Below are 57,671 nucleotides of genomic sequence, written 5' to 3' on the forward strand. Positions count from 1 at the left end.
CTCATCGCCCGAGACGAGGGTCACGGCGGCTTGACCGGGGAGCGGGTTCAGCAGGAAGCAGTGATCGTAGCCACAGGCCCCGATCTGCTGCGGGTGACTCAACCACTCCTCACCAACGAGGCGGCGCTGGCGCAGGTCGAATGGACCCGTCACCTCGGCCTTGCCCAGCGGCAGCGAGTGCTCGTCGATCGGCAGGTAGTGATCGGCCGCGATGCTGATGCTGTGCTCGCGCACATCACCGCCATCCAGATTGAAGTAGGCGTGGCTGGTGAGATTCACCGGAGTCTGTGCATCCGTGGTGGCGGTGAGTTCGATCACCAAGTCCTGCTGCTCGAGCCGGTACTCCAGGTTGACATCCAGATTGCCGGGGAAGCCCTGCTCGCCGTCGGCCAGCCGGGTGTGTAGGCGAATGCGATCCCCGGCCAGTTCGGATACCTGCCACTCCCTGTTATGCAACGACTGGCTGCCGCCGTGCAGGCAGGTGGTGCCTTCGTTGGCATCGAGAGACCAGTGCTGGCCGTCCCGTGTCAGGCGGGCGCCACCGATGCGGTTGGCAAAACGGCCGACGATGGCACCGAGATAGGCACTTTGCCTGGCATAGTCGGCGGGTTCGCAGGCGAGCAACACGTTGCGGTAATGGCCATCGACCGGCAGCTCGAGGGCGGTCAGGGTGGCACCGAAGTCGAGCACGCCGAGGCGCAACCCGGCGTCATTCTGCAGATGAAATTCCTTCATGCGATCACCCCGGCTCCGGCGCTGGCGCGGCAGACATAGCTGTCCGCCTTGAGGCCGAACCTGGCAGGGTACTGGGCCTCGACCGCGGCGATCACCTCATTCACCTGCTCCGGGCGCAGCAGGGCGACCACGCAGCCGCCGAAGCCGCCGCCGGTCATGCGTACGCCACCCTGGGTGCCGATCTGCGCCTTGATGATCTCCACCAGGCCGTCGATGGCGGGCACTGTGATCTCGAAGTCGTCGCGCATGGCGACATGGGATTGACCCATCAGCTCGCCGAGGCGAACCAGATCGCCGCAGGCCAGCGCATCGGCGGCGGCCAGGGTGCGGGCGTTTTCCCCCACCACGTGGCGGGCACGGCGATAGCAGGCCTCATCCAGCCCGGCCTTGCCGGCCTCCAGTGCGGCCAGATCCAGATCCCGCAGCGCCTTGACGCCATAGTGGCGGGCGGCGGTCTCACACTGCTGGCGGCGGGTGTTGTATTCGCTGTCCACCAGGCCGCGGCGCACGTTGGAGTTGACGATCAGCACCGCCAGATCGGCGGGCATGGGGATGAGGCGGGTCTCCAGCGAGCGGCAGTCCAGCAGCAGGGCGTGATCCGTCTTGCCGCTGGCGGAGATCATCTGATCCATGATGCCGCAGTTGCAGCCGACGAACTGGTTCTCCGCCTGCTGGCCATTGAGGGCGATCTCGGCCTGGCTGATGTGAAGCCCCAGCGCCTCCTTGAAGGCCTGGCCTATGGCCACCTCCAGCGAGGCGGAGGAGGAGAGCCCCGTGCCCTGCGGCACGTTGCCGGAGACCACCAGATTGAGGCCGCGCAGCACATGGCCGCGGGCCTGCAGGTGCTTCACCACGCCGCGGATGTAGTCGCTCCAGCGCTGGTCGGCATGGTGCTCGATGGGCTGCGCGAGATCGAACAGATCGCGCTGGTTGTCGTAGTCGGCGGCGATCACCTGCACCAGGTTGTCGTCGCGCAGGCCGATGGCGACACAGGTCTCGTAGTCGATGGCGCAGGGCAGCACGAAGCCGTCATTGTAATCTGTGTGTTCGCCGATGAGGTTGACGCGACCGGGGGCGCGCACCAGCAGCTCGGGCGGCTGCTCAAACTGCTCGGCATAGACGGCGCTGACGCGTTGGCTGGGGGTCATACTGCTTCCTCTTTGGCTTGGTTGTAGTGAATGGGGCTGAGCGCGCGCAGCCGCTCGGCGGCTTGCTCAGGGGTCAGATCGCGCTGGGTCTCGGCCAGCATCTCGAAGCCCACCATGAACTTGCGCACAGTGGCGGAGCGCAGAAGAGGCGGGTAGAAGTGGGCGTGCAACTGCCAGGCTTCTGGGCAATCCGAGTTGGGCGGCGCAAAGTGCCAGCCCATGGAGTAGGGGAAGCTGCACTCGAACAGGTTGTCGTAGCGGCTGGTGAGCTCCTTGAGCGCCACCGCCAGATCCTGTTGCTGCTCGGGACTGAGGCTCAGCAGGGAGGGCACATGGGCCTTGGGTAGCAGCAGGGTCTCGAACGGCCAGGCCGCCCAGAAGGGGACCACCGCCAGCCAGTGCTCGGTTTCCACCACGATGCGGGAGCGATCGTTCAGTTCCCGCTCCACGTAGTCGACCAGCAGCGGGCGGCCATGCTCGGCCAGCCAGTCGCGCTGGTGCTGCTCTTCGCGGGCGATCTCGTTGGGCAGGAAGTCGCTGCCCCACAGCTGGCCATGGGGGTGCGGGTTGGAGCAGCCCATGACGGCGCCTTTGTTTTCAAATACTTGCACCCACTCCCATTGAGCGGAGAGCTCGCTCACCTGATCCCGCCAGGTCTGGATCACCGCCTCGATGGCGGGCAGCGTCAGCTCGGGCAGGGTCTTGCCGTGATCCGGCGAGAAGCAGATGACCCGGCTGGTGCCACGGGCGGCTTCCAGTCGCAGCAGGGGATCCTGGGCGTCGCTGGCGGCCGGGGTGTCCTGCATCAGGGCGGCGAAGTCGTTGGTGAAGACGAAGGTCTCCTGATAGTCGGGGTTCTGGTCGCCGGTGACCCGGCGATTGCCCGCGCAGAGGAAACAGTCGGGGTCGTGGGCCTGGCTCGGGGCCTGGCTTATCTTCTCAACCTGACCCTGCCAGGGGCGCTTGGCCCTGTGGGGGGAGACCAGCACATACTGGCCGGTCAGCGGGTTGAAACGACGGTGGGGGTGATCAACCGGGTTGAACATCATCACTCCTCAATGCCTGGTGAAATGAAAAGGGTAGCCGCCGCAGGGGCGTGGAGGGGGAAGGAGTGTGCCATCACGACTCATACCCCCGTGGATTGGTGGATTGCCAGCGCCAGCTGTCGGCGCACATGGCGGCGAGATCCCGGCTGGCGTGCCAGCCCAGCTCGCGTTCGGCCTTGGCCGGATCGGCCCAGCACTCGGCGATGTCGCCAGGGCGTCTCGGCTCGATGCGATAGGGCAGGGGGTGACCGCAGGCCGCCTCGAACGCCGCGACCATCTGCAACACGCTCTGGCCCAGGCCGGTACCCAGGTTGTAGGGGTGGACGCCACCCTTATGGGTGCAGTGCTGCAGCGCCTTGACGTGCCCCTCGGCGAGATCCACCACATGGATGTAATCGCGCACACCGGTGCCGTCCAGGGTGTTGTAATCGTTTCCAAAGACGGAGAGGCAGTCGCGACGGCCGATGGCGACCTGGGTCAGGAAGGGCATCAGATTGTTGGGAATGCCCTGGGGATCCTCCCCCATGGTGCCGGATTCGTGGGCGCCGACCGGGTTGAAGTAGCGCAGCAGCGTCATGCTCCAGTGGGGCTCGGCGGCCTGCAGATCCTCGAGGATCTGCTCGATGATCAGCTTGGATCGACCGTAGGGGTTGGTGGCGCTGCGCGGGAAATCTTCCCGGATGGGGGTGCTTGCCGGGTCACCATAGACGGTGGCCGAGGAGCTGAACACCAGGTTGTGGACGCCGGCGCGCTTCATGGCCTGCAGCAGGACCAGGGTGCCGCTCAGGTTGTTCTGGTAGTAGTCGAGGGGGATGCGGGTCGACTCGCCGACCGCCTTGAGGGCGGCGAAGTGGATCACCGCCTCGATCTCCTGCTCGGCGAAGATGCGATCCAGCAGGGCCTCGTCACGAATATCGCCCCGATAGAACAGGGGTTCACGCCCGCTGATGGCGGCGATCCGCGCCAGCACGCCGGGCTTGCTGTTGCACAGATTGTCTACCACCACGGGTTCCATGCCTGCGGCCTGCAAGGCAAGGCAGGTATGGCTGCCAATGTAACCACAGCCGCCGGTGACCAGTACTTTCATCCTCTTCTCCACTATCCGTTCCCCACATAGGAAAGCCTGAGCCGGAGTCTAGCCGAGGCACTCCCCCTCAAACTGTGAGCGGGCTAACATATTTGTGTAAACGATTACACAAAATTGTTGAGGGAAAAATGAACGACCTCGGCTTTTCCCCTGTCATCAGTGGGATTGCTCGGTATAATGGCCCCGTCCAAAACCGTGAAATAAGTGAAAACAGCATGAGTACCATCAAGGATGTCGCCCGTTTGGCCAACGTATCGGTGGCAACGGTTTCACGGGTGATGAACAACTCACCCAAGGCCAGCGCCGCCTCCCGCGAGGTGGTGCGCAAAGCCATGGCCGAGCTGGGCTACACCCCCAATGCCAACGCCCGGGCGCTGGTCAACCAGACCTGTGACACCATGGGCGTGGTGGTCGGCGATGTGGCGGATCCCTTCTTCGGAGCCCTGGTCAAGGGGGTGGCTGCGGTGGCGGTGGAACAGGGGTTACACCTGCTGATGGGCAACGGTTTTCACAGGGCACAGCAGGAGCGGGAGTCCATCGAGCTGTTGATCGGCAAACGCTGCGAGGCGCTGGTGGTACACAGCAAGGCGCTGAGCGATGAGGAGTTGATCGACTATGCCCTGCGGGTACCCGGCATGGTGTTGATCAATCGGGATATTCCGGCCCTGAGGGGGCGCTGCATCGCCCTCAACAACCGGCAGGGGGCCGCCACCGCGACCCGTCATCTGCTGGAGCTGGGTCATCGTCACATCGCCTTCGTCAGCTCGGATCATGCCATCGAGGATGCCCAGCAGCGCCTGCAGGGCTATCAGGATGCCCTGCTCGAGGCGGGTCTGAGTGCGGATCCCGAACTGGTCGAGAGCGGCATGCCCAATGAGGAGGGGGGAGAGCGCGCCATGCTCAACCTGCTGGCCAAGGGGCTCAGCATCACGGCCGTGGTGGCTTACAACGACGCCATGGCGGCGGGGGCCATCTCGGTGCTGGCCGACAATGGTCTCAAGGTGCCGGAAGAGGTCTCCGTGGTCGGCTTCGATGACATCATCTATGCCAGATACCTGAGGCCCAAGCTCTCCACCATGCGCTACCCCATCGAGCTGATGGCGGCGCAGGCGGCCAAGCTGGCGTTGCAACTCGCCGCGGGCGAGAGCGAGGTGGTACAGAGCCGCGTCTACACCCCGACCCTGATCAATCGCCACTCGGTGGCTCCGGTCAGACCCTGATCCTGCTTCTATGACGATTGAGCGTGAGATGACGGCCCGTCTGCACGCCAATGCTGCTCAATCGTCACTCCATGATTCCCGTCAGACCCTGATCCTGCCTCGATAGCAATTGAGCGGGAGATGGCGGCCCGTTTACATGCTCCTGCTGTTCACTCCTCATTCTGTGATCCCGCCAGGCTCTGATCGTGCCTCAATAGCCACTCCATGACCCAAATATGGGGCTGAACGAACCCCGTCATTCCGTTTTATCGTCGCCGTGAGTCCACTCACGGCGACGCTCGCCGTTTTTTACTCATCTTTAATCATTTTTACCCTGTTTTACTTAACATCTCCTGTGTAATCGTTTACACCTGTGTGAGCGAGATCGCCGTTTCGGGTGTGAAACTCTCCTACACTGCTGACGTGTTCAACGCTCATACAGGAAGAGAGAGGATGATCAGGGAGATCTTGGCCCGTCAGGACTGGCAGACCCAGGCCATTACCGCCGTCAACCGGCTGCCAGCCCATACCCCGCTGTCCAGCTGGCGCAGCGAGGCCGATGCGCGGAGCGGGCTCGCCTCGCCGTCGCGGCTATTGCTCGATGGCGACTGGCAGTTCTCCTTCTTCGCGGCGCCCGAACAGGTGCCCGATGCCTGGCTGCATCAGGATCTGCCGGAGGCGGCGACCGTCGCTGTGCCGGGCAACTGGCAGTTGCAGGGCTTCGATCGCCCCATCTACACCAACATCAAGTATCCCTTCCCCTGCGATCCGCCCAGGGTGCCGGCGGCCAATCCGACCGGCTGCTACTCCCGTGAGTTTGACCTGCCCGCCGACTGGCTGGCCGAGGGCCAGACCCGGATCATCTTCGACGGGGTCGACAGCGCCTTCTATTTGTTCTGCAACGGTCGCTGGGTCGGTTACTCCCAGGACAGCCGGCTGCCCGCCGAATTCGATCTCAGCCCCTTCCTGCAGGCCGGTTCCAACCGGCTGGCGGCGCTGGTGCTGCGCTGGTCGGATGGCTCCTACCTGGAGGATCAGGACATGTGGCGCCTCAGCGGCATCTTCCGCTCCGTCAGCCTGCTCCACAAACCAGAACGCCATCTGCTGGACGTGCGGCTGACGCCGCTGCTGGATGCCTGCTACCGGGATGCCCGCCTCAAGGTGGCGCTGCAGGTCAACGATGGCAGCGGGCTGGCGGTGGAGGCGAGCCTCTATCATGGCGACGAGTTGATCACCCGCCGACGTCAGCCGCTCGGCACCGGGGCCATCGACGAGAAGGGGGCCTTCGGGGATCGCGCCGAGCTGTGGCTGGAGGTGCCGGCGCCCCATAAATGGAGCGCCGAGACCCCTCACCTCTATCGCCTGACCCTGACGTTACTGGACGAGCAGGGCTTGCCCATCGAGAGCGAGGCCCATGACGTGGGCTTTCGGGCGGTGGAGATCCGCGGTGGTCTGCTGCGGGTCAACGGCCAGCCCCTGCTGATCCGCGGCGCCAATCGCCACGAGCACGATCCCGCCCTGGGCCATGTGGTGACCCCGGCCGCCATGGAGCAGGATCTGCGGCTGATGAAGCAGCACAACTTCAACGCGGTGCGCTGTTCCCACTACCCCAATCACCCCGAGTTTTATCGACTGTGTGACCGGCTTGGCCTCTATGTGGTGGACGAGGCGAATCTGGAGACCCACGGCATGACCCCCATGGGGCGGCTGGCGCAGGATCCCGCCTGGAGCGGCGCCTTCCTGGAGCGGGTCACCCGCATGGTGGCGCGGGACTTCAACCATCCCAGCATCATCATCTGGTCCCTGGGCAACGAGTCCGGCTATGGCCCCGCCCACGATGCCATGTACCAGTGGGTCAAGCGCGCCGATCCGAGCCGCTCGGTCCAGTACGAGGGGGGCGGGGCCGATACCCCGGCCACCGACATCATCTGCCCCATGTATGCCCGCACCCACCAGGATCAACCCTTCCCGGCGGTGCCCAAGTGGGCGCTGGCCAAGTGGATCGGGCTGCCGGACGAGACCCGGCCGCTGATCCTGTGCGAGTACGCCCATGCCATGGGCAACAGCCTGGGGGGCTTTGCCCACTATTGGCAGGCGTTTCGCGCTCATCCCCGCCTGCAGGGCGGCTTTGTCTGGGACTGGGTCGATCAGGGGCTCGACAAGGCGACCGACGATGGTCGCCACTATTGGGCCTACGGCGGCGACTTCGGCGACATGCCCAACGATCGCCAATTCTGCTGCAACGGCCTGCTGTTCCCGGACAGGACCCCTCATCCCGCCCTGTTCGAGGCCAAGCGCGCCCAGCAGCCCTTCGTGTTGGCGCTGAAAAGCCAACGGCCGCTGGAGGTCGAGATCACCAGCGACTACCTGTTCCGCGCCACGGACAACGAGCTGCTGCGCTGGCGGCTGTGTGAGGATGGCGCCGTGCTGGCGCAGGGGGAATGCCCGCTCGGCCTGGCACCCCAGGCCAGCCTGACCCTGACCCTGCTGGAGCAACTGCCGAGCTTAGTCGCGGGCTCTCTGGCCTGGCTGGAGCTGGCCATAGTGCAGCAGGGCGCCACGGCCTGGGCCGAGGCGGGCCACGAGGTGGCTCGCCAGCAGTTCATGCTGCCCAGCCCCCTGGCGCTGCCCTCGGCGAGCCCCCGGGCCGCCTCGATGCAGGAGCTGGCGGACCATTGGCTCATCGTCGCCGCCAACAGCGAATGGCGGCTGGACAAGGCCAGCGGGCGGATCCGCAGCTGGCAAAAGCAGGGGCAGGAGCGGCTGAGAGATGCCATCGCCGATCACTTCTACCGCGCGCCGCTGGACAACGACATCGGCGCCAGCGAGGCGGATCACATAGATCCCAACGCCTGGATCGCCCGCTGGCAGGAGGCCGGGCTCAATGACCTGCAGCATCGCTGCCTGGGGATGACGGTGAACCCGGACCAGGGGACCGCACTGGTTCGACACGGTTACTTCGTCGGCGAGGAGCTCAAGCTGCTGACCCACTGGCGCCACAGCTTCGGTGCCGATGGCGCCATGGCGCTTGCCATCGAGGTGGAGGTTGCCGCCTCCCTGCCGTCGTTGCCCCGCATCGGGGCCAGGCTCTGGCTGGTTGATGAGATCGACGAAGTGAGCTGGCTGGGGCGAGGCCCCCATGAGAACTACCCGGATCGCCTGCTCGCCGCCGATCTCGGTCGCTGGCAGATTCCGCTCGATGCCCTGCACACACTCTATGTGTTCCCGACCGACAACGGCCTGCGTTGCGATACCCGCCGGTTGCAGTTGGGGGAGATCACCATCGCTGGCAAGTTTCACTTCAGCGTCAGCCGTTACAGCCAGCCGCAACTCGCCCTGGCCCGCCATCAGACCGATCTGGTGGCGGAGGGTGGGCTGCACCTCTGTCTCGATGGCTTCCACATGGGGGTTGGGGGTGACGACTCCTGGAGCCAGAGCGTGCGGCCAGAATATTGGCTGCGGCCAGGGAGCTACTATTGGAACTGTGTTCTACGCTGAATCTGACTCCCCCATGAACGCCAAAACGAATCGATTGAGTCTTGGTTGTGTTTAAGTAATTAATATTTAACGATTTTGTTGCTGTGTAACAGAGTGTAAACGTTTTCATTTTGTCGTCAGGATCACAGAACTCCAGACAACAAACTGATTACATTAGGCTCGCGCCAGTTCACATGGTGTACAGCATTCCCTACAAAAACAGATATTAGAGATCGGAGCATAACAATGAAAAAACTCACGACAGTTGCCGCCCTGCTGATGGGACTGACGGCCGGTGCCACCGCCCACGCTGAAACCCGTATCGGTGTGACCGTCTACAAGTACGACGACAACTTCATGGCCGTGGTACGCAAGGCAATTGAGAAGGAAGCAGTGGCGAACCCAGGTGTCGAGCTGCTGATGAATGACTCCCAGAATGACCAGTCCAAGCAGAACGACCAGATCGACGTGCTGCTGGCCAAGGGTGTGAAGGCGCTGGCGATCAACCTGGTTGATCCGGCGGCGGCCCCTGTCGTGATTGAGAAGGCCCGTGGCGAAGATGTACCTGTGGTGTTCTACAACAAGGAACCGAGTGCGGCCGATCTTGCCAGCTATGACAAGGCCTACTACGTGGGCACCGACTCCAAGGAGTCAGGCATCATCCAGGGTCAGCTGATCGCCAAACATTGGAAAGCCCATCCGGAGTGGGATCTGAACAAGGATGGCGTCATCCAGTTCGTGCTGCTCAAGGGTGAGCCTGGCCACCCGGATGCCGAAGCCCGCACCACCTATGTCGTCAAGACCCTGAACGACGGCGGCCTCAAGACCCAGCAGCTGCACATGGATACCGGTATGTGGGATACCGCCATGGCCAAAGACAAGATGGATGCCTGGATCTCCGGTCCTAACGCCAACAAGATCGAAGTGGTGATCGCCAACAACGATGGCATGGCAATGGGCGCTGTTGAATCCCTCAAGGCCCAAGGCAAGACCGCCATTCCGGTGTTCGGTGTCGATGCGTTGCCCGAGGCGCTGGCCATGGTCAAGAGCGGTGCCATGGCGGGTACAGTGCTGAACGATGCGGCCAACCAGGCGAAAGCCACCTTCGAGCTGACCAAGAATCTGGCTGAAGGCAAACCGGCCGGTGAAGGCACCAAGTGGAAGATCGACAACAAGGTCGTCCGCGTTGCCTACGTGGGCGTAGACAAAGACAACCTGGCTCAATTCGAGTAATTCCCTCCTCCTGGGCAAGGTGACCCCTTGCCCTCTATTTCAACCCGATGTGATGGCTGATATGACAACACGGCAACAATCAGAATGGCTGTTGGAGATGATTGACGTCAGTAAGAGCTTTCCCGGCGTCAAGGCACTCGATAATGTCAATTTACGGGTCCGTCCTCATTCTGTGCATGCGTTGATGGGCGAGAATGGCGCGGGTAAATCCACGCTGCTCAAGTGCTTGTTCGGCATTTATGAGAAGGATGAGGGCAAGATCTTCTTCAAGGGCGAGGAGGTCAACTTCACCTCGTCCAAAGAGGCGCTGGAGAACGGCGTCTCCATGGTGCACCAGGAGTTGAACCTGGTCTTGCAACGCACCGTGATGGACAACATGTGGCTCGGCCGCTACCCCACCAAGGGCTGGTTCGTTGACCACGGCAAGATGTACCACGACACCAAACATATCTTCGACGAACTGGATATCGATATCGATCCTCGGGTCAAGGTGGGCACGCTCTCCGTGTCCCAGATGCAGATGATCGAGATCGCCAAGGCGTTCTCTTATGATGCCAAGATTGTCATCATGGACGAGCCCACCTCCTCCTTGACCGAGAAAGAGGTCAATCACCTCTTCAAGATCATCAACAAGCTGAAAGAGAAGGGCTGCGGCATCGTCTACATCTCCCACAAGATGGAAGAGATCTTCCAGCTGTGTGACGAGATCACCATATTGCGGGATGGGCAATGGGTGGCGACTCAGCCGCTCAAGGGCATGACCATGGATCAGATCATCGGCATGATGGTCGGTCGTGAGTTGACCCAGCGCTTCCCGGAGAAAACCAATCAGCCGAAAGAGGTCATCCTGGAGGTTGAGCATCTGACGGCGAAGAACCAGCCATCCATTCAGGACGTCACCTTCGACCTGCACAAGGGTGAGATCCTCGGCATCGCCGGCTTGGTCGGTGCCAAGCGCACCGACATCGTCGAGACCCTGTTTGGCATCCGCGATCGCAGCGGCGGCGCCATCAAGCTGCATGGCAAAGAGGTGGCCAATCACAATGCCCACGAGGCGATCCAGAACGGCTTCGCCCTGGTCACCGAGGAGCGGCGCTCCACCGGTATCTACTCCCGTCTCGACATCGCGTTCAACTCCCTGATCGCCAACATGGACAGCTACAAGAGTTCCATGGGGCTGCTCAGCAACAACAAGATGAAGAGCGACACCCAGTGGGTCATCGACTCCATGCGGGTCAAGACCCCGACCCAGCAGACACAGATTGGCTCCCTGTCCGGCGGTAACCAGCAGAAGGTCATCATCGGCCGCTGGCTGCTGACCCAACCTGAGATCCTGATGCTGGATGAACCGACCCGGGGTATCGACGTCGGCGCCAAGTTCGAGATCTACCAGCTCATCCTGGAGCTGGCCAAGAAGGACAAGGGCATCATCATCATCTCCTCAGAGATGCCTGAGCTGCTCGGGATCACGGATCGCATCATGGTCATGAGCAATGGCCGGGTCGCCGGGATCGTCAACACCAAAGAAACTGACCAGAGCGAGATCCTACGCCTGGCATCTCTGTACCTATAGACAGGAAGATATTTATGGAGTCGGCTAAAAATTTCAATCTGATGCAGGCGCTCAAAGAGAACGGCATCTATGTGGTGCTGCTGGTGTTGCTCATGGTCATAGTGATCAAGGAGCCCTCCTTCCTGAGCCTCACCAACTTCAGCAACATCCTGACCCAGTCCTCGGTGCGGGTCATCATCGCACTCGGGGTGGCGGGCATCATCATCACCCAGGGCACTGACCTGTCGGCCGGTCGTCAGGTCGGCCTGGCCGCCCTGATCGCCGCCACCATGTTGCAGGCGCTGACCAACGTCAACAAGGTGTTCCCCAGCCTGGGTGAAGTGCCCATTCCGGTGGTGATCCTGCTGGTCTGTGCCGTGGGGGCCCTGATCGGTCTGCTCAACGGTCTGATCGTGGCCTATCTCAATGTGACCCCGTTTATTACCACCCTGGGTACCATGATCATCGTCTACGGCATCAACTCGCTGTACTTCGATTCCGTGGGTGCCTCGCCGGTAGCCGGCTTCGATCCCCGCTTCTCGAGCTTCGCGCAGGGGTTCATCAAGCTGGGGGGGTTCAAGCTATCCTATCTCACCTTCTATGCCGCCATTGCCAGCGTGTTCGTCTGGGTGCTGTGGAACAAGACCCGCTTCGGCAAGAACATCTTCGCCATCGGTGGCAACCCCGAGGCCGCCAAGGTCTCCGGCGTCAACGTTGCCGTCAACCTGGTGGTGATCTATGCCCTGGCCGGGGTGTTCTACGCCTTCGGTGGCATGCTGGAGGCGGGCCGTATCGGCAGTGCCACCAACAACCTCGGCTTCATGTATGAGCTCGACGCCATCGCGGCCTGCGTGGTGGGCGGGGTCTCCTTCGCCGGTGGTGTGGGCACAGTGGCCGGTGTCATCACCGGGGTGCTCATCTTCACCCTGATCAACTACGGTCTGACCTATATCGGTGTCAGCCCCTACTGGCAGTTCATCATCAAGGGCGGCATCATCATACTGGCGGTCGCACTGGACTCCATGAAGTACGCCAAGAAGAAGTAAGCATTGGCAGAGAGGGCCGGGAGAGACCGGCCCTCTCTCTTTGGAGGGACCCATTCCATGCCATTTAAAGTCAAGATCAACGTCCTCCTGCTGCTCGCCATCCTGGTCACCATCGGCACCGCCTGGCTCAGCGTCAATCACTTCATCAGCGGCTACATACGCACCCAGGCCACCCAGAACATCAACGAGCAGATCACCCTGGTCAAAGAGAAGCTGGCGGGGGACATCAATCAGAAGGTGCTGCTGGCGGCCAATCTCAACCTCGGGGTGACCAGCGTCAAGAAGGCCCTGCAGGAGACCGGATTCCACAACATCGTCAAGCTGATCGGTGACATGGCGTTCGACGTGAACGGGGTCATCAATGATCCGGCCAGGGTCGAGGCACTGCGCAAGCTGATCCCCGCCGCCAATAATCAGATCACCGTCAGCCCGCTGCAGCAGCTGGATGGCAAGCCCGTCATCTCCATCCTGGTGCCCAGGGGCGCCGACTCCGCTTACCTCTATTACCTCGACATGAGCGAGTTCAAGCAGCTGCTGGCCAAGGTGAGCGGCGAAGGGCGCTACTTCTCGCTGGCCGACAGTCAGGGCAAGGTGCTCTACGACAGCAAGCCGCAAGGGGAGAGTGAGGCCCGCCCCAACCAGCTGGATATCCGGGGCAGCCAGTGGACGCTGACCGGTTACGTGGATCTCGACTATATCCAGACCATGACCCAGGCGCTCAATGGCAAGATCACCCTGGCCCTGTTCGGGGTCGCGGCGCTGGTGTTGCTGCTGTCCATGGTGGCGCTCAATCTGGCCTATCGCCCCATCCTCTCCCTGCGCGACCTGGTGCTGGAGCTGTCGCAAGGCAATGGTGACCTGACCCGCCGCCTGACGGTGACCGGCAAGGACGACCTCAGCCAGATCTCGGCCGGTATCAACCGCTTCATCGAGCGTCTGCAGGAGATGATGGGGGAGGTGAGGGAGGCCAGCGGCCAGCTCAATGACGGCATCGCCGGCCTGGCCAGACAGACCGGCTCGGCTCAAGGGTTGCTGGCCGAGCATGTGCGCGAGACGGAGCAGGTCGTCACCGCCATCAACGAGATGAGCCGCACCGCAGTGTCGGTATCCGAGAGTGCGGCCAGCACGGCCCAGTTGACCGGCCAGAGCCAGCAGCTGGCGAGCCAGTCGCGCCTGGTGGTCGATCAGGCCATGGCCAGCGTGACCGCGCTGGTGGCTGAGGTGGAGAGCACGGCCCAGTCCATTGCCGCCATGCAGCAAGATGTGCAGCAGATAGGATCCATCCTCGGGGTCATCGGCAGCATCGCTGAGCAGACCAATCTGCTGGCTCTCAACGCGGCCATCGAGGCCGCCCGGGCCGGCGAGCAGGGCCGCGGTTTTGCGGTGGTGGCCGATGAGGTGCGCTCCCTGGCGGGGCGCACCCAGCAGAGCACCGCCGAGATCCAGACCATGCTGAGCAGGCTGCAGCGGGGTACCCAAACCGTGGTGGAGGCCATGGGCAATACCCGGCAGAGTTGTCAGGATGCGGCAGAGAACACGAACAGGGTGAATGCGTCACTGGATCTGATGGCGGGAGAGGTGGTGGAGATCAACGATCTCATCAGCCACATCGCCACCGCTGCCGAGCAGCAGAGCGCCGTCGCCGAAGAGATCAACCGCAACATCAGCGCCATCGCCGAGGTGATCACCCAGCTCAAGACCAATGGTGAGCAGACGGTGGGCAGCTCGGTGTCCATGCGGCACACCTATGACAGGTTGAATGACATCGTAGGGAGTTTCAGGCTGGAGTAGTAGCCGGTGGCCGAGGCAAAAAATGGCCAAAAAGATGGGGGCGACTCGCGTCGCCCCCGGTAGTCTTATCGCTCAGATCCTTGAACGAAGTTGCTCCCTGCAATCCCTGACTGTTTACCTCTTCCTTTAGGTTTCCCCTTCCCAATCCTTTGGGGTGTCCTTTAGCCATCTTGGCCTGACGAGTCATCCATTCCCGTCGCACTTTCTCCGTCCTGGGAGGTGTCCTTTACCACATCCTGTGGTGAGTCCATTTGCCTAACCCTGGCAGCCTGTCTTCCTGACCGACTTCTACTGCGTCCGTGCAGGAGTAACTATAAGGATTTCATGGCGGACGACAACGGCATGCTGAAAAACGTTTTTACACAACTCGTTTCCCAGGAAACCGTAATGCAACTTTATTGTTATAAATCATCGCATTGAAATTTATGTGTGCAGGTTTTTTGATCCTATCTTCCGACTATGGCGGGAATTTTATGGGCGTTTCACTTACGCCAGCTATGGCGAATGTCTCACGCTTCGTTTAACTGAGGTTCAGAAAAGTCACAGAGACCAGAGCCGTTCGCAGATGCCGGGCGCTCGCCACGCAAGATCGGCAGGCATGAATGGTCCTGCCACATCGACTTGGCGGCCGGCGTCGCGAGCCCGGAGCGGATGAATGTTCGCAAGGCTGCCTGTCTAGCTCCATGGGGCGTGAGGGAGAGATAAAGGGAGCAAGGGTCAGGCGCCGGCTATCGACTTCTCATCAATGAGCCTGCGGGTGGAGGAAGCGAGGTACATATAGTAGAGGGGTGGACCGCCTGGTGATGGTGCCTGCCGGCCTAGCCAAGAGGAGGAGGCCTCCCCTTGGGCTTCGGCTTCAGTCGTACTGCTCGCCGCCATACTGCTGGCACAGATACTCGGGGACCAGCATCTGGGGTGCCTGGTCGACGTGGCACACCACCTCGGGCACGGCGGGAGCCCCCTCGGCGCTGACCAATGCCGGGCTCATGGACAGAGCCAGGGCGATGAGCAGCAATTTGATCTTCATGGATATCTCCTTGGTGACAGGATTCGGTGTGATCCGGATCACTTTTTGAGTTAAGTCGAGTCGCCTTGCGACGCAAGGCGACCGGATAAATTCAACTAATGAAAAAAGATTAAAACCGGGAGAGGGTGAGAACAGGGCGGGAGGCGTGACCAAGATGCGCTAGGAATGCATATCCATATAAAAGAGATAGCCTCATCGCTGTCATCCGAGGCCTATCCCAGGCGGGCTGGCGTCAATGCCATGATCTGGGACAAGAGATGGATTATTCAGCCAGGATTGTGATTGTGACTATTTATGTGGCCATTCTCCCCCACACCAGCGCGGAGAAATTCACTCTACTGCATATTAAATTCAATTTAAACTTGATGTTTTTATATCTTATTAATTTTAAACACTATTTAAGTTTTGCATTATCCCTTTGTAGATAGGGTAAATGAATGGAATTGGTCATTTTTTGAAATAAAACCATGGGTTTTTGATTATTAATGCGTCTATAGGAAATGGCTAAATGTCATTTATGTAAGCCCTATCAAAAATTAAGTCATGAATTTATTCAGTTGAAGTTGAATGTGATCAATGTCTGGTTTTAGCGTCATATGCAGGTCTAACCTCGGTCTCGAAAGGCAAGGGCAGGATAGAACACAAGCTGAGTACCCTACATAAAGAATATCCCGCCTTAGCCACGAGCATGAATAGAAGGAATCTATTCAATCACTCGCAGGGACCACTGCTAGACGGAATATAATCATGAGCAAATTTTATGTAGGTTCTGAAGTTGGCCAATTGCGCCGTGTCATGTTGCACCGCCCCAACCTCAGCCTGAAGCGTCTGACGCCTTCCAACTGCCAGGACCTGCTGTTCGATGACGTCTTGTCGGTTGAACGCGCCGGTCAGGAGCACGACAAATTCGCTCAAGTGCTGCGCGATCAGAATGTCGAAGTCTTCCTGCTGACCAACCTGCTGGCCGAAACCCTGGATGTGCCGGAAGCCAAAGCCTGGCTGCTGCAACATCAGGTCTCCGATTACCGCCTCGGCACCGCACTGGCCAACGACGTGCGCTGCTTCCTTGCCGACATGCCACACCGCGAGCTGGCCCGCATCCTCTCCGGCGGCCTGACCTACTCCGAGATGCCGTTCAGCGGCGTCAACATGGTAGTGGGCATGCACGCCCCGACCGATTTCATCATAGAGCCGCTGCCCAACCACCTCTTCACCCGTGACACCTCCTGCTGGGTTTACGGTGGCGTCTCCATCAACCCCATGGCCAAGGCCGCCCGTCGCCGCGAGACCAACCATGTGAAGGCCATCTACCGCTGGCACCCGCAGTTCGCCGGTCAAGACTTCATCAAGTACTTCGGTGACGAGGATCGTGACTACGACAACTCCACCATCGAAGGGGGCGACGTTTTGGTCATCGGCCGCGGCGCCGTGCTCATCGGCATGTCCGAGCGCACCACGCCGCAAGGGGTCGAGCACCTGGCACGCAGCCTGTTCAAACACGGTCAGGCCAAGCAAGTCATCGCCATGCAACTGCCGAAACACCGCAGTTGCATGCACCTCGACACCGTCATGACCCACATGGACATAGACACCTTCTCCGTCTATCCGGAAGTCATCCGCAAGGATGTGAACTGCTGGAGCCTGACCCCGGGCGGTGCCACCGGCATGAACATCAAGGAAGAAGGTTACTTCGTGACCGCCATCGAGAAGGCGCTGGGTGTGGATCAGCTCAAGCTCATCACCACCGGCGGTGACAGCTTCGAGGCCGAGCGCGAGCAGTGGAACGACGCCAACAACGTGCTGACCGTGCGTCCCGGCGTGGTCGTGGGCTACGAGCGCAACACCTACACCAACGAGAAGTACGACAAGGCCGGCATCACAGTGCTGTCCATCCCAGGTGAAGAACTGGGCCGTGGCCGCGGCGGCGCCCGCTGCATGAGCTGCCCGATGGAACGTGACGGCATCTAACAAGACGGCGTGGCGCCGGCAGAGGCTGGCGCCACACAGACCCCGAATCGAGATCAACCACTATGAAAAAACCAACTGTCGTCGTCGCCCTGGGGGGCAATGCCCTGCTCCGTCGCGGTGAGCCGCTTGAAGCGGATATCCAGCGCAAGAACATCGCCACCGCCGCCAAGACCATCGCCCAGATCGCCCAGGAATACAACGTGGTGCTGGTGCACGGCAACGGCCCGCAGGTCGGTCTGCTGGCCCTGCAAAACAGCGCCTATACCAAGGTGTCCCCCTATCCGCTGGATGTGCTGGGCGCCGAGACCCAGGGCATGATCGGCTACATGCTGATCCAGGAGCTGAAGAACCTGATGCCGAGCAGCAACGTCACCGCGCTGCTGACCCAGGTGCAGGTCGACCCCAAGGATCCTGCCTTCGCCAATCCGACCAAGTTCATCGGTCCCGTCTATGAAGAGGCCGAAGCCCGCGCCCTGGCCGAAGAGAAGCAGTGGAGCGTCAAGGCCGACGGCAAGTTCTTCCGCCGCGTGGTGCCGTCCCCGCTGCCCCAGCGCATCGTCGAAGGCGATGCCATCGAGACCCTGATTGCCCAGGGACACCTCATCATCTGTACCGGTGGTGGTGGCATTCCGGTGACCTGGGATGGCCTGCGTCTGACCGGCATCGAAGCCGTCATCGACAAGGACATGTCTGCCGCCTACCTGGCCAAGCAGATCAAGGCCGACGCCCTGCTGATCCTGACCGACGCCGATGCCGTCTACCTGGATTGGGGCAAGCCGACCCAGCACCCGCTGCGGGTCACCAGCCCGGCCGAGCTGGCTGGCGTCCAGTTCGATGCAGGCTCCATGGGGCCGAAGATCGAGGCGTCCTGTGAATTTGTCAAAGCGACCGGCGGCATGGTCGGGATCGGCTCCCTGGAAGATGGTCTGGCCATCCTCAGGGGCGAGGCTGGCACCAATATCGTCGCCACCCATACCGTGAATGCCTGAGTAACCGAGCAACTTTGTACTGTGTATGCGTAGTCAATAACACTGCCCAAATTGGTCTGAACAAATATAGAGAGAACTCATCATGGCTTTTAATCTGCGTAACCGTAACTTCCTGAAACTGCTGGACTTCACCCCGCGCGAAATCCAATACATGATCGACCTGGCCATCGACCTGAAGAAGGCCAAATACGGTGGCTATGAGCGCAAGCATCTGGGCGGCAAGAACATTGCCCTGATCTTCGAGAAGACCTCCACCCGCACCCGTTGTGCCTTCGAAGTCGCGGCCTTCGACCAGGGCGCCCAGGTCTCCTACCTCGGCCCAAGCGGTTCCCAGATTGGCCACAAGGAGTCCATGAAGGACACCGCCCGTGTGCTGGGCCGCATGTATGACGGCATCGAATACCGTGGCTATGGCCAGGAGATAGTGGAAGAGCTGGGTGCCTATGCCGGTGTGCCGGTCTGGAACGGCCTGACCAACGAATTCCACCCGACCCAGATCCTGGCCGACTTCATGACCATGCTGGAGCACGGCAAGGGCAAGCGCCTGGACCAGATCAAGTTCGCCTACCTGGGTGATGCCCGCAACAACATGGGCAACTCCCTGATGGTCGGTGCCGCCAAGATGGGCATGGACATTCGCCTGGTTGCTCCCAAGGCCTTCTGGCCGGAAGAAGAGCTGGTTGCCAAGTGCCGCCAGATCGCCGAAGAGACCGGTGCGCGCATTCACCTGACCGAAGACGTGAAAGAGGGTGTGCTGGGTACCGACTTCCTCTACACCGATGTCTGGGTTTCCATGGGTGAAGCGAAAGAAGCCTGGGATCAACGGGTGAAACTGATGACTCCCTATCAGATCAACATGGACGTCATCAACGCCACCAAGAACCCGGATGTGAAGTTCATGCACTGCCTGCCGGCGTTCCACAACGATGAGACCACCATGGGCAAGGAAGTGGCCGACAAATATGGCATGAAGGGTCTGGAAGTGACCGAGGACGTGTTCGAATCCGAGCACAGTATAGTATTCGACGAGGCCGAAAACCGGATGCACACCATCAAGGCAGTGATGGTTGCTACGCTGGGCGACTAAGGTCGCAGTAGTGGTGCCGGGGGGCAACCCCCGGCTTTTCGACCATGTGACGGCGGCATAATACCTCGAACCCTACGACCCGCAGCTTGCATGGATACCGCAGAAGGAAGCTGGACCATGACTAAATTCAAGTTCCCATCAGCCTACACGATATTGTTTGTGCTGATCGCCCTGGTGGCCGCCCTGAGCTGGGTAGTGCCGGCCGGCAAATACGACATGATAATGAACGACGCCCTCGGCAAGGAAGTGCCGGTGGCGGGGACCTACAAGCTGGTGGATGGCAATCCCCAGGGGATAGTCGACGTGCTGCTGGCACCCATCGATGGTCTCTACAACCACGACACCTATGAGGCAGGCGCCATCGACGTCTCCCTCTTCATCCTGATCATTGGTGGCTTCCTTGGCATAGTGACCAAGACCGGCGCCATCGATGCCGGTATCGAGCGCGTCACCGATCGGCTGCGTGGCCGCGAGGAGTGGATGATCCCGATCCTGATGGCGCTGTTCGCCGCAGGGGGCACCATCTATGGCATGGCCGAAGAGTCGCTGCCGTTCTACACCCTGCTGGTGCCGGTGATGATGGCCGCCCGCTTCGACCCCGTGGTCGCCGCCGCGACCGTGCTGCTCGGCGCCGGTATAGGTACTCTGGGTTCCACCATCAACCCGTTCGCCACCGTGATCGCCGCCAACGCGGCCGGCATCTCCTTCACCGACGGTATCTGGCTGCGGGTCGCCATGCTGGTGGCCGGCTGGCTGCTGTGCGTGGCTTATGTGATGCGTTACGCCAAGATGGTGCGCAACGACCCCAGCAAATCTCTGGTGGCTGACAAGTGGGAAGAGAACCGTGCCCACTTCCTCGGCAACAAGAGCGATGAGATGCTGGAGTTCACCCTGACCCGTAAAATCGTGCTCGGCATCTTCGTCGCCGCCTTCGCCGTGATGATCTACGGTGTGGCCGTGCTCGGCTGGTGGATGGCGCAGATCTCCGGCGTCTTCCTGGCCGCGGCCATCATAGTCGGCGTCATCTCCCGCATGAGCGAGGAGGAGCTGACCACCAACTTCATCGACGGTGCCCGTGACCTGCTCGGCGTGGCCCTGATCATCGGTATCGCCCGCGGTATCGTGGTGGTGATGGACAACGGCATGATCACCCACACCATCTTGCACAGCGCAGAAGGGATAGTGACCGGCCTCTCCACCGTGGTGTTCATCAACGTGATGTTCGTGCTGGAAGTGGTGCTCTCCTTCCTGGTGCCGTCCTCCTCCGGCCTTGCGGTGCTGACCATGCCGATCATGGCGCCCCTTGCCGACTTCGCCAACGTGGGTCGCGAACTGGTGGTCACCGCCTACCAGTCTGCCTCCGGCCTGGTGAACCTGGTGACCCCGACCTCCGCCGTGGTCATGGGTGGCCTGGCCATCGCCAAGGTACCCTATGTCCGCTGGTTGAAGTGGGTCGCCCCGCTGCTGGGTATCCTGACCCTGCTGATCGTGGTCTGCCTGAGTCTGGGAGCCATGCTCTCCTGAGTGAAGTAGCACGAGAAGACGAGTCGAATGAAACGGGAGCCTGCGGGCTCCCGTTTTTTTATGGTGAGGGCTGTCAGCGCGTGGCCGCCGCGCTTGGTGGTCGGAGCGGTACTCGCCGTGAGGCAGAGGTGAAACAGAGTGAGGCGAGCAAGAGCGGCAGTAAAAAGGCGACCCCGGGGTCGCCTTCTGTATTCAGGGGAGGGCGGTCAGCGCGCCTGCGCCAGGGTGCGCACCACGGCGGCGTGGGCCAGGCGGGTGCGGCTGATATGGCGGGGGGCGACCAGCACCACGTCATTTCCGGCCACGGCGCCCAGGATCTCGGGATCGGCGTTGCGATCCAGCAGGCGGGCCACCACGGTCGCGGCACCAGGGGTGGTGTGCACCAGCACCATCTGCTGGTTATGGACCACTCCGCGCACCATGTCGTGGATGGAGCGGGTGCTGCCGGCGGGCTCCAGCTGGTCATCCACTAGCGTGTAGACCTTCTTGCCGTTGGCGTTCTGGGCCTTGGCCACGCCGAGGCGGCGCAGCAGGCGGGAGATGGTGGATTGGCTGATGTCGGCGAAGCCCCGTTCGGCCAGCTCACGGCGGATCTCTTCCTGGGTGCTGTAGCAGTGTTGGCCGATGATCTGGCGACAGGCATCCAGCTGGGCCAGGTCCGATTCTTGTTCAACGGGACGACTGGGGGTCTTGACCACGATGGCTTCCTTTGACTATGACCAATGGCTATCGAACGAAACCTGCCATCAGTGCTTTTAATAGCAAAAAACTCTGACTGTAAGGTGAGAGGCAGGGAATGAACGATGTCTAGCCGTTGCGGGATGGCAAATTATAACCAAAAGGGGAATGAGTGATGTGACAGGGGTCAAAAATGGGCCCCAGAGGGCCCAGCTGAATATCAATAACGTTCGCTGACGATGTCCTGGGTGAAGGACTTCTCGCAGTATTTGCACTTCATGCGTACCACTCCCTTCACCTCGCGCACCCGGAAGTAGCTGTCCACCGGTTCGTTGTGGGAGATGCAGTTGGAGTTGGGGCAGTGGAACACCCCGGCGATGAACTCCGGCAGCTCCAGCTGGTGCTTCTTCACCACGTTGAAGTCTTCGATGATGTTGACGGTCGCCTTGGGGGCGAACAGCGCCAGCTGGTTGGCCTGCTCTGCGGTCAAGCGGGTGTTCTCGATCTTGATCAGATCCTTCTTGCCGAGCGCGCCGGATTTCAGGTTGAAACCGACGGTGATGCGCTCCTGGGTCTCGATCAGCTGGAACAGCTTGAGGATCTTGATGCCCTGGCCGGCGGGGACGTGGTCGATGACGGAGCCGTGACGGATGGCTTCGACTTGCAGTTGGTTCTTCTCGGACATGATGTGTTCCCCTCGGCTCAGACAGTTTCGTTCAGTACCAGTGCCAGCAGTGCCTGGCGCGCGTAGACCCCGTTTTCTGCCTGCTGGAAGTAGTAGGCATGGGGAGTCTTGTCGACCGCCACCTCGATCTCGTCGACGCGGGGCAGGGGATGCAGGATCTTCATGCTGGGCTTGGCCCCTTCCAGGGTCGCCAGCTCCAACACGAACTTGGCGGCCATGTGCTTGTACTCGGTCTCGTCGAAGCGCTCTTTCTGGACCCGGGTCATGTAGAGGATGTCGAGCTCCGGCATCACCTCTTCCATGGTCTCGTGCACGCTGAACTGGATGCCCTTCTCTTCCAGCTCTTCGCACAGGTAGTCCGGCATCGCCAGCGCCTCCGGGGAGATGAAGAAGAAGCGGCAGTTGAACAGGCTCAGGGCCTGGGCCAGGGAGTGGACGGTGCGGCCGTACTTGAGGTCACCGACGAAGGCGACATTGAGGCCGTCCAGCTTGCCCTGGGTCTCGTGGATGGAGAAGAGATCGAGCAGGGTCTGGGTCGGATGCTGGTTGGAGCCATCGCCGCCGTTGATGACCGGCACGCGGGAGAACTCGGAGGCGAGGCGGGCGGCGCCCTCCTTCGGATGGCGCATCACCACGGCATCGGAGTAGGAGCCGATGATCTTGATGGAGTCGGCCAGGGTCTCACCCTTCTTGGCGCTGGTGTTGCCGCCGTCGGCGAAGCCGATGATGTTGCCGCCAAGGCGCTGGACCGCGGTCTCGAACGAGAGGCGGGTGCGGGTGGAGGCTTCGAAGAAACAGCTGGCGACCAGCTTGTCTTTCAACAGGCGGGTGTCGGGTTCGGCCTTCAACCGCTGGGCGGTTGCGACCACCAGTTCCATGTCGGACCGGGTCAGATCCGAGATGGAGATGACGTGTTTGTTATAGAGTGGATTGGCCATCGTCTGCATTCCCTTTGACATCAATGAAGGTTTTTCGGGCACAAAAAAAAGCCCCTGAAACAGGGGCTCTTTTTAAAAATAATTGGGGATCTGTGGGTCGGGAACCGGAAACAACGGGGCCGCTCTGGTGCGCTCCACCCGTCTGCAAGGCTGTTTTCTTGTTCAAAAACTGCATCGTCATGTCCCGACCTTTTTCAAAACCGGACAGATTATAGAGTCGCTTTTCGAATTGTCAAAAATTTATTTCAAAGGCAAGATTTGCCCGTAAAAACGTTTAAGTGTCGTGAACGGGTCGGCAAACCCACAGCTGGTGCCGATCCGACAGCGCCAAGCCATCTTCGGCCATGCTGCGCAGATAACCTAATCTGTGGTGCCCTTCCAGCAGGCAATAGGGTTGTGGCAGTGGCCGCCCGTCCGGGTAGCAGTCGTCCGCGGCGGGGGCGAGCACTATGATGGGCTCGGACCAGGTGCCCCGGCTCAGCATGTCCTCGCCGAGCCAGGAGCGGCGCACGTAGCGATTGTGGCGCAACATCTCGCCCCAGCGCTCGATCACCTCCATGTGGCGGGAGCCGATGCGGGTCACGACCTGCTCCGTGCTCCAGGATTCGCACTCGAAGCGGTGGCGGGCGAGATCGATAAAGCTCCAGTTGGACTCAAAACCGCGCCAATGGCGGTAAATCCACTGGGTCAGTACGTTCTGGGGAATGAAAGGCACCAGCGGGGCGACCCGGTCGAGATAATCGGGCAGAGACTCGGTTTTGCGCTCATCCCTGAAGTTGAGTGGCGCAAGTTGTTGAAGTAGGCGGTAATTGAGCATGAGCATCCTCCTCTTGCCAACATCCACCCTACCCCCATTCGGACGGCTTTCCTACCCGGGCACGGCTGTAAATACAGCGAGTTACCCCGCCAGAATGGGCAAATTGGCGCGAGTTGCTCGCCATTTGTTCGATCGCATCGAAACTGAGAAAAAAAGCCTTTACCTTTGATCCCGGCTTTGTATAATTCGCCTCGTTTGTTGCAGGGGCGTAGTTCCAATTGGTAGAACAGCGGTCTCCAAAACCGATGGTTGCGGGTTCGAGTCCTGCCGCCCCTGCCATTTTTAGAGAGGCCAGCTCATTGAGCTGGCCTTTCGCATTTCTGCCTTTCCGGTTTTCTGCGGCGACCCCGCTCCGCTTCTCCTCCTGACGCCTTGGCTTCCCCTGCCTTTCAAGGGCTTGGCCCAGTTGCCCTTCGCTAGTCGCTATTGCCGCTTTCTGCCCTGTCGTTTCTGGCAGTCGTGCCGTCCGCATCCCTGTGCTACACCACATGAGCTGTGCCACGCGCTGCCTAGGGCGCGCGTGGCGGTTCGTCAGCATGGATGCTCAAGCCGTGGATTCTGGGCGTGGAGACAATGCGAGGAGATGAGTCATGAACAAGGCCGTTGAAACCCGATTGAACAAGTCCCGCCCCGGTGGCTGGGTGCCACAGGATCAGGCCCACATCACACGCTGGATCAAACGGCTCCAGCTGTATGTGGCGCAGCAACCGCGGCCGCTGGTGGCCCCCATCGCCCAGCTGCAGGATCTGGTCAGGTCGGATCCCCTGCTGCACGCCCAGGCCTACGCCATGTTCAGGGAGGCCTGGCGTCACGAGCACTTGACGCCGCTCGGACAGATCGAGCTGAAGAGCTTCGACGACTTCCTGATCCTGCTCAACGGCATCATGACCACGGCGCCCGAGGCCTATCAGGATATCCCGAGCCAGTCCCCCTCCGGGCTCATCGGCTTCCCCATCAACGCCCTGCTCGACTGGCCCATGGCGACCCGCACCGGCTACCTGTTCTTTGCCAACGCCCTGATCAATCAACAATTCAAGAAGATCCTCGGCTACTGGGCGCAGTTTCTGCAAAGCCCGGCCTCGCGCTACGTGCTGACCGAGCCGGTCAGCCGGCTGGACAGGGAGACCCTGATAGTGCCCTGGCTCGGCAAGCTGGCCCAGGGCGAGATGGTGCAGGTGGCCCGTTCCGCCCTGGGGGAGGGTGCCAACCCGACCCCGGACAGCTTCGATGCCATCTTCCAGTGCGATCCGGCGGCCGAATACCATGGCTTCGGCTGCTGGGATGAGTTCTTCACCCGCACCTTCCGCCCCGGCGTGCGGCCGGTGTCGGCGCCGGAGGACGACAATGTCATCGTCAGCGCCTGCGAGTCGGCCCCGCTGCAGGTGAAGAGCGGGGTGAGCCGCAGCGATCGCTTCTGGCTCAAGGGTCAGCCCTATTCCCTCGACAACATGCTCGACTTCGACGACACGGCGCCGCTGTTCGACGGCGGCACCGTCTATCAGGCCTTCCTCAGCGCCTTGAGCTACCACCGCTGGCACAGCCCGGTGAGCGGCACCATCCGCAAGGTGCGGGTGGTCAACGGCACCTACTACCTGGAAAACCAGTACGAGGGTTTCCTCGACGCCGACGGCGCTGATCCCAGTGCCCCCAACAACTCGCAGCCCTTCCTCACCTCGGTGGCGACCCGGGCGCTGATCTTCATCGAGGCAGACAACCCCAAGATCGGCCTGATGTGCGTGGTGCCGGTGGGGATGGCCGAGGTGTCGAGCTGCGACATCACGGTGAAGGCGGGGGACAGGGTGAAGAAGGGGGATCAGCTCGGCATGTTCCACTTCGGCGGCTCGACCCACTGCCTGGTGTTTCGCAAGGGGGTGGAGCTGACGTTCGACTTCCATGGCCAGAGCCCGAGCCTGGAGGCCACCAACCTGCGGCTCAACACCGCCATCGCACGGGTGAAGTGAGGATCATTCATATGGAAACAGGCCGCCTGCGGGCGGCCTGTTTGTTACCCTGCGATCAGGCCAGCGTCTTGGCCAGCAGGTCCAGATAGGCGCCTTCGATCAACTGGGACGGCTCCACACCGAGGCGCGCCATGATGTCATGGGCCTCCTGTATCCCCGCCTCGAGCGGCTCCTCATCCTCCAGCACTACCTCCAGCTCGAGAAAGTGGCCTAGCCCCTCCACCCGATCGAGATGGATCCGGGTCCTGCCGACCAGAAACAGGGTGCGCGTCTTCTGCACCCGGCCGATCTGGCCACAGGCCAGGCTGAGGGTCTCCCGCAGGCTGTCCGGCTCGCTCGTCGGAGTGACCTGATAGAAGCTCTCCTTGGGGCCTTGCCGATCGGCTCGGCGGTAGAAGATGAGCTGGCCGGCGGAGGGCGACAGGGTGCGCAGCTTGAGTCGGCCTGACTCGCAGCGAAAGAAGGTATCATCCTGCGCTATCTCGACGGGATCCTGATCGGCGATGGCGGCCGCCTTGGGGAGGAGGGCGTCGATCCGTGCGATCCTGGCCTTGATCTCGATATTTCGGGGCATGGTATGAGGGTCTCCTTGGGAACTACGGGAGTGCCAACCTATCACAGATAGCGCTTGTCGGCGCAGGTGCCAGCAGGCTGAACCCCAAAACCGCCATAGCGCGGGTGGGCTAGCCTTAGCGCCCGTGCGACCCCGGGCGATCTGCTTCATTGCGCTCCCTTCTCCTCTGGGCCTGGCGGTGCTAGCCGCTTGTTGACCTATCAAAAATTAAGCAATGGCCGTTCATGGTCGGGGACTTCTGGTCGATATAGTCCACACGAGGTGTGCAGGCTTTATTTGACGCCACTTATATCGCTATGAGGACATTCCATGAACCTTTCCCTTCGCGGCAAATTGCTCGCAACCAGCCTGGGCGTGGTGTTGATCACCGTCTGCCTGCTCGGCATGACCGCCTTCTATACCCTGAAGAGCCAGACCCTGAGTGCCATCGACAGCGAGGCGCGCAACTATGCCAGCGCCTACGCGGAGGGGATCGGCAAGTGGATGCAGGACAGGCGCGAGAGCCTGACCGCCCAGGTCGAGGTGATCGCCAACCACCCGGCGTCCGAGCTGGTGCCCCATCTGCAGCAGACCCTGCGCTCCGGCGGCTTCGGGCTGGCCTATTACGGCTCGGCGGAGGGGGTCATGACCCGCAACGATCCCTCCCTCAACAAGGGCAACTATGACCCGCGCGAGCGCCCCTGGTACCAGGATGCCGCCAAGGCGGGCCGGCTCATCATCACCGAGCCCTACGTCAGCGTGACCATGCAGCAGCTGGTGGTGACCCTGGCCGAGCCGGTGCTGCAGCAAGGGCGCCTGATGGGTGTAGTGGGGGCCAACTTGGCGCTGGATCAGCTCATTCAGGATGTGCTGGCGATGCGGGTGCAGGGGGACGGTTACGCCATGCTGCTGGACAAGAGCGGCCTCATCGTCGCCCACCCGAACAAGGAGCTGGCGCTCAAGAAGAGCCAGGATCTGGCCCCCGAGCTGGATGCCGGCCGACTGGTGAGCATGAGTCAGCAGGGTGGCCTGCAGGCGGTGCAGATCGGCGGGCGCGACAGCCAGATGCTGGTGCTGCCCATTCCCAACACCGACTGGCTGCTGGCCATGGTGATGCACGAGGATGTGCTGATGGCGCCGCTGCAGCGGCTGCTCGGCGAGCTGGCGCTCATCAGCGCCGGCCTGATCCTGGTGTTCGGCCTGGTGCTGACCAGTACCTTCAAGTTCCTGTTCCAGGATCTCGGCCGGGTGGCCGGTGCGCTGCACGACATCGCCCACGGCGAGGGGGATCTCACCGTTCACATCGACACCCGCAGCCGGGATGAGGTGGGCCAGCTGGCCCAGAGCTTCAACCAGTTCGTGGCCCGGCTGCACGGCATCGTCAGCCGCCTGCGGGACGTGACCGGCGAGCTGGCGGCCCAGTCCCGGGTCCAGGCGCAGGGTGCTGAGGCCCGCAGCCAGCGGGTGCGCCAGCAGCAGGACGAGATCGTCATGGTGGCGACCGCGGTGACCGAGATGGCCTCCGCCACCCAGGAGATCGCTGGCAACGCCGAATTCGCCGCCACCACCTCGGGGGAGGCGGTCAAGCTGGCCGTCGCCGGTCAGTCCCAGGTCGGTCAGAGCCAGCGCAGCATCACGGGTCTCGCGGACGAGGTGGCCGATGCCAGCCAGACCATCCATGAGCTGGATGCCCATGCCCAGAAGATCAGCGGCATCCTGGCCACCATCAGCGGCATCGCCGAGCAGACCAACCTGCTGGCGCTGAACGCCGCCATCGAGGCGGCCCGTGCCGGCGAGCAGGGGCGCGGCTTCGCGGTGGTGGCGGACGAGGTGCGGGTGCTGTCCAGGCGCACCCACGACTCCACCGACGAGATCCAGCAGATGATCGAGACCCTGCAGCAGACCACCAGGCGCGCCGTCACCGGCATGGAGACCAGCCGTCAGCTGGCGGGCACCAGCGTGGAGGATGCGGAGGCCGCCAACCAGAGCCTGGCCCGGATCAACGAGGCCATTGGCTCCATCAGCGACATGGCGACCCAGATAGCTGCGGCGGCTGAGGAGCAGACCTCGGTCACCGGCGAGATCAGCCGCAACACCGAGAACATCCGCCACGTCTCCCAGGAGCTGGCCGAGCAGGCGCAGGGGGAGGCGACCCAGGCGGTGGAGCTCAAGGCGTTGACCGAGCGATTGGAGCAGGAGATAGGCCGCTTCCGGCTCTGACCCTGTTGCCAGAAAAAAGGGCAGCCCGCGGGCTGCCCTTTTGCATTCCCGTGAGTCTCAGGGGCTCTGTTTGACCCAGATGAGCCGGTCGGTGGCAAAGCCCAGTCCCTTGGCCTTGGCGATCAGTGCATCCACCTTGGCTTTGGGCGGGTTGGGGGAGCGGGAGAGGATCCACAGATAGTCGTGGTTGTAGCTGGTCACCAGGGAGAGCTGGTAGTCGGGGTCCAGATCGATGACGTTGTAGCCGCCGTAGAAGGGGCCGAAGAAGCTCACCTTGAGCCGCGCCTCGTCCGGGTTGCCCACGAAGTAGGCCTTGCCCTCGGCCTCGCGCCAGCGGCCATCACTCTGGAGGCCTCTGTTTAGTACCTTGACGCCACCGTCGTCACGCAGGCTGTAAGTGGCGCTCACCCGCTCCAGCCCCCGCTCGAAGCTGTGGTCGAGGCGTGCTATCTCGTACCAGGTACCGAGGTAGCGGTCGAGCTGGAAGCCGGTGACGGGGCGGATGCCGTCGGCGAGGCCGGTACAGGCCGTCAGCAGCCAAACGGTGAGCAGACAAAGCAGTGAACGCATGGGGGATCCCTCTCTTTTAGCCTTCGATGATGCGCAGCTGGCCGTCCCGGAAGCGGGAGGCCTGATCCGTCGGCGTGCTGCCGAAGAAGCGCTTGTACTCCCGGCTGAACTGGGAGTTGCTCTCGTAGCCGACCCTGGCCGCCGCCGCCCCCGCCTTGATGCCGTCGTGCAGCATCATCATGCGCGCCTTATGCAGGCGAAACGACTTGATGTATTGCAGCGGTGAGGTGGAGGTGACCGCCTTGAAGTGGTGATGGAAGGCGGAGACGCTCATGTTCACCTCCCGCGCCAGCTCCTCCATGGTCAGGGTGTCGGCGTAGCGCTGCTCGATGAGGCGCAGCACGCGGGCGATCTGACCCATGTGGTTGTGGCGGTTGGCGAGCGCCTGCAGCGCCGGCCCGCCCGCCTCATGGAGGGCGTAGAACAGCATCTCCCGCACCGTCTGCGGCCCCAGCACCCTGGCGTGCTGGGGCTTGTCCATCAGCTCGATCAGTCGCTCGGCGGCGCAGAACATCTGCTCGGAGAGCGGTACCGCCAGCACGCCGCTCTGCTGGGGCGGCGGGGCGGGCAGGCTGTCCCCCAGCTCCAGCAGCAGCTCCTGCAGGGTGGCGACGTTGATCTCGATGGAGAAGCCGATGAGCGGCTGCTCGGGGGAGGCGAAGCACTCGCACTCGCACGGCAGCGACAGCGTCATCAGCAGGTAGTGGTTGGGATCGTAGCGAAACACCTGATCCGCCAGATAGCCCACCTTGTGCCCCTGCAGTATCACTATCATCCGCGGCTGGTAGAGCACCGGAGTGCGGCCGTGATACTCGGTGGTGTAGATGAGGTTCACCTGCTCCACCGGGGAGGGAGTGATGCCGGGCGCGGCGACATGGCGGGTCAGCCTGGCGGCGAGTTCGGCGTAGCGATTGGGCATGGCGGCTCCGGTAAAATCTGGTGTTTTGTAGAAATAGGCAAACAATGTGCAGAATGTTGCCTTGATGGTAGGGGTTGTCTGTAGAAAAATGCAATCAACATTTTGCGGCCCCGCCGCTCCGTCAGCATGAAGGTAATGTCGATGCACAATTTCACCCTGCACACCCCGACCAAGGTCCTGTTCGGCAAGGACCAGGTCGCCCAGCTGCGCGAACAGCTCCCCACCGATGCCCGCATCCTGATCACCTATGGTGGTGGCAGCGTGGTGCGCAGCGGCCTGCTGGCGCAGATCCGCGGCGAGCTGGCCGGCATGTCCCTGTTCGAGTTCGGTGGCATCGAGCCCAACCCCACCTATGAGACCCTGATGGGGGCCGTGACCCTGGCCCGCGCTGAGCAGATCGACTTCCTGCTGGCGGTCGGTGGTGGGTCGGTGCTGGATGGCACCAAGTTTATCGCCGCCGCCGCCCACTACGATCCGGCCAGGGATCCCTGGCACATCCTCGAGACCGTCGGTGGCGAGGTGGCCTCCGCCATCCCGCTCGGCGCCGTGCTGACCCTGCCGGCCACCGGCTCCGAGATGAACATGGGGGCCGTCATCACCCGCAAGAGCAGCGGTGACAAGCAGCACTTCTTCTCGCCGTTCGTGATGCCGCGCTTCGCCGTGCTGGATCCGGTGCTCACCTACACCCTGCCCGCCCGTCAGGTGGCGAACGGCGTGGTGGATGCCTTCATCCACACCCTGGAGCAGTACCTCACCTACCCGGTCAACGCCAAGGTGCAGGATCGCTTCGCCGAGGGGCTGCTGCTGACCCTGGTCGAGGAGGGTCCCAAGGCGCTGGTGGAGCCGGAGAATTACGACGTGCGCGCCAACATCATGTGGAGTGCCACCATGGCGCTCAACGGCCTGATCGGGGCCGGCGTGCCCCAGGACTGGGCGACCCACATGCTGGGCCACGAGCTGACCGCCCTGCACGGCCTCGACCATGCCCAGACCCTGGCGGTGGTGCTGCCGGCCCTGCTGCAGGCCAAGCGTGAGCAGAAACACGCCAAGCTGCTGCAATACGCCGAGCGGGTGTGGGACCTGCGCAGCGGCAGCGAGGACGATCGCATCGACGGCGCCATCGCCGCCACCCGCGACTTCTTCGAGCGGATGGGGCTCAAGACCCGGCTGCGGGACTACGGCATGGCCGATGCCGGCATCGACATCCTGCTGGCCAAACTGGCGGAGCACGGCATGACCGCCCTCGGCGAGCACGGCGACATCGATCTGGTGCAGAGTCAGCATATTTATGAGGCGGCCTGGTAAGGGCAGACACCCGCACCGAGGCGATAAGCGAGATTAAATGAGGGGGCCCGAACCTGCCGCATGGCAGGGGAGTGGCCCCCTGCTCGTTACAAAAAGGTTACTTTTTTCCTTTTCGGCTCGCGAGGTGAGCCGGGAATAGATTTCGTAAGAACAAAAAACGCTAAGATAGAGGGCCGGCAAAACATTTTTTTTGACTGGTTGGATCACTTTTTCCAGCGTATTTTGCTGGTATAAGTCGCTAATTTGGTTTGTTTTTTTAAATACCCTCTCGGGATGGGCTGAATTCTGTACCGGCGCCGCCCGGGCTGCGGTTGTAATAAAACTCCAAAATTTGATACTAATCACCTTCGCGCCTGAAAAGTGGGGGCCTGACCATGACAGGAGGTTGAGGTGAAGCCTGCTGATTTTCATAACAAAGGGCCCGTGACCTGTACTTTGGTCATGCCTTGTCGGCTCAGACATGAGAGACTGGGCAATGATTGTTTATTAACCATCAGGGAATAGTCATGCAGATTGGAATACCGAGAGAGAGTCTCGCCGGTGAGACCCGGGTCGCAGCGACCCCGGCCACCGTTGAGCAGCTGAAAAAGCTCGGCTTCGAGGTCGCCATCGAGGCCGGTGCTGGCTCGTTGGCCAGCTTCGATGATGCCGCCTTCGAGGCTGCCGGTGCCAGCGTGGTGCCGAGCGTCTGGCAAGCCGACCTTATTTTCAAGGTCAATGCGCCGACCGATGCCGAGATCACACAGATTAAAGATGGCGCCACCCTGGTGAGCTTCATCTGGCCTGCCCAGAACCCTGAGTTGGTCAAGAAGCTGTCCGAGCGCAACATCAATGTGATGGCGATGGACATGGTGCCGCGGATCTCCCGTGCCCAGTCCCTCGATGCCCTCTCCTCCATGGCCAACATCGGTGGCTATCGCGCCGTGGTCGAAGCCGCCCACCAGTTCGGTCGCTTCTTCACCGGTCAGATCACCGCCGCCGGCAAGGTTCCCCCTGCCAAGGTATTGGTGATCGGTGCCGGCGTGGCCGGTCTGGCCGCCATCGGGACCGCCGGTTCCCTCGGCGCCATAGTGCGTGCCTTCGACACCCGTCTGGAAGTGGCCGAGCAGATCGAGTCCATGGGGGGTGAATTCCTCAAGCTGGACTTCGGCAATGAAGATGGCGCCTCCAGCGATGGTTATGCCAAGGTCATGTCCGATGAGTTCATCAAGGCCGAGATGGAGCTGTTTGCCCAGCAGGCCAAGGAAGTGGACATCATCATCACCACCGCCCTGATCCCGGGCCGTCCCGCTCCCAAGCTGATCACCAAGGAGATGGTCGACAGCATGAAGCCGGGTTCGGTGATCGTGGATCTGGCGGCGGCGACCGGCGGCAACTGTGAATACACCAAGCCGACCGAGCTGTTCGTGACCCCCAACGGCGTCAAGGTGATCGGTTACACCGACCTGCCTGGCCGCCTGCCCGCCCAATCCTCCCAGCTCTACGGTACCAACCTGGTCAACCTGATGAAGCTGATGTGCAAGGAGAAGGACGGCAACGTCGCCATCGACTTCGAGGACGTGGTCCAGCGCAACATGACGGTGATCCAGGCCGGTGAAGTGACCTTCCCGCCGCCCGCCATCGCCGTCTCCGCCGCCCCGCAGAAGCCAGCCGCCAAGGTTGCGCCCAAGCAGGCCGAAGAGAAGAAGCCCTCCAACAAGAAGTTCGTGTTCGGTGCCCTCGGCATCGCCGCCTTCGGTTGGGTGGCTGCGGTAGCACCCGCCGAGTTCCTGTCCCACTTCACCGTCTTCATCCTGTCCTGCGTGGTCGGTTATTACGTGGTGTGGAACGTTTCTCACTCCCTGCACACGCCGCTGATGTCGGTCACCAATGCCATCTCCGGCATTATCGTGGTCGGTGCCCTGCTGCAAATCGGGCAAGGGTCGACTTTGGTCACCGCATTGGCCTTTATCGCCGTGCTGATTGCCAGTATCAACATCTTCGGTGGCTTCACCGTCACTCAGCGCATGCTGAAGATGTTCCGTAAGGATTAAGGGGGTTTAACGTGTCTCAAGGACTGGTAACAGCATCCTATATCGTTGCCGCCGTGCTCTTCATCCTCAGTCTCGCGGGACTGTCGAAGCAAGAAACGGCCAAACATGGCAACCTGTTCGGTATCGCGGGGATGGCCATAGCGCTGCTCGCGACCGTACTCAACCCGGAGACCAGTGGCGTGCACTGGATCATCCTGGCCATGATCATCGGTGGTGCCATCGGTGTGCGTCTGGCGCTCAAGGTCGAGATGACCGAGATGCCCGAGCTGGTGGCCATACTGCACAGCTTCGTGGGCATGGCAGCGGTGCTGGTGGGCTTCAACAGCTTCATCGATCTGCACCCCTCCGCGCCCGCCGAGGTAGTCGTCTCTGTCGGCTCCAATCTGGATGCGACCCTGGCCGCGGCCCGGGCGGCGTTCGAGCAGGCGGCCAGCGTCGCCCAGGTCGAGCACCTGTCCGGCGCCATGCTGAACATCCATCTGGTGGAAATCTTCCTCGGCGTCTTCATCGGTGCCGTGACCTTCACCGGCTCCATAGTGGCGTTCGGCAAACTGCGTGGCCTGATCTCTTCCAAGCCGCTGCAACTGCCCCATCGCCACAAGCTGAACCTGCTGGCCGTGGTGGTCTCCCTGGCGCTGATGATCCACTTCGTCAACGCCGGTGGCTCCACCTTCGCGCTGCTGCTGATGACCCTGATCGCCTTCGCCTTCGGCTGGCATCTGGTAGCCAGCATAGGTGGCGCCGACATGCCGGTCGTGGTCTCCATGCTGAACTCCTACTCCGGTTGGGCGGCGGCGGCGGCGGGCTTCATGCTCTCCAACGACCTGCTGATCGTGGTGGGTGCGCTGGTGGGTTCCTCCGGTGCGATCCTCTCCTACATCATGTGCAAGGCGATGAACCGCTCCTTCATCTCGGTGATCGCCGGTGGCTTCGGCTCCGACGGTGTCGCATCGACCGCCGATCAGGAGATGGGCGAGTACCGCGAGACCAACGCCGAAGACGTGGCCGACATGCTGAAGAACGCCAGCTCCGTCATCATCACCCCGGGCTACGGCATGGCGGTGGCGCAGGCCCAGTACCCGGTTGCCGAGATCACCCACAAGCTGCGTGAGCGCGGCGTCAAGGTGCGCTTCGGTATCCACCCGGTGGCCGGTCGTCTGCCTGGCCACATGAACGTGTTGCTGGCGGAAGCGAAAGTCCCGTATGACATAGTTCTGGAAATGGACGAGATCAACGACGACTTCAACGACACCGACGTGGTGCTGGTGATAGGTGCCAACGACACCGTCAACCCGGCCGCGATGGAAGATCCGGGCAGCCCGATCGCCGGCATGCCGGTGCTGGAAGTGTGGAAGGCGCAGAACGTCATCGGCTTCAAGCGCTCCATGAACACCGGTTACGCCGGGGTACAGAACCCGCTGTTCTTCAAGGAGAACACCCAGATGCTGTTTGGCGATGCCAAGGCCAGCGTCGAGGCCATCCTGAAGGCGCTGTAAGCCTTGACCGGATGAGACAAGAGGAGGCTTCGGCCTCCTTTTTTATTGCCCTTTTTTCACGCCCCGCGGCCAAGCCATTGATGGCAAAGGTACTGTCGGGTAGCGAGGCGGTGGGGGCAGGGACCCAGGCGGGCGGCGGGTCGTGATCGGGATCGCAATCCGGTGACGTTGCCCCTGCTGGAAGGCATAATGGCGGCGAAAAGCGAGCTGGCTCAATTTTATTTGAGTCCGGCGTCACTAAGATCAAATAAATTTACAGAGGGGAGGGCCTGCCAGGCTGGCGCCCTCCTCCCGTTCACCATCAGGGTGGATCCGATCCGATAATGCAGTATGTGCCCAGCGGCATAGCGAACCAGAGAAACCACAGATGAAAGCACAATGGACCGATTTCATAACCCTGCTCAAGCGTGAAGTGGTGCCGGCCCTTGGCTGCACCGAGCCCATGTCGGTGGCGCTGGCGGCGGCCAACTGCCGCAAGCTGCTGGGCCAGGTACCGACCCGCATCAGCATCTGGGTCAGTGGCAACCTGTTCAAGAACGGCATGGGGGTCGGCGTGCCCGGCACCGGCATGATAGGCCTGCCGGTCGCCGCCGCGGTCGGCATCACCGGGGGCAACCCGGACGCCGGACTGGAGGTGCTCAAGGGCCTCACCCCGGCCCAGGTGGAGGCCGCCAAGGCGCTGCTGCCCGTCATCCAGGTGGATGTGAAGGACGTGCCGGACGTGCTCTACGCCGAGGTGCTGGCCGAGGCCGACGGTCACAGCGCCCGGGTGGTGATCTGCACCGATCACACCCGCATCGTGCTGCTGGAGAAGGATGGCGAGGTGCTGATGGAGCAGGCCAGCGCCCCCGGCGTGCAGATCCAGCCCGCCAAGTCCGACAAGCCCGGCATGACCTTGCGCGAGATAGTGGCGTTCGCCCTGGAGGTGCCGCTGGCCGAGATCGCGTTCATCCGCGAGGCGGCCAGCATGAACCAGGCGCTGGCGGACGAGGGGCTGCAGGGCTATGGCCTGAGCATCGGCAAGATCCTGACCGAACAGGTGGAGCGCAAGCTGCTGTCCGACGATCTGATGACGCTGGCCATGCGCCTGTCGTCGGCCGCGTCGGATGCGCGCATGGACGGTGCCATGCTGCCCGCCATGTCCAACTCGGGCTCGGGCAATCAGGGCATCGCCGCCACCATGCCGGTGGTGGCCGCCGCCCGCTTCCTCAAGGCCGACGAGGAGCAGCTGACCCGGGCGCTGGTGATGAGCCATCTGGTCGCCATCTACATCAAGATGTACCAGAACAAGCTGTCGGCCCTGTGCGCCGCCAGCACCGCCGCCATGGGCTCGGGGGCCGCCATCACCTGGCTGCTGGGGGGTCAGTTCGAGCAGATCAGTCACTGCATCAACAACATGATCGGCGATGTTTCCGGTATCATCTGCGACGGTGCGGGCAGCGCCTGCTCCATGAAGGTGTCGACCTCCACCTCGGCGGCGGTCAAGTCGTCGCTGATGGCGATCAACAACCTGCACGTGCCCCAGAGCGAGGGCATAGTCTCCGATGACGTGGATCAGACCATCGCCAATCTGGGGCGCCTCTCCAAGCGGGGGATGCTGGATACCGACATCGAGATCATCAACATCATGCGGGCCAAACAGCAGGGCAAGGGGAACTGATGACGAGGGTGGCGCAGGCCACCCTCGGTGTTTGCATGCATTGACGTCACCCCGGCATACCGGGGGACGGACCGCCACGATGCGGTCAGTTTCAGGGCGAGGCGCACGAGGCGCCCGTCCGTCAATCTCGGGCCTCGCCCGTTTATTTTTTGGGGAATATCATGACACTTAGCGTTATCGGTAATCTGGCCATCCTGGTCATGTTGTTGCTGTTTCTCTACCGCTTGCAGCAGACCCATGTCAGCTTCACCCGCCGGGTCTTCTCGGGGCTGGGACTGGGCATCTTGTTTGGCGGGGCGCTGCAACTGCTGCACGGGGTCGGCTCCGAGGTACTGGTGCAGACCAATGACTATCTGGACATCGTCGGCAGCGGCTACGTGAAGCTGCTGCAGATGATCATAGTGCCGCTCATCATGGTCTCCATCATAGGCGCCATCCTCAAGCTGAGCGGCGGCAGCTCGCTCGGCAAGATCAGCGCCCTGACCATAGGGGTGCTGATCTTCACCACCATGATCGCCGCCGGGGCGGGCATTCTGATGTCCAACCTGTTCGGCCTGACCGCCGAGGGACTGGTCGCCGGCGCCGCCGAGACCGCCCGTGGCGCGGCCTTGCAGACCAGCCTCGGCAGTGTCGAGAGCATGTCCTTCGCCAAGATGGTGCTGGAGTTCATCCCGGCCAACCCCTTCCTCGACATGACGGGGGCGCGCAAGACCTCCACCATAGCCGTGGTGATCTTCTCCATCTTCATCGGCCTGTCCGCCACCGGCATCGCCCGCAAGAAACCCGAGATCTTCGCGAGCTTCGAACGCTTCATGCTGGTGGCCCACGCCATAGTGATGCGGATGGTGACCCTGGTGCTGCGCCTCACCCCCTATGGCGTGCTGGCGCTGATGGCCAAGGTGGTCTCCGGCTCCAACTACGCCGACATCATCAACCTGCTGAACTTCGTGCTGGCCTCCTACGGTGCCATCGCCATCATGTTTGGCGTGCACCTGCTGCTGGTGAGCCTGGTGGGCATCAACCCGGCCCGCTTCCTGAAGAAGATCATGCCGGTGCTGGCGTTCGCCTTCACCTCGCGCACCAGCGCGGGCTCGATTCCGATGAACGTGCAGACCCAGACCAAGGCACTCGGCGTGCCTGAAGGGATCGCCAACTTCGCCGCCTCCTTCGGCGCCACCATAGGCCAGAACGGCTGCGCCGGCATCTACCCGGCCATGCTGGCGGTGATGATAGCCCCGACCGTCGGCGTCAACCCGATGGATCCCGGCTTCATCATGACGCTGATCGCCATCATCACCGTCAGCTCGTTCGGGGTGGCCGGGGTCGGTGGCGGCGCCACCTTCGCGGCGCTGATCGTGCTGTCGGCACTGGACTTCCCGGTGGCGCTGGCGGGCCTGCTCATCTCCATCGAGCCGCTCATCGACATGGGCCGCACCGCCCTCAACGTCTCCGGCTCCATCACCGCAGGCACCATCACCGGTCGCCTGATGGGGCAGACCGACATGGCGGTCTTCAACAGCGATGCCGAGGTCAGTCTGGACGGCGAAGAGTCCGCGGTCTGACCCATCCACGGGACCTGTTCCCAGGTAGTTGATCAATCAGGGGAGGCGATGCCTCCCCTGTCGTAACAGGAGTCAAGCAATGCGTATTGTGATCATAGGTGGCGAAGCCGCCGGCATGAGTGCGGCCGCCAAGGCTCGCCGTCTGGCCAAGGATGCCGAGATTGTGGTGTATGAGGCCTCCGAGGTGATCTCCTTCGGGGCCTGCGGGCTGCCCTACTTCGTCGGCGACGACTTCCAGGAGCCCGGCTACATGGCCGAGTTCACCCCGGCGCAGTTTGCCGCCAAGGGGATCGAGGTCAAGACCGGCCACCGGGTAGTGGCGCTGGATGCCAAGAACCAGACCCTGAGGGTGGAGCACAACGGCGACAGCTTCAGCGACCATTACGATCGCCTGATGATCGCCACCGGCGCCCGCGAGCAGATGCCGCCGATCCCCGGCCTGCAGCAGGAGGGGGTGTTCGGCCTGCGCCGCCTGGCCGATGGCCTGGCGTTGAAGGCTGCGGTGCAGGATGGCAGCAAGCAGAAAGCCGTCGTCATCGGCTCCGGCTTCATCGGGCTGGAGGTGGTGGAGGCGCTGGTGCATCAGGGCAAGGAGGTGCGCCTCATTGAGCTGGCGGAGCGGGTCATCCCCGATGCCTTCGATTCAGAGATCACCCAGCACATCGAGACCGAACTGCGCGAGCAGGGCGTCTCTCTGCACCTGGGCGAGCGAGTGGAGGCGCTGCTGGGGGAGGGCAGGGTCAGTGGCGTGCGCACCGACCAGGGCTGCTACGAGGCCGATATAGTGGTGGTCTGTACCGGGGTCAGGCCCAACACCGAGTTCCTAGCCGATACCGGCATCAAACGACTGGCCAACGGCGCCATCGAGGTGGACCGGCAGGGCCGCAGCTCGTTGCCGAACGTCTGGTCGGCGGGGGACTGTGCCAGCGTCTGGCACAGCGTGAAGCAGCAACAGGTCTATGTGCCGCTCGCCACCATCGCCAACAAGCTGGGGCGCATGGTGGGTGAGAACCTGGCCGGTGCCGAACAGGAATTCCCAGGCACGTTAGGCTCTGCGGCGCTCAAGGTGCTAGGGCTGGAGGCGGGCCGCACCGGCCTGTCCGAGCGGGAGGCGCAGGCGCTGGGCATCGACTATCGTACCGTGCTGATCAAGGACAAGTGCCACACCAACTACTGCCCGGGTCAGTCCGACATCCACGTCAAGCTGGTGTATGAGGCGGGCAGCAAGCGCCTGCTGGGGGGCCAGATCCTGGGGCGCAAGGGGGCCGTGCACCGCATCGATGCGCTGGCGGTGGCCATCACCATGGGGGTCACCACCGAGCAGCTCGGCATGCTGGACTTCGCCTACGCGCCGCCCTTCTCCCGCACCTGGGATGTGCTCAACGTGGCGGGCAATGTGGCAAAGTAGGGCTGGTATCCGGGCGCGGCACTGGTCGCGCCCATAAAAAAACCGATGCCAGGGCATCGGTTTTTTGTTCCGGTCTCACTCAGCCACGGCCGAGGCGATTGTCCGGGTAGTTCTTGGCCAGCACCTCGCGGGCGTGCTGGGCCAGGGTCGGCATCTTCAGGGTATCGTAGGCGTTGACCATGATCTCCAGTGCCTTCTCGGTCTCGACGGTGTCGGGATAGGTCTCGACTACCATCTTGGCGCGGTTGGCGGCGGCGATCAGCGCATCACGTTTCACATAATACTCGGCCACCCCCAGATCGTAGCGGGCGAGACGGGTCTTCAGACCTATCATGCGGGCACGGGCATCGGCGGCAAAGCTGCTGTTGGGGTAGTTCTGCAGCAGCGTCTTGAAGTCCTGGAAGGCCTGACGGGCGTAGGAGGGGTCCTTGTCGTCCCGATCTATCCCCAGGAAGTCCTGGAAGAAGTTGTAATCCGCCGCCATGTTGGTCAGGCCACGCATGTAGAACACATAATCTATGTTCTTGTGGGCAGGATTGAGGCGGATGAACCGGTCGATATTGGCGATGGCCTGGGCGGTATCATCCTGTTTGTAGTAGGCGTAGATCAGGTCAAGCTGAACCTGGCTGGAGTAGGCACCGAAGGGGTAACGCGAGTCCAATGCTTCCAGTAACTCGATAGCGTTCAGGTAGTTACCTGTATCCAGCTTGAGGCGTGCCTGTTGGTACAGGACTTCCGGCGGTTCGTCGGGAACCTTGGGTTTGGTGCTGGAACAGCCAGTGATCAGGGTAGCGATCAAGGCGAGCGACATCAGCAGGTGAGACTTCTTTCCCATCAACAACATCCGGTCCATTTCCACGAAATTGGCAAAGTATCCGTTATGCTTGGCTAAAAGAAAAGCTAGAATACCCGGATTATTTCGAATTGATACCCCCGCTCAAGAGACCATACATGAGCCAGCATATTGAACTGACAGGCGAATTTCAGGATCACCAATTCGGGCAGCGACTCGACCAGGCCCTGGCTGAATTGTTTCCAGACTACTCCAGAACCCGCATCAAGGAGTGGATTTTACAGGACAGAGTGACCCTGGACGGTCAGGTTGCCAACACCCCGCGCGAGAAAGTGCTGGCAGGGCAACAGGTACATGTAGATGTCGAGTTGGAAGATGACACCCGTTGGGATGCTCAGGATATCGAACTCAACATCATCTATGAAGATGAACACATTCTGGTGATCGACAAGCCGGCCGGCCTGGTGGTTCACCCGGGCGCCGGCACACCGGATGGCACCATTCTCAACGCCCTGCTGCACCGCTACCCCGGCATTGCCGAGGTGCCCCGTGCCGGCATAGTGCACCGTCTGGATAAGGACACCACCGGTCTGATGGTGGTCGCCAAGACGGTACCGGCCCAGACCCATCTGGTGGAGGCGCTGCAGGCGCGCCAGATCACCCGTGAGTATGAAGCCATCGCCATCGGTCACATGACCGCAGGCGGCACAGTGGACGCCCCCATCGGCCGTCACCCGACCCAGCGTACCCACATGGCTGTGGTGCCCAATGGCCGTCCTTCCGTGACCCACTTCCGGGTACATGAGAAGTTCCGTGGCCACACCCGACTGCGTCTGCGGCTGGAGACGGGGCGTACCCACCAGATCCGCGTGCACATGGCTCATATCAAGCACCCACTGGTGGGTGATCCCGCCTACGGTGGCCGTATGCGCCTGCTGCGCAACGCGACCCCGGAGCTGACTCAGGCGCTGCGCGGCTTCCACCGCCAGGCGCTGCATGCCACCATGCTGAAGCTGGCGCACCCCATCACCGGCGAAGTCATGGAGTGGCACTCTGCCACCCCGCAAGACATGCTGGATCTGATGGAAGTGCTGCGTGCAGACACCCTGGCCAACCCGGACGATCTGGTCTGGGGTTGATCGGTCGAGGCCTGCGTCGGCTTCTGCCGTAACCAGGCCCGGATAGCAGGCCAAACGGGGCTCCTTAGCTGATGACAGATAAGGAGCCCCTTTTTTATTTGTTGAAAATGAAGGAGATAAGATGAAGTGGATCGTACCTGACTGGCCGGCCCCGGCCTCAGTGCGGGCGCTGTCGACCACCCGGGATGGCGGTGTCAGCGAGGGGGTCTTTCGCGGCCTGAACCTGGGGGCCCATGTGGGCGACGAGGCGGCCAGAGTCGAGGCTAACCGCGCCGCCTTGCAGCAGGCGGCCGGGATCCCGGGTCGGCTAAACTGGCTCGATCAGGTACACGGCACCCTAGTCCACCCGGTCAGCAACGCGCTCGGCGCCACGCCGCAGGCCGATGCGGCCTGCGCCCACGAGGCCGGCCTGGCCTGCATAGTGATGACCGCCGACTGCCTGCCGGTGCTGTTCTGCGACCGGGCCGGCACCCGGGTGGCCGCAGCTCACGCCGGCTGGCGCGGGCTGCAGGGTGGCGTGCTGGAGGCCAGCATCGCCGCCATGGGCTGCGAGCCGGCTGATCTGCTCGCCTGGCTTGGGCCGGCCATAGGCCCCCGGGCGTTCGAGGTGGGGGGCGAGGTGCGCGACGCCTTCCTGGCCGAGCAGGCCGCCGCCTTCGCGCCCTCTGTCAACGAGGGCAAGTGGCTGGCGGACATCTACCTGCTGGCCCGGCTGCGGCTGGCCCGTGCCGGGGTGAGCGCCGTCTATGGCGGCGAGCACTGCACCTTCAGCGACAGCGAGCGCTTCTACTCCTATCGCCGCGACGGCCAGACCGGCCGCATGGCCTCGCTCATCTGGCTGGCGGACTGAATCGGGGCGTCCTCGATGCCTGTTTCTGCCGTGAAGGCCGGATCGATCTGATGGCCGCCCTTGCCTGGCCGGGGCGGCTCCCTCCGATCCCCATGTTGAGGGAAAAATAAACAGCCCTTCCCCTTGAAATCGCGGCCCTTGACCTCATCTTCCTTGTCAGAAAGTTCTGTTGTTGCCGCCCAGGGCGGCGTCTGTTTCAAAGGGGGGAGTGCAATGCGCCTCGATCGCCTGACCAGTAAATTCCAAGTAGCTATCTCCGATGCCCAGTCACTCGCACTGGGTCGTGATCATCAATTTATCGAACCCGCTCACCTGATGACCGCCCTGGTCAACCAGGATGGCGGTTCTATTCGTCCGCTCCTGACCCTGTGCGGGATGGACATCAACGCCCTGCGCTCGCGCCTCGGCGAGGAGCTCGACCGCCTGCCCAGAGTGAGCGGCGTCGAGGGGGACGTGCAGCTCTCCAATGGCCTGGGCCGGCTGCTCAACGTTTGCGACAAGCTGGCCCAGCAGCGCAAGGATCAGTTCATCTCGTCCGAGCTGTTCGTGCTGGCGGCCCTCGACGAGAAGGGCAACCTCGGCGAGCTGCTGCGCGCCCAGGGCCTGACCAAGGAGAAACTCGAGCAGGCCATCGACAAGGTCCGTGGCGGCAAGAAGATCGATGACGCCAACGCCGAGGAGAACCGTCAGGCGCTGGAGAAGTACACCGTCGATCTCACCGAGCGGGCCGAACTCGGCAAGCTCGACCCCGTCATCGGGCGGGATGAAGAGATCCGCCGTACCATCCAGGTGCTGCAGCGCCGTACCAAGAACAACCCCGTGCTGATCGGGGCCCCCGGTGTCGGCAAGACCGCCATCGTCGAGGGGCTGGCCCAGCGCATCATCAACGGCGAGGTGCCGGAAGGGCTCAAGAACAAGCGGGTGCTCTCCCTGGACATGGGCGCCCTGGTGGCCGGTGCCAAGTACCGCGGCGAGTTTGAGGAGCGGCTGAAAGCCGTGCTGAGCGATCTCGCCAAGGAGGAGGGCAACGTCATCCTCTTCGTCGACGAGCTGCACACCATGGTCGGCGCCGGCAAGGGCGAGGGAGCCATGGACGCGGGTAACATGCTCAAACCGGCCCTGGCCCGTGGCGACCTGCACTGCGTCGGTGCCACCACCCTGGACGAGTACCGCCAGTACATAGAGAAAGATGCCGCCCTCGAGCGCCGCTTCCAGAAGGTGCTGGTGGAGGAGCCCTCGGTGGAGGACACCATCGCCATACTGCGCGGCCTGAAGGAGCGTTATGAGCTGCACCACCATGTGCAGATCACCGACCCTGCGATCGTGGCGGCGGCCCAGCTGTCGCACCGTTACATCGCCGATCGCCAGTTGCCGGACAAGGCCATCGACCTGATCGACGAGGCTGCCGCCAGCATCCGGCTGCAGATCGACTCCAAGCCCGAGTCCCTGGATCGGCTGGAGCGGCGCATCATCCAGCTCAAACTCGAGCAGCAGGCGCTGATGAAGGAGGATGACGACGCCAGCCGCAAGCGGCTGGATCTCATCAATCAGGAGATTGGCGAGAAGGAGCGCGAATACAACGAGCTGGATGAGGTGTGGAAGGCCGAGAAGGCGGCGCTGGCCGGTACCCAGCACATCAAGGCGGCACTGGAGCAGGCCCGTCAGGATCTCGAGGTGGCCCGTCGCGCCGGCGATCTCGGTCGCATGTCAGAGCTGCAATACGGCCGCATTCCCGAGCTGGAGAAGCAGCTGGATCTCGCCACCCAGGCCGAGATGCAGGAGACCAGCCTGCTGCGCAACCGCGTCACCGACGTGGAGATCGCCGACGTGCTGGCCCGTGCGACCGGCATTCCGGTGGCGCGGATGCTGGAAGGGGAGCGCGACAAGCTGCTGCGAATGGAAGATCAGTTGCACAGCCGGGTGATCGGCCAGGAAGAGGCGGTGGAAGCCGTCTCCAACGCCATTCGCCGCTCCCGGGCCGGGCTGTCCGATCCGAACCGCCCCATCGGCTCCTTCCTGTTCCTCGGCCCGACCGGGGTGGGCAAGACCGAGCTGTGCAAGGCGCTGGCCGAGTTCCTGTTCGATACCCAGGACGCCATGGTGCGCATCGACATGTCCGAGTTCATGGAGAAGCACAGCGTGGCGCGGCTGGTGGGGGCGCCTCCCGGCTATGTGGGCTACGAGGAGGGGGGTTACCTGACCGAGGCGGTACGCCGTCGCCCCTACTCGGTGATCCTGCTGGACGAGGTGGAGAAGGCGCACCCGGACGTGTTCAACATCCTGCTGCAGGTGCTGGACGATGGTCGTCTGACCGATGGTCAGGGCCGTACCGTCGATTTCCGCAATACGGTGGTGATCATGACCTCCAACCTCGGCTCGGATCTGATCCAGGAGCACTATGCCGAGAAGGACTATGAGGAGATGAAGGCCCTGTTGATGGAGCTGCTGACCCGCAGCTTCCGACCGGAGTTCATCAACCGGATCGACGAGACTGTGGTGTTCCACCCGCTCGGCGAGGATCACATCAAGTCCATCGCCCGCATCCAGCTCAAGAGCCTGATGGGCCGTCTGGAGTCCCAGGGCTTCGAGGTGGAGGTGAGCGAGGAGCTGCTGACCAAGCTGGTGCATGCCGGTTTCGATCCCGTCTACGGGGCGCGTCCCCTCAAGCGGGCGATCCAGCAGAAGGTGGAGAACCCGCTGGCCCAGGCGCTGCTCAGTGGTCGGGTCATCCCCGGCAAGAAATTGCTGCTGGGGGCCGACAGCAGCGGCCTCACCATGACCCAGTGATGGGCTTATCGATCAAGACGCAGGCCTCGTGCCTGCGTTTTGTTTTCAAGGAGATAGCATGCTGAAGTTTTCAGTGTTGGTGGATGACGAGGTGCACAGCCCAGGTTGTCTGCCGGAGCGAGGGCTGGCGATGGTGCTGGAGTGCGATGGCCTCAAGGTGCTGCTCGATAGCGGCAGAGGGCGGGCCTTGCGCCATAACGCCGAGGTGATGGGCATGGATCTCGGCTCCCTCACCCACGTCGTGCTGTCCCACGGTCATTACGACCATGTGGGCGGCATCGGCTCCCTGCCCGTTTACCCCGATCCCATCCCGCTGATCGCCTGCCCGGATGTGTTCAATGAGCGCGGCTACTTCCTGCCGCTGCTGTCCCGGCGCTACAACCTCTACCGCCTCTCGGGCGAGCTGGATCCGGCGCAACTGGCGGCCAGGGGGCTGAACCCCCACTGCTCGGCCGAGCCGGTCTGGCTATCAGAGCGGCTGGTATTCCTGGGCTCCATACTGCGGCGCGATCGGGCCGCCCCTTCCCTGCTCGGCTATATGCTGCGTGGCGGCCGAGTGGAGAAGGATCTCATCAGCGATGACTCGGCGCTGGCCTACAAGGGTGAGCTGGGTCTCATCATCTTCATCGGCTGTGGTCATGCCGGGGTCGAGAACATCGTCCAGTGGGCCAAAGAGGTGTGTGGCGACGGGCGGGTGCATGCCGTCATAGGTGGCTTGCACCTCAAGTTTTCCGGCCCGCGGCGGGCGGAGGCGCTGGGGCTCTATCTGCAACGGGAAGGGGTGGACAGCCTCTTCGCCTGTCACTGCACCGGCAAGCGAAAGGCCGGGCTGCCGGGGCAGACCCAGATCGGGGCGGGCTTTGAACATGTGTTCCGGCCATAAAAAAAGCGGCAATCCGAGGATTGCCGAGAGGAATGTATTCGATGCGACCTGACGTGGGTTGAGCGGGTCGCAGGGGCAAGCCCCGGTTTCGAAGAGGACCGCAAACCGCGGTCACCCTCCTTACAGCCTGCCCGGGATGCGCTCTCCATCCCGGGTGGCCACACTTCGCGTTGCACCCGACCGATCTGCTGCCGGAGCAGCCTCCAGCCAGGTGCAAGGTCTCAATCTGCTTACAACATGCCCGGCACAGCGGCCTTCATCTCGGCCGGCCAGACGCCGACCTGTACCTGACCGATGTGCTCCTTTTGCAGCAGCAACATGGCCAGACGGGATTGGCCTATGCCACCGCCGATGGTCTGCGGCATCTCTCCTGCCAGCAGTGCCTGGTGCCAGTCGTACTGCAGGCGATCCTCATCCCCTGTGGTGGCGAGCTGGCGACGCAGCGCCTCGGCATCGACCCGGATCCCCATGGAGGAGATCTCGAAGCTGTCTTCCAGCACCGGGTTCCACACCAGGATGTCGCCGTTCAGCCCCGCCAGACCCTGGCCGAGATCGTTCTCGCTGCTCCAGTCGTCGTAGTCCGGGGCGCGCACGTCGTGGCGCTCGCCGTGGGACAGGGCACCGCCGATGCCGATGAGGAAAACGGCCCCCAGCTCCTTGGCGATGGCGCGCTCACGGCCCTTGGCATCCAGATCCGGGTAACGGCTCAGCAGTTCTTCGCTGTGCAGGAACTGGATCTCGCTCGGCAGGAAGGGGGTCAGATCGTGCTCGGCACAGACGGCGCGCTCGGTGGCCTTGATGGCGGCCCAGATGCCGCGCACCGTCTCCTGCAGGTAGGCCAGATCCCGGCGCTCGCTCGGCATCACCTTCTCCCAGTCCCACTGATCCACATAGACGGAGTGGATGGGGGTGAGTCTGTCTTCGTCCGGGCGCAGCGCCTTCATGTGGGTGTAGATGCCTTCACCCGGGCCGAAGCCGAAGCGGCCAAGGGTCTGGCGCTTCCATTTGGCCAGGGAGTGCACCACCTCGTAGCTGTGTTCCGGCAGGGTCTTCACCTTGACCTGCACCGCATGCTCACAGCCGGAGAGGTTGTCCTGAGTGCCATCACCGACCCGGCTCAGTATGGGGGCTTGCACCTCCATCAGACCGAGTTGCTGGGCGAGCTGGCGGGAGAACATCTCTTTGACGAAGCTGATCTGTTGTTGGCTGCGAATGTAGTGCTGTTTCATGGGAAATACCTGTTTCAAACCCGTTGGATGTAGCGATTCTTCAACAGATGGCGTACTAAATTCAATATTCGATAATAGAAATAGGCTTTACGTATTTTTTTGTTCAAAATGTTCGGGGTATTACTGAGATATCGTTAACGGGAGTGCAAAAAAGTGCCAGAAAATTATCGGATCGATAATCTCGATCAGGCCATCCTCACCGCCCTGATGGACAATGCGCGCATTCCTTATGCCGAGCTGGCCAAACAGCTGCTGGTCAGCCCGGGCACCATCCATGTGCGGGTGGAGAAGATGAAGCAGGCGGGGATCATCGAGGGCACCAGGGTGCAGGTGAATGCGAAGAAGCTGGGCTACGACGTCTGCTGCTTCATCGGCATCAATCTCAAGAGTGCGAAAGATTACCCCTCGGCGCTGGCCAAGCTGCAGGCGCTGGACGAGGTGGTGGAGGCCTACTACACCACGGGCCACTACAGCATCTTCATGAAGGTGATGACCCGCTCCATCGACGAGCTGCAGACGGTGCTGATCCACAAGATCCAGACCATAGACGAGATCCAGTCCACCGAGACCCTGATCTCGCTGCAGAACCCGATATTGAGAGACGTGAAGCCCTGATGACTGCCCGCTCCGGTGTATCGGATGAGATCCATTTCCCTATGGAGACGCTGAGCTCGTGGCAGAACCCTATCCTGCGGGATGTGAAGCCCTGACCCTCGGGATCAGGGTTCGAGATAGGGGATGCCGTATCTGTCATAGAGGGCCTTGAGGCGACCGTCCTGCTTCATGCGCAGCAGTTCGGCGTCATAGGCCGCCATCAGGGACGGGGTCTGCTCATCGGCGCGGGCCTTGCACCAGACATGGTAGTAGGGGTTGGTCTTGAGCGGCTTCGGCAGGTAGCCGAGCTTGTCTTCCAGGTGCTCCTTCCGGATCTGGCCGAAGGCGGTCACCAGTGACATGGGCACCAGATCGATGCGGCCGGCGACCAGCTTGCGCAGTTGCAACTGGTTGAGGGGGATCTGCTGGAAGTGGTAGTCGGGATCCTGCTCGGCGGCGCTCAGCTCAGGGGTGTAGGCGTAATCCTTGGTGATGCCGATGCGCCAGGGCTTGAGGTCTGCCAGGGTGTCGTAGTGGATCTTGTCCAGGTCGGCCTTGCGCGCGAAGAAGTGCCAGCTGTGGCGGATATGGGCCTGTTTGGGGTAGATCAGATAGCTCTCCCGCTCCGGTTTGTGGGAGAGGCTCATCAACAGATCATACTCACCCATCTTGGCGTTGCGGGTGAGCCTGGCCCCCGAATCGGTCAGCTCTATCCTGATGGGCACCTTGAGGGCGCCGAAGATGGCGGTCACCAGATCCACATCCAGGCCATAGGGCCTGGCGGCGGCATCCAGCGACTTCAACGGTGCTTCCAGGGTGCCGCCGATAACCAGCTCCTTGGCCGACAGCCAACAGGGCAGCAACAGGCAGAGCAGCAGCAAGCTGCGCAAATCACATCTCCTACGCATGGGGCGGGTTCACCTGCATTTGGGTATATTGGCCGGCAGATAGGCAACAGAGGCGACCCCGGATGGCAAATCCTGAAGTAGAAAGTGAACTGGACCCGATCGACAAATGTTCGGTCTGTATCTATCGTCTCGGCTTGAGTCTGGCAGCTTTGCTGCTGTTGTGTCGAGGGGGGAGCCTGCTGATCGGGCAGGATTTTTTACCTCAACGCCTCTGGTTGACGGCGTTGGTGGTGGCGAGCGGCCTGTGCGGGTTCGGCCTGCACATCTATGACAAGCGAGTCCGTTTCCTGCTGCAGGGATTGGGTTGGGGCGGGCTGATGCTGGCGGCCTGCGGCGCACCTGATGCGCTGGTGCTGGGGGCCGGGCTGGCAACGCTCTCCGGCTTGGCGTTCAAGGAGCAGTTCTGCTTCGCCATCCCCGGCATCAAGGCGGTGCCCCTGTTGCTGCCGCTGCTATGGCTGCTGGAGTGGATCCGGCTCGACTGGGCCGCCGCCCTGGTGGCCCTGACGTGCGGCCTGCTGCTCTGTCTGCTCAGCCTGGCCAAGTGGCGGATGCCCCTGCACTTCGATATCGGTGACAGGGGGCGCTATCAGCTCTAGGTGGCCTGACAGCTCTTCATCTGCCGGTTGAGTGCCTGCAGCACCAGTGGGCGGCTGATGATGCCGATCACCTTGCCTTGCTGCAACACGGGGTAGATCTTGGGCTTGGAGCCCGTCATCTGGCGCGCCAGATCCAGGATGCTGTCATCCGGTGCGACCGAGAGCGGCGTGTGGCTCATCAGATCCTCCACCCGGGTGCGGCTGTCACAGTGATAGCTGCCGGTGAGCAGGCTGGGAATGCAGTCCTGCTCGGAGAGAAAACCGATCAGCTGCTGGCGCTCGTCGAGCACCGGCAGCCCGCTCAATCCGGCCTGGTGCAAGCGGTCCAGCGCCTCGGCCAGGCCGAGTTGGGGGCTGAGTGAGTGGGTCAGGCGCTGCATATGATCGCGAACTTGTAGCATGATGGTGGCTCCATAAGATTCAATGAGGCCACTATGCCCTTACCCCCGACGACGCGGCCAATGGGTTCTGCCTCGGGCATTGATAGGCAAATGACAGCAGCATCATCTTGCCCGAGAAAGGTTGGCCAGGATGGTTAATGACACAAGGAGAGGCAATGCGTGCATTGGTTACGGGCTGTGGCCGCCGACTGGGTTTCTACCTGTGCGAGCAGCTGGTGGCTGCGGGTTGGCAGGTGACGGGCAGTTATCGCAGCGAACGCCCCGAGCTGGCCCATCTGCGGGTCTTGGGGGTGGAGCTGGTGCGGGCGGACTTTGCGCAGGCAGCGGAGGTCGAGCGGCTGATCGGGGCGCTCAGCGCCCATGACGATCTGGCGCTGATCATCCACAATGCCTCGGCGTTTGAGCCTGAGGCCAGCGAGCCGGCGGCGCAGCTCGCCCAGTTCGAACTGTTCTACCGGGTGCACATGGCGGCACCGTTTCAGCTCAACCGCGCGCTGGCGCCCCGGTTGGCCCGCCATGACAACGCCAGCATCATCCACATCACCGATATATATATTCACGCCCCGGCACCGCAGTTTGCCGCCTATGTGGCCACCAAGGCGGGGGCTCATTCGCTCGCCATGAGCTTTGCCCGCGAGCTGGCCCCGGCCGTGCGGGTCAACACCATAGAGCCGGGCCCCATACTGTTTCTCGATGAACACGGCGACGCCTGGCGCCAGCAGGTGCTGTCCAGGACGCCGCTGGCCAGGGAGGGGGGGCTGGAGCCCATCTGGCAGGCGGTCACACTGCTGATGACCAATGACTACATGACGGGGGCCAGCATCAGGGTGGACGGTGGCCGGGCCCTGGCCGTTATCTAGGCGCTCAGGCCAGTGATGACGGGAGGCGACATGACGGGGATAGGTATCAGGGTCGACGGTGGCCGGGCCCTGGCCGTCATCCAGGTGCTCAGGCTAGTGATGACGGGTGGCGACATGACGGGGATTGGCATCCGGGTGGGCGATGACAGTGCCCTGCTCACCCTCTGGCTGCCAGAGATCGACGGGGGCCTGACCAAAGCGCTGCTCCGCAAACACCTTGCTGCTGTGCAGGCGCAGCGCCACCTTGGGATCCTGCACCTGACCGCCGCCATGGCACTCGGCCAGCAACTCGCAAAGGTAGGCATCCACCTGGCTGCCGGCGAAGTCCGCCACCGGGCCGCTGGCCAGGATGTCGATATCCAGCGGTCGATCCGTCACCTTGCTGTGGGGATTGCTGCGATCCCGGCCGTGGGCCAGCTCCATACGGACAAATTCGGCTTTCAGTTGGGGCGGCGACAGCTCGCTCTCGACGATGAACAGGCAGTTGAGAAAGTCATGGCGGGAGTGCATGCCCACCGGCTTGGTCTGGATCACCGAACTCAGGCGCAGGTGACCGAAGCGCGCCAGCAGCTCCCCCACGGCCAGGCTGACGTGATGGGCGGGGTCAAGATTTGAGCCAATGCTGCACAGGTAGAACATGCTTGCCATTCCTTTGGTTGGTCTCGTCTGAAATATATACGCAGCTCACGGTTATCAGATTTACTATGAATTAACATAGTTTTATCTGTTGTGATCCAACTCTGATTGGCAGAAAGGAGGTTTGCATGAGTGTTGAGCTGAAATGGGCGCTGTTGACCGCCTCCGGGGCCCTGGCAGTGATCCTGATCATCTGTGTGGCATCCGTCGGACTGGCGTGAGCGCCGTCCCCGCATCGCATCAAACCGGCCACTCGGCCGGTTTTGCTTTTTGATGCAGTGCGGATATGCTGGGCCCCCCATGAAGAGTCGAGACAGCACAAGATGACCAAGGTACGCCCCCGTTCCCTGCTACAGGTGGTATTGATGGGCTTCGTCCTGGTCCTGATGCCCCTGGGGGGCATGATCTGGCACGACAGCCAGGCCTTATCTCACCTGAGTCAGCTGACCAGTGACGAGCTGGAGCGGGCGGTGCGCGATACCCGCCGGGCGACCCTGCTCACGACCCAGGCCGTCGATCTGGAGCGCACCCTGCGGCGTTACGCGGTGCTGGGGGATGATCGCATCCTCGCCAGCTACCAGCAGCAGCTGGCGAACTACCGCGAGCTGCTCGCCACCCATCAGCAATCCATCCCGGATGTGGCCGCCTATGCCGGCCTCGAGACCTCGCTGGCCTGGCTCGATGGCTTGCAGGATCTGCGCAAGGCGAAGAGCGATGCGACCAGCCCCAAGTTCGATCAATTCAACCAGCTCAGCCAGCAGCTGGAGGTGATCACCCGCAGCCAGGTCGATGAACACGTGGTGCGCATGCGAACCGCCATCGCCGATCTGAGGACCGAGATCTGGTGGGCCAGCGGCTTCGTGGCCGTGCTGAGCCTGCTGCTGGTGCTGCTGTTCACCTATCTGATCATCCACCCGGTACGTCAGATTGAGTCGCGGATCCTGAGCCTGGGGGCCGGCGTGGAGCCGGACAAGCGCCCGGTCGACGGCCCGGCCGAACTGGTGCTGCTGGGGGAGCGGATCGGCTGGTTGCACGATAGGCTTAAAGAGCTGGAGCAGCAGAAGTATCAGTTCCTGCGCCACGTCTCCCACGAGCTGAAGACGCCGCTCGCGGTGCTGCGGGAGGGGGCGGATCTGCTGTCAGAACAGCTGGTGGGTCCGCTCAATCCGGATCAGCAGGAGATCTGCCAGATGCTGGAGGAGAACAGCCGCCGGCTGCAGACCCTGATCGAGCGGCTGCTCGACTTCAACCGCCTCAGCCAGCAGGAGGTCTTCAGCCTGACGCCGGTGCCGTTGACCCCCTTGCTGAATGAACTGTTGACAGAATACCGGTTGGCACTGGAATCCAAACAAATCAGTGTACACTTGCCGGCCGAGCCCATCAGCCTGCAGGCCGAACCCTATCGCCTGCGACTCATCCTCGATAACCTGTTCTCCAACGCGGTCAGCTATGGCGCCAAGGGCGGCCAGATCTGGATCCGGGCGGGGGCAGACGCCAGCGGTGGCTGGCTGGAGGTGGCCAACGAAGGGCCCGTCATCCCGCAGGCCGAGCAGGAGCGGATCTTCGAGCCGTTCGAGCAGGGCAGCACGGTGCGGCAAGGACTGCTGAAGGGGTCTGGCATGGGCCTCTCCATCGCCCGCGAGTCGGCGATGAGCCTGGGGGGAGAGCTTAAATTGATTGAAGATGAACAGGCTGATGTCTGTTTCCGGTTGGATCTGAAGTGAAGTTCAAAATGAAACGATTTGTTGTTCCCGCATTGATGATGAGCCTGCTCTCGGGTTGTTCCCTGCTGCCGTCGTCCAGTCTGACGGCGCCGTCGGAGCAGGCCCTCGCCAAGCGGATGGAATTTGCCAATAAAGAGATGCAGGTCCGCCTGCAATACTCGGACTGGCTGCTGGCCAGCCACCCTCAGCAACGGGTGCAGGAGCGCCAGCGCCTGACCGGTGCCACCGACCTCGAGAGCCGGGTCAACCTGGCCATGGTCAACACCCATCCCTCCGAGTCGGTGGCGAGCCGCCGGGCCGGGCTGGATCAGCTCAAGTCCCTGCTGCCCGAACTCGGCCTGGACGCCCAGGCCTTCCTGCGCAGCTGGATCGCCCTCGGCGAGGAGCTGCTGGCCCGTGACAGCCGCCGCGACGATCAGAGTCAGGAGGTGCAGCGCCTGCGTCGCCAGATCGAGCAGCTCAGCGCCATCGATGAGCAGCTGAACCAGCGCAAACTCAATGGCGGGACCCAGCCATGAGCCGCATCCTGCTGGTCGATGACGACGCCAGCCTGCTCAAGCTGATGAGTATGCGGCTGCGCAGCCAGGGCTATGAGGTGGATACCGCCGACAGCGCCGAAGGGGCGCTGGACAGGCTGCGCCAGCAGCGCGCCGATCTGGTGCTGAGCGACTTGCGGATGGGGGGCATGGATGGACTGGCGCTGTTCGAGCGGATCCAGTCCCAGTGGCTCGGCATGCCGGTCATCATCATGACCGCCCACGGCACCATTCCCGACGCCATTCAGGCGACCCGCTCCGGGGTGTTCAGCTTTCTCACCAAGCCCATCGACAAGGATGAGCTGCTCGCCACCATAGAGCATGCCCTCAGCCTGACCCGACCGAAGCAGCAGCGGGAGTGGCAGTCCCTTATCCAGACCCGCAATCCGCAGATGGAGCAGTTGCTGATCCAGGCGAGCAGCATCGCCACCATGGAGGTGCCTGTGTTGATCCTGGGCCCTTCCGGCTCCGGCAAGGGGGTGATGACCCAGGCCTTGCACCAGGCCAGCAACCGCCACGACAAGCCGCTGCACGCCATCAACTGTGCGGCCCTGCCTTGGCCCGCGCTGGATCTGCAGCTGTTCGGGGAAGACGGTCAGTCCGGTCTGTTCGCCCAGGCCAAGGGTGCGACCCTGTTTCTGGATGAGATAGGCAACCTGTCCGAGTCACTGCAGGCCAAGCTGCTGCAGGTGCTGGCGGAGTATGGCCAGGGCACCCCCGAGGTGCGGGTCATCAGCTCAAGCCACCAGGATCTGGTCACGGCGATGGAGGAGGGGCGTTTTCGGGAGGATCTCTTCTACCGGCTCAACGTGGCCAACATCACCCTGCCGCCCCTCAGCGCCCGCAGCGAGGACATCCCGTTGCTGGCCCGTCAGGCGCTGGACGAATACCGCAGTCGCCACGACAGCTGCGCCGCGCTCGGCTTCTCGCCGGAGGCGCTGGCCCTGCTGGCGGCGGCGGCCTGGCCCGGCAACGTACGCCAGCTCTATGGGGTGGTGGAACAGCTCGCCAGCCTCTGCTGCAGCCCGGTGATCGGGGCCGCCATGGTCGAGTCGGCCCTGAGTGGCGGGGTGGGCGGCATCCCCTCGTTCAACGAGGCGCGTGCCGAGTTCGAGAAGGAGTACCTGATCCGCCTGCTGCGCACCACAGAGGGCAACGTGACCCTGGCGGCCAATATGGCGGGCCGCAACCGGACCGATTTCTACAAGCTGTTGAATCGACATGGTATCGAGGCCGCGAACTTCAAGTCGAAGGGGTAACGTCAGGCGCTTTGGCCACGCGGGTCGTGGCCTGGGTACGGCGTGACAGCCAGAGCCCGCTCGCCTTCATCGGATAACCGGGCGGAACGCCGATCACCAGGCGCCGGGCCAGGCTCAGGCGGGGTCGACCACGTTGCTCGTAGCCTGGGCCTTCTGGGTTTTGTGGGAGAGCCAGAGGCCGCTCGCCTTCATCGGATAACCGGACGGAACGCCGATCACCAGCGCTCGGTCGGGATCAGGCGGGGTCGACCACGCTGCTCGTGGCCTGGGCCTTCTGGGTTTTATGGGAGAGCCAGAGGCCGCTCGCCTTCATCAGATAGCCGAACAGGGCGCCGATCACCAGAGATGGCAGGATCAGGCGCCACTCCCCGGCCGCCCCGAAGGTGGCGCAGCAACCGGCGAAGGTGCCGGGAATGTAGCCGAGCCACTGCTGCTTGGCCTGGGCGCACATCAGGGTCGCCACCACCCCCGTCATCAGATAGCCCGCCATGCCGGCGCCCCACCAGCTCTCCCCGTGGATCAGCACCAGTGCCCACAGCATGCCGCTGGCATTGCACAGCAGGGTCTGCAGCAGCGCCTTGTAGCCGCCGCTCGAGGCGAAGTAGCTGGTGCAACCGAGGAAGCCGACCCAGGAGATGAGGCCGAGGGCGGCGGCCAGTCCGCCCCAGACGGCGGAGAGGATCCCGGTCGTGATGGCGATGGCGATCAATGGGCTCATGGCATGACTCTCAGTGGTTGAATCCGGAAAAGGAGGCAGCCTACCCTTCGGCTGAGGGGCGGCAAGCAGAGGCCGGATTGTGTGTGATCTGAGTCACCTTTTTCAACTCGGGAATACGCTTGCGCTCGCGAAAAAAATTCATTGGTGGCTTCTTGGGGGCTGCACCATAGTTAGAGGCCCTGTCCTGCTCATGGAGTGAGTCTGATGGTGCCAAACGTGATCGTTCCTCTGCTGGTGTTCATAGTGCTGTTTCTGGCCGGTACCATGGCCAAGGCACTGCCTCTGTATCAGATGATGTAAAGCTGTGAAATAAAACCTCGCCGGGGCCGGTCTAATGAATGTCGTCTCATAGCCCCGGGAGTTTTTCATGTTGATCAAGCGTTCTGCCCCCCATCACCCCACCGAGCGGGATGTCACCCCGGAAGCCGTCTATCAGGATCGTCGCCTCATCCTCAAGGGATTGGGGCTGGGCACCGCCAGCCTGGCCTTTCCGGTCAAGGCCAGTCTGCTCGATCTCTTCTCCAGCGAGACCCCGGCCCCGGCGGCGGCTACCAAGGCCATCCAGTACAAGGCCGCGACCCGGCCTGAGGGGTTGACCCTGACCCCGCTGGAGAAGGCGACCAGCCACAACAACTTCTACGAGCTGGGGACCGACAAGGGGGATCCGGCCCGCAATGCTCACTACCTCAAGCCCGAGCCCTGGACGCTGAAGGTGGAGGGGGAGGTGGCCAAGCCCTTCACCCTGGACGTGTGGGATCTCATCAACAAGCGCGAGCTGGAGGAGCGGATCTACCGGCTGCGCTGCGTGGAGGCCTGGTCCATGGTGCTGCCCTGGAGCGGCATCCCCCTTGCGGAGATAATCCGCCGTGCCGAGCCGACCAGCCGCGCCAAGTTCGTGGCGTTCGAGACGCTCTATGATCCGGCGCAGCTGCCGGGGCAGGTGTCCAGCGGCCTGGGGGGCGGCATCGACTATCCCTATGTGGAGGGGCTGCGGATGGACGAGGCGATGCACCCGCTCTCCTTCCTGGCGATGGGGCTCTACGGTAAGACGCTGCCCGCCCAGAACGGGGCGCCGATCCGGCTGGTGGTACCCTGGAAGTACGGCTTCAAGAGCATCAAGAGCATCGTCTCCATCCGCTTGGTGGAAGAGATGCCCCCCACCACCTGGAATCTGCTGGCACCGAACGAATATGGCTTCTACGCCAACGTCAATCCGCAGGTGGATCACCCGCGCTGGAGCCAGGCCAGCGAACGCTTCATCGGGGAGGGCAGCATCTTCGGGGCCAAGCGCCAGCCCACCCTGCTGTTCAACGGCTACGGTGACGAGGTGGCGTCCCTCTATCAGGGCATGGATCTGCGCAAATGGTACTGACACCGAGACTGACCGGCCGCCACATCGGCCTGCTGCGGGCCCTGGTGCATCTGGCGTCCCTTGGCTTCCTGCTCTGGCTGGGCTATGCGGTGCCGGCCGGCATACTGGGAGGGGATCCGGTGCAGGGGCTGACCCACTACCTCGGCAAGGGCGCCCTGCACCTGCTGCTGCTGACCCTGCTGATCTCGCCGCTCGCCAAACGCTGGCGGCAGGGGCAGCTCGTCAAGCTGCGCCGGCCACTCGGGCTCTGGTGTGCGGCCTGGGCAGTATTGCACTTCATGGTGTGGCTGGGGCTGGATCTGCAGTTCGACTGGGGGCTCATCGGCGGCGAGCTGGTGAAGCGCAATTACATAGTGGTGGGGGCGGTGGCGCTGCTGCTGCTGATGGCCCTGAGCATCACCTCGATCCCGGCCCTGCTACGGGCCATGGGCCCGAGCTGGCAGCGGCTGCACAACTGGATCTATGCGGTGGCCCTGCTGGTACCGGTGCATTACTGGTGGTCGGTCAAGAGCGGTTGGCAGGAGCCGCTCATCTATCTGCTGCTGGCCTGCGCCCTGTTGGTGCCGCGGCGCGAGAAGTTGCTGCGTCCCTGGCGCCAGCGCCAGAGGCTGCGGCAACGCCAGAAACTGGAGGAGGCGTGATCCCCTCCACCCATCCAGACGCACATAG

The 57,671-nt window shown here is 62.4% G+C and carries 49 protein-coding genes and 1 tRNA gene (1 of these 50 only partly in view); 32 read left to right on the forward strand and 18 right to left on the reverse strand.

From position 1 onward, the window contains the following. The 4 genes from KW825_RS14960 to galE form a co-directional block, all read right to left on the reverse strand. Positions 1-735: the 5' portion of an aldose epimerase family protein gene (locus tag KW825_RS14960; protein ID WP_218329657.1), read on the reverse strand. 234 nt of this gene lie to the left of the window's left edge; 735 of the gene's 969 nt are visible here — the first part of the coding sequence; the start codon lies at positions 733-735; the stop codon falls past the left edge of the window. After that, a complete protein-coding gene (gene galK / locus KW825_RS14965) occupies positions 732-1,883 on the reverse strand; it encodes a galactokinase (RefSeq protein ID WP_218329658.1) in 1,152 nt (383 codons plus the stop codon). Before galK ends, KW825_RS14960 begins: the two co-directional genes overlap by 4 nt. After that, positions 1,880-2,929 (reverse strand): UDP-glucose--hexose-1-phosphate uridylyltransferase, encoded by a 1,050-nt coding sequence (locus KW825_RS14970; protein ID WP_218329659.1) that lies wholly within the window; start codon positions 2,927-2,929, stop codon positions 1,880-1,882. Before KW825_RS14970 ends, galK begins: the two co-directional genes overlap by 4 nt. A gap of 73 nt (positions 2,930-3,002) precedes the next feature. Beyond that, positions 3,003-4,016: a UDP-glucose 4-epimerase GalE gene (galE, locus tag KW825_RS14975; protein ID WP_218292035.1), complete on the reverse strand. Its 1,014-nt coding sequence runs from the start codon at positions 4,014-4,016 to the stop codon at positions 3,003-3,005. Positions 4,017-4,231: 215 nt separating this feature from the next. On the opposite strand from galE, the gene KW825_RS14980 reads away from it, so the two are divergent. From KW825_RS14980 to KW825_RS15005, 6 genes are all read left to right on the forward strand, one after another. Continuing rightward, on the forward strand, positions 4,232-5,236 hold the full coding sequence (locus KW825_RS14980; RefSeq protein WP_218292034.1) for a substrate-binding domain-containing protein: 1,005 nt from the start codon (positions 4,232-4,234) through the stop codon (positions 5,234-5,236). Positions 5,237-5,668: 432 nt separating this feature from the next. Further along, entirely contained in the window at positions 5,669-8,713 is a 3,045-nt protein-coding gene (locus KW825_RS14985) for a beta-galactosidase (RefSeq protein WP_218329660.1), read from the forward strand. Between the two features lie 225 nt (positions 8,714-8,938). After that, a complete protein-coding gene (mglB, locus tag KW825_RS14990; RefSeq protein WP_042654378.1) occupies positions 8,939-9,925 on the forward strand; it encodes a galactose/glucose ABC transporter substrate-binding protein MglB in 987 nt (328 codons plus the stop codon). Between the two features lie 52 nt (positions 9,926-9,977). Further along, complete coding sequence (mglA, locus tag KW825_RS14995; protein ID WP_042654377.1) at positions 9,978-11,498, forward strand: galactose/methyl galactoside ABC transporter ATP-binding protein MglA; 1,521 nt, start codon at positions 9,978-9,980, stop codon at positions 11,496-11,498. A gap of 14 nt (positions 11,499-11,512) precedes the next feature. Further along, a complete protein-coding gene (mglC, locus tag KW825_RS15000; protein WP_042654376.1) occupies positions 11,513-12,523 on the forward strand; it encodes a galactose/methyl galactoside ABC transporter permease MglC in 1,011 nt (336 codons plus the stop codon). A 57-nt stretch (positions 12,524-12,580) separates the two neighbouring features. Then, entirely contained in the window at positions 12,581-14,314 is a 1,734-nt protein-coding gene (locus tag KW825_RS15005) for a methyl-accepting chemotaxis protein (protein WP_218329661.1), read from the forward strand. Between the two features lie 856 nt (positions 14,315-15,170). On the opposite strand, the gene KW825_RS15010 is transcribed toward KW825_RS15005, so the two are convergent. Next, a complete protein-coding gene (locus KW825_RS15010) occupies positions 15,171-15,341 on the reverse strand; it encodes a hypothetical protein (RefSeq protein ID WP_170175984.1) in 171 nt (56 codons plus the stop codon). 747 nt (positions 15,342-16,088) lie between these two features. Here KW825_RS15010 and arcA point away from each other — a divergent pair. From arcA to KW825_RS15030, 4 genes are all read left to right on the forward strand, one after another. Continuing rightward, the gene (arcA, locus tag KW825_RS15015; protein ID WP_042644523.1) at positions 16,089-17,309 is read left to right on the forward strand and encodes an arginine deiminase; all 1,221 of its coding nucleotides are present in this window, start codon (positions 16,089-16,091) and stop codon (positions 17,307-17,309) included. Positions 17,310-17,371: 62 nt separating this feature from the next. Further along, on the forward strand, positions 17,372-18,298 hold the full coding sequence (gene arcC, locus KW825_RS15020) for a carbamate kinase (RefSeq protein ID WP_042654373.1): 927 nt from the start codon (positions 17,372-17,374) through the stop codon (positions 18,296-18,298). Positions 18,299-18,380: 82 nt separating this feature from the next. Continuing rightward, positions 18,381-19,385 (forward strand): ornithine carbamoyltransferase, encoded by a 1,005-nt coding sequence (gene argF / locus KW825_RS15025; protein ID WP_042654372.1) that lies wholly within the window; start codon positions 18,381-18,383, stop codon positions 19,383-19,385. 117 nt (positions 19,386-19,502) lie between these two features. After that, positions 19,503-20,909 carry a YfcC family protein gene (locus KW825_RS15030; protein ID WP_042654371.1) on the forward strand — a complete coding sequence of 469 codons (1,407 nt, stop codon included), beginning with the start codon at positions 19,503-19,505 and terminating at the stop codon, positions 20,907-20,909. Between the two features lie 206 nt (positions 20,910-21,115). Here the strand turns inward: KW825_RS15030 and KW825_RS15035 are convergent, their stop codons facing one another. The 4 genes from KW825_RS15035 to KW825_RS15050 all read right to left on the reverse strand — a co-directional run bounded on the left by KW825_RS15035 (position 21,116) and on the right by KW825_RS15050 (position 24,027). Further along, the gene (locus KW825_RS15035) at positions 21,116-21,607 is read right to left on the reverse strand and encodes an arginine repressor (protein WP_042042602.1); all 492 of its coding nucleotides are present in this window, start codon (positions 21,605-21,607) and stop codon (positions 21,116-21,118) included. A gap of 200 nt (positions 21,608-21,807) precedes the next feature. Beyond that, positions 21,808-22,272: an aspartate carbamoyltransferase regulatory subunit gene (gene pyrI / locus KW825_RS15040; RefSeq protein ID WP_218292031.1), complete on the reverse strand. Its 465-nt coding sequence runs from the start codon at positions 22,270-22,272 to the stop codon at positions 21,808-21,810. Between the two features lie 17 nt (positions 22,273-22,289). Next, complete coding sequence (gene pyrB, locus KW825_RS15045; protein ID WP_042654472.1) at positions 22,290-23,210, reverse strand: aspartate carbamoyltransferase; 921 nt, start codon at positions 23,208-23,210, stop codon at positions 22,290-22,292. Positions 23,211-23,484: 274 nt separating this feature from the next. Continuing rightward, positions 23,485-24,027, reverse strand: a complete 543-nt coding sequence (locus KW825_RS15050; RefSeq protein WP_218329662.1) for a hypothetical protein — start codon at positions 24,025-24,027, stop codon at positions 23,485-23,487. 202 nt (positions 24,028-24,229) lie between these two features. Here KW825_RS15050 and KW825_RS15055 point away from each other — a divergent pair. Both KW825_RS15055 and KW825_RS15060 read left to right on the forward strand, forming a co-directional pair. Continuing rightward, positions 24,230-24,306, forward strand: a tRNA-Trp gene (locus tag KW825_RS15055). A gap of 311 nt (positions 24,307-24,617) precedes the next feature. Next, positions 24,618-25,988 carry a phosphatidylserine decarboxylase family protein gene (locus KW825_RS15060; RefSeq protein ID WP_218329663.1) on the forward strand — a complete coding sequence of 457 codons (1,371 nt, stop codon included), beginning with the start codon at positions 24,618-24,620 and terminating at the stop codon, positions 25,986-25,988. A gap of 55 nt (positions 25,989-26,043) precedes the next feature. Here KW825_RS15060 and KW825_RS15065 read toward each other — a convergent pair whose 3' ends face one another. Continuing rightward, positions 26,044-26,562 (reverse strand): class IV adenylate cyclase, encoded by a 519-nt coding sequence (locus KW825_RS15065; protein WP_218329664.1) that lies wholly within the window; start codon positions 26,560-26,562, stop codon positions 26,044-26,046. Positions 26,563-26,871: 309 nt separating this feature from the next. On the opposite strand from KW825_RS15065, the gene KW825_RS15070 reads away from it, so the two are divergent. Continuing rightward, positions 26,872-28,761, forward strand: a complete 1,890-nt coding sequence (locus KW825_RS15070) for a methyl-accepting chemotaxis protein (RefSeq protein WP_218329665.1) — start codon at positions 26,872-26,874, stop codon at positions 28,759-28,761. 57 nt (positions 28,762-28,818) lie between these two features. On the opposite strand, the gene KW825_RS15075 is transcribed toward KW825_RS15070, so the two are convergent. Together KW825_RS15075 and KW825_RS15080 are read right to left on the reverse strand one after the other, a co-directional pair. Continuing rightward, complete coding sequence (locus tag KW825_RS15075) at positions 28,819-29,331, reverse strand: lipocalin family protein (RefSeq protein ID WP_218292027.1); 513 nt, start codon at positions 29,329-29,331, stop codon at positions 28,819-28,821. 16 nt (positions 29,332-29,347) lie between these two features. After that, on the reverse strand, positions 29,348-30,250 hold the full coding sequence (locus KW825_RS15080) for an AraC family transcriptional regulator (protein ID WP_042654364.1): 903 nt from the start codon (positions 30,248-30,250) through the stop codon (positions 29,348-29,350). A gap of 141 nt (positions 30,251-30,391) precedes the next feature. On the opposite strand from KW825_RS15080, the gene yqhD reads away from it, so the two are divergent. The 6 genes from yqhD to KW825_RS15110 all read left to right on the forward strand — a co-directional run bounded on the left by yqhD (position 30,392) and on the right by KW825_RS15110 (position 39,714). After that, entirely contained in the window at positions 30,392-31,555 is a 1,164-nt protein-coding gene (yqhD, locus tag KW825_RS15085) for an alcohol dehydrogenase (protein ID WP_218329666.1), read from the forward strand. Positions 31,556-32,061: 506 nt separating this feature from the next. Then, positions 32,062-33,588, forward strand: a complete 1,527-nt coding sequence (locus tag KW825_RS15090) for a Re/Si-specific NAD(P)(+) transhydrogenase subunit alpha (RefSeq protein ID WP_218329667.1) — start codon at positions 32,062-32,064, stop codon at positions 33,586-33,588. Positions 33,589-33,599: 11 nt separating this feature from the next. Continuing rightward, positions 33,600-35,084 carry a Re/Si-specific NAD(P)(+) transhydrogenase subunit beta gene (gene pntB / locus KW825_RS15095; protein WP_042654361.1) on the forward strand — a complete coding sequence of 495 codons (1,485 nt, stop codon included), beginning with the start codon at positions 33,600-33,602 and terminating at the stop codon, positions 35,082-35,084. Positions 35,085-35,451: 367 nt separating this feature from the next. After that, positions 35,452-36,744 carry a serine dehydratase subunit alpha family protein gene (locus tag KW825_RS15100; RefSeq protein ID WP_218292022.1) on the forward strand — a complete coding sequence of 431 codons (1,293 nt, stop codon included), beginning with the start codon at positions 35,452-35,454 and terminating at the stop codon, positions 36,742-36,744. Positions 36,745-36,905: 161 nt separating this feature from the next. Beyond that, the gene (locus KW825_RS15105) at positions 36,906-38,306 is read left to right on the forward strand and encodes an L-cystine transporter (protein ID WP_042654359.1); all 1,401 of its coding nucleotides are present in this window, start codon (positions 36,906-36,908) and stop codon (positions 38,304-38,306) included. A 79-nt stretch (positions 38,307-38,385) separates the two neighbouring features. Beyond that, positions 38,386-39,714 (forward strand): CoA-disulfide reductase, encoded by a 1,329-nt coding sequence (locus tag KW825_RS15110; RefSeq protein ID WP_218329668.1) that lies wholly within the window; start codon positions 38,386-38,388, stop codon positions 39,712-39,714. A gap of 79 nt (positions 39,715-39,793) precedes the next feature. On the opposite strand, the gene KW825_RS15115 is transcribed toward KW825_RS15110, so the two are convergent. Next, positions 39,794-40,549: an outer membrane protein assembly factor BamD gene (locus tag KW825_RS15115; RefSeq protein ID WP_042654471.1), complete on the reverse strand. Its 756-nt coding sequence runs from the start codon at positions 40,547-40,549 to the stop codon at positions 39,794-39,796. Between the two features lie 116 nt (positions 40,550-40,665). Between KW825_RS15115 and rluD the strand changes: the two genes are divergently transcribed. The 4 genes from rluD to KW825_RS15135 all read left to right on the forward strand — a co-directional run bounded on the left by rluD (position 40,666) and on the right by KW825_RS15135 (position 46,166). Then, positions 40,666-41,646, forward strand: a complete 981-nt coding sequence (rluD, locus tag KW825_RS15120; RefSeq protein WP_042654357.1) for a 23S rRNA pseudouridine(1911/1915/1917) synthase RluD — start codon at positions 40,666-40,668, stop codon at positions 41,644-41,646. Positions 41,647-41,767: 121 nt separating this feature from the next. Continuing rightward, positions 41,768-42,496 (forward strand): peptidoglycan editing factor PgeF, encoded by a 729-nt coding sequence (gene pgeF / locus KW825_RS15125; protein WP_218329669.1) that lies wholly within the window; start codon positions 41,768-41,770, stop codon positions 42,494-42,496. 213 nt (positions 42,497-42,709) lie between these two features. Then, the gene (clpB, locus tag KW825_RS15130) at positions 42,710-45,283 is read left to right on the forward strand and encodes an ATP-dependent chaperone ClpB (protein ID WP_218329670.1); all 2,574 of its coding nucleotides are present in this window, start codon (positions 42,710-42,712) and stop codon (positions 45,281-45,283) included. Positions 45,284-45,341: 58 nt separating this feature from the next. Further along, positions 45,342-46,166, forward strand: a complete 825-nt coding sequence (locus KW825_RS15135; protein WP_218329671.1) for an MBL fold metallo-hydrolase — start codon at positions 45,342-45,344, stop codon at positions 46,164-46,166. A gap of 230 nt (positions 46,167-46,396) precedes the next feature. Here KW825_RS15135 and asnA read toward each other — a convergent pair whose 3' ends face one another. Further along, a complete protein-coding gene (gene asnA / locus KW825_RS15140; protein ID WP_218329672.1) occupies positions 46,397-47,395 on the reverse strand; it encodes an aspartate--ammonia ligase in 999 nt (332 codons plus the stop codon). Positions 47,396-47,548: 153 nt separating this feature from the next. Between asnA and asnC the strand changes: the two genes are divergently transcribed. Beyond that, the gene (asnC, locus tag KW825_RS15145; RefSeq protein WP_042654352.1) at positions 47,549-48,010 is read left to right on the forward strand and encodes a transcriptional regulator AsnC; all 462 of its coding nucleotides are present in this window, start codon (positions 47,549-47,551) and stop codon (positions 48,008-48,010) included. A gap of 104 nt (positions 48,011-48,114) precedes the next feature. Here the strand turns inward: asnC and KW825_RS15150 are convergent, their stop codons facing one another. Continuing rightward, complete coding sequence (locus tag KW825_RS15150; RefSeq protein WP_218329673.1) at positions 48,115-48,879, reverse strand: ABC transporter substrate-binding protein; 765 nt, start codon at positions 48,877-48,879, stop codon at positions 48,115-48,117. Between the two features lie 80 nt (positions 48,880-48,959). Between KW825_RS15150 and KW825_RS15155 the strand changes: the two genes are divergently transcribed. Further along, positions 48,960-49,496 carry a DUF2301 domain-containing membrane protein gene (locus KW825_RS15155; RefSeq protein WP_218329674.1) on the forward strand — a complete coding sequence of 179 codons (537 nt, stop codon included), beginning with the start codon at positions 48,960-48,962 and terminating at the stop codon, positions 49,494-49,496. Here KW825_RS15155 and KW825_RS15160 read toward each other — a convergent pair. Further along, a complete protein-coding gene (locus tag KW825_RS15160) occupies positions 49,493-49,897 on the reverse strand; it encodes a CBS domain-containing protein (protein WP_042654349.1) in 405 nt (134 codons plus the stop codon). The genes KW825_RS15155 and KW825_RS15160 overlap by 4 nt on opposite strands. Before the next feature lie 155 nt (positions 49,898-50,052). Between KW825_RS15160 and KW825_RS15165 the strand changes: the two genes are divergently transcribed. After that, a complete protein-coding gene (locus KW825_RS15165) occupies positions 50,053-50,757 on the forward strand; it encodes an SDR family oxidoreductase (protein ID WP_218329675.1) in 705 nt (234 codons plus the stop codon). 93 nt (positions 50,758-50,850) lie between these two features. Here KW825_RS15165 and folK read toward each other — a convergent pair whose 3' ends face one another. Further along, positions 50,851-51,396, reverse strand: a complete 546-nt coding sequence (gene folK, locus KW825_RS15170; RefSeq protein ID WP_218329676.1) for a 2-amino-4-hydroxy-6-hydroxymethyldihydropteridine diphosphokinase — start codon at positions 51,394-51,396, stop codon at positions 50,851-50,853. Positions 51,397-51,521: 125 nt separating this feature from the next. On the opposite strand from folK, the gene KW825_RS15175 reads away from it, so the two are divergent. The 4 genes from KW825_RS15175 (at position 51,522) to KW825_RS15190 (ending at position 54,912) form a co-directional block, all read left to right on the forward strand. Continuing rightward, a complete protein-coding gene (locus KW825_RS15175) occupies positions 51,522-51,614 on the forward strand; it encodes a YnhF family membrane protein (RefSeq protein ID WP_126623226.1) in 93 nt (30 codons plus the stop codon). Positions 51,615-51,716: 102 nt separating this feature from the next. Next, the gene (locus tag KW825_RS15180; RefSeq protein ID WP_218329677.1) at positions 51,717-53,117 is read left to right on the forward strand and encodes an ATP-binding protein; all 1,401 of its coding nucleotides are present in this window, start codon (positions 51,717-51,719) and stop codon (positions 53,115-53,117) included. A gap of 8 nt (positions 53,118-53,125) precedes the next feature. Continuing rightward, positions 53,126-53,635 (forward strand): hypothetical protein, encoded by a 510-nt coding sequence (locus tag KW825_RS15185; protein ID WP_042654345.1) that lies wholly within the window; start codon positions 53,126-53,128, stop codon positions 53,633-53,635. Then, positions 53,632-54,912, forward strand: coding sequence for a sigma 54-interacting transcriptional regulator (locus KW825_RS15190; RefSeq protein ID WP_042654344.1), 1,281 nt, complete (start codon positions 53,632-53,634; stop codon positions 54,910-54,912). The genes KW825_RS15185 and KW825_RS15190 overlap by 4 nt, the downstream gene beginning before the upstream one ends. Positions 54,913-55,147: 235 nt before the next feature. Here KW825_RS15190 and KW825_RS15200 read toward each other — a convergent pair whose 3' ends face one another. After that, positions 55,148-55,630, reverse strand: a complete 483-nt coding sequence (locus tag KW825_RS15200) for a DUF1097 domain-containing protein (protein WP_042654343.1) — start codon at positions 55,628-55,630, stop codon at positions 55,148-55,150. A gap of 367 nt (positions 55,631-55,997) precedes the next feature. On the opposite strand from KW825_RS15200, the gene msrP reads away from it, so the two are divergent. Together msrP and msrQ are read left to right on the forward strand one after the other, a co-directional pair. Next, entirely contained in the window at positions 55,998-57,002 is a 1,005-nt protein-coding gene (msrP, locus tag KW825_RS15205) for a protein-methionine-sulfoxide reductase catalytic subunit MsrP (RefSeq protein ID WP_218329678.1), read from the forward strand. Continuing rightward, the gene (msrQ, locus tag KW825_RS15210) at positions 56,999-57,643 is read left to right on the forward strand and encodes a protein-methionine-sulfoxide reductase heme-binding subunit MsrQ (protein ID WP_371315816.1); all 645 of its coding nucleotides are present in this window, start codon (positions 56,999-57,001) and stop codon (positions 57,641-57,643) included. Before msrP ends, msrQ begins: the two co-directional genes overlap by 4 nt. Positions 57,644-57,671: the final 28 nt, after the last annotated feature.

It is taken from the genome of Aeromonas sp. sif2433 (genome assembly GCF_019218705.1).
In the GTDB taxonomy this organism is placed as follows: domain Bacteria; phylum Pseudomonadota; class Gammaproteobacteria; order Enterobacterales; family Aeromonadaceae; genus Aeromonas; species Aeromonas encheleia.

Excerpts from the sequence above, each read along its gene's own strand:
- pyrI (WP_218292031.1), bottom strand. The coding sequence starts at position 22,272 with ATGTCCGAGAAGAACCAACTGCAAGTCGAAGCCATCCGTCACGGCTCC.
- KW825_RS15080 (WP_042654364.1), bottom strand. The coding sequence starts at position 30,250 with ATGCCCAATCGCTACGCCGAACTCGCCGCCAGGCTGACCCGCCATGTC.
- mglB (WP_042654378.1), top strand. The coding sequence starts at position 8,939 with ATGAAAAAACTCACGACAGTTGCCGCCCTGCTGATGGGACTGACGGCC.
- KW825_RS15175 (WP_126623226.1), top strand. The coding sequence starts at position 51,522 with ATGAGTGTTGAGCTGAAATGGGCGCTGTTGACCGCCTCCGGGGCCCTG.
- KW825_RS15050 (WP_218329662.1), bottom strand. The coding sequence starts at position 24,027 with ATGCTCAATTACCGCCTACTTCAACAACTTGCGCCACTCAACTTCAGG.
- KW825_RS15160 (WP_042654349.1), bottom strand. The coding sequence starts at position 49,897 with ATGCTACAAGTTCGCGATCATATGCAGCGCCTGACCCACTCACTCAGC.
- argF (WP_042654372.1), top strand. The coding sequence starts at position 18,381 with ATGGCTTTTAATCTGCGTAACCGTAACTTCCTGAAACTGCTGGACTTC.
- arcC (WP_042654373.1), top strand. The coding sequence starts at position 17,372 with ATGAAAAAACCAACTGTCGTCGTCGCCCTGGGGGGCAATGCCCTGCTC.
- KW825_RS15115 (WP_042654471.1), bottom strand. The coding sequence starts at position 40,549 with ATGGGAAAGAAGTCTCACCTGCTGATGTCGCTCGCCTTGATCGCTACC.
- KW825_RS15110 (WP_218329668.1), top strand. The coding sequence starts at position 38,386 with ATGCGTATTGTGATCATAGGTGGCGAAGCCGCCGGCATGAGTGCGGCC.
- mglA (WP_042654377.1), top strand. The coding sequence starts at position 9,978 with ATGGCTGATATGACAACACGGCAACAATCAGAATGGCTGTTGGAGATG.
- clpB (WP_218329670.1), top strand. The coding sequence starts at position 42,710 with ATGCGCCTCGATCGCCTGACCAGTAAATTCCAAGTAGCTATCTCCGAT.
- KW825_RS14985 (WP_218329660.1), top strand. The coding sequence starts at position 5,669 with ATGATCAGGGAGATCTTGGCCCGTCAGGACTGGCAGACCCAGGCCATT.
- KW825_RS15005 (WP_218329661.1), top strand. The coding sequence starts at position 12,581 with ATGCCATTTAAAGTCAAGATCAACGTCCTCCTGCTGCTCGCCATCCTG.
- yqhD (WP_218329666.1), top strand. The coding sequence starts at position 30,392 with ATGCACAATTTCACCCTGCACACCCCGACCAAGGTCCTGTTCGGCAAG.
- KW825_RS15030 (WP_042654371.1), top strand. The coding sequence starts at position 19,503 with ATGACTAAATTCAAGTTCCCATCAGCCTACACGATATTGTTTGTGCTG.
- asnA (WP_218329672.1), bottom strand. The coding sequence starts at position 47,395 with ATGAAACAGCACTACATTCGCAGCCAACAACAGATCAGCTTCGTCAAA.
- pyrB (WP_042654472.1), bottom strand. The coding sequence starts at position 23,210 with ATGGCCAATCCACTCTATAACAAACACGTCATCTCCATCTCGGATCTG.
- KW825_RS15165 (WP_218329675.1), top strand. The coding sequence starts at position 50,053 with ATGCGTGCATTGGTTACGGGCTGTGGCCGCCGACTGGGTTTCTACCTG.
- KW825_RS15155 (WP_218329674.1), top strand. The coding sequence starts at position 48,960 with ATGGCAAATCCTGAAGTAGAAAGTGAACTGGACCCGATCGACAAATGT.
- KW825_RS14980 (WP_218292034.1), top strand. The coding sequence starts at position 4,232 with ATGAGTACCATCAAGGATGTCGCCCGTTTGGCCAACGTATCGGTGGCA.
- KW825_RS15105 (WP_042654359.1), top strand. The coding sequence starts at position 36,906 with ATGACACTTAGCGTTATCGGTAATCTGGCCATCCTGGTCATGTTGTTG.
- arcA (WP_042644523.1), top strand. The coding sequence starts at position 16,089 with ATGAGCAAATTTTATGTAGGTTCTGAAGTTGGCCAATTGCGCCGTGTC.
- KW825_RS15190 (WP_042654344.1), top strand. The coding sequence starts at position 53,632 with ATGAGCCGCATCCTGCTGGTCGATGACGACGCCAGCCTGCTCAAGCTG.
- galE (WP_218292035.1), bottom strand. The coding sequence starts at position 4,016 with ATGAAAGTACTGGTCACCGGCGGCTGTGGTTACATTGGCAGCCATACC.
- KW825_RS15185 (WP_042654345.1), top strand. The coding sequence starts at position 53,126 with ATGAAACGATTTGTTGTTCCCGCATTGATGATGAGCCTGCTCTCGGGT.
- KW825_RS14970 (WP_218329659.1), bottom strand. The coding sequence starts at position 2,929 with ATGTTCAACCCGGTTGATCACCCCCACCGTCGTTTCAACCCGCTGACC.
- folK (WP_218329676.1), bottom strand. The coding sequence starts at position 51,396 with ATGTTCTACCTGTGCAGCATTGGCTCAAATCTTGACCCCGCCCATCAC.
- KW825_RS15010 (WP_170175984.1), bottom strand. The coding sequence starts at position 15,341 with ATGAAGATCAAATTGCTGCTCATCGCCCTGGCTCTGTCCATGAGCCCG.
- KW825_RS15200 (WP_042654343.1), bottom strand. The coding sequence starts at position 55,630 with ATGAGCCCATTGATCGCCATCGCCATCACGACCGGGATCCTCTCCGCC.
- KW825_RS15060 (WP_218329663.1), top strand. The coding sequence starts at position 24,618 with ATGAACAAGGCCGTTGAAACCCGATTGAACAAGTCCCGCCCCGGTGGC.
- KW825_RS15100 (WP_218292022.1), top strand. The coding sequence starts at position 35,452 with ATGAAAGCACAATGGACCGATTTCATAACCCTGCTCAAGCGTGAAGTG.
- msrP (WP_218329678.1), top strand. The coding sequence starts at position 55,998 with ATGTTGATCAAGCGTTCTGCCCCCCATCACCCCACCGAGCGGGATGTC.
- KW825_RS15065 (WP_218329664.1), bottom strand. The coding sequence starts at position 26,562 with ATGCCCCGAAATATCGAGATCAAGGCCAGGATCGCACGGATCGACGCC.
- rluD (WP_042654357.1), top strand. The coding sequence starts at position 40,666 with ATGAGCCAGCATATTGAACTGACAGGCGAATTTCAGGATCACCAATTC.
- KW825_RS15135 (WP_218329671.1), top strand. The coding sequence starts at position 45,342 with ATGCTGAAGTTTTCAGTGTTGGTGGATGACGAGGTGCACAGCCCAGGT.
- KW825_RS15070 (WP_218329665.1), top strand. The coding sequence starts at position 26,872 with ATGAACCTTTCCCTTCGCGGCAAATTGCTCGCAACCAGCCTGGGCGTG.
- pgeF (WP_218329669.1), top strand. The coding sequence starts at position 41,768 with ATGAAGTGGATCGTACCTGACTGGCCGGCCCCGGCCTCAGTGCGGGCG.
- galK (WP_218329658.1), bottom strand. The coding sequence starts at position 1,883 with ATGACCCCCAGCCAACGCGTCAGCGCCGTCTATGCCGAGCAGTTTGAG.
- KW825_RS15090 (WP_218329667.1), top strand. The coding sequence starts at position 32,062 with ATGCAGATTGGAATACCGAGAGAGAGTCTCGCCGGTGAGACCCGGGTC.
- mglC (WP_042654376.1), top strand. The coding sequence starts at position 11,513 with ATGGAGTCGGCTAAAAATTTCAATCTGATGCAGGCGCTCAAAGAGAAC.
- KW825_RS15075 (WP_218292027.1), bottom strand. The coding sequence starts at position 29,331 with ATGCGTTCACTGCTTTGTCTGCTCACCGTTTGGCTGCTGACGGCCTGT.
- KW825_RS15180 (WP_218329677.1), top strand. The coding sequence starts at position 51,717 with ATGACCAAGGTACGCCCCCGTTCCCTGCTACAGGTGGTATTGATGGGC.